This window comes from Dietzia sp. NCCP-2495, from assembly GCF_026011735.1.
Classification (GTDB): domain Bacteria; phylum Actinomycetota; class Actinomycetes; order Mycobacteriales; family Mycobacteriaceae; genus Dietzia.
In genome coordinates this window covers 1-55,790 of record NZ_BRVN01000006.1, presented here as the reverse complement: position 1 = coordinate 55,790, position 55,790 = coordinate 1, and the positions used below count along the sequence as shown (strand labels likewise).

The following is a 55,790-nucleotide window of genomic DNA, read 5'->3' as shown; positions in this document are numbered from 1 at the left end:
CCGCAGGGTGAGGAACTGGCCCGGTGTGTACCGGAAATCGTCCTCCCCGCCCGCGGGGATGTCGAACACGATCGACTTGGCGTCTGCGGTCTCCTCGATGACGTCCGCGATGGTGAGTTCGCGCACGAAGGAGCCGAGCTGGGGCGTTTCTGTCATGAAGAAGCAGCCTATCGCTTGGATGCGGCGGGATGGGCGGTGCCCGTGAGTCGCCTGGGAGTGCCCAGGCGACTCACTCGGCGACGTAGAGCGGGTTGACCATGTGCTGTTCGTCGGCCGGGTCGACGCTCTCGGCGAGCGTGATCAGACCTTCGGCGTACGCGTAGCGGATGCTGGCGAGCATGTTCGGGCAGGTGTCCTCGCCCTCGGGTCGTTCGCCGCCGTCCCGCCACCCGCACAGCACCGGGCAGCGGCGATCGCTGCCGTCGACCCACTGGATCGACGTGTGCTTCTCGCTGTTCTTGCGTACCAGCACACCGGTACCGCACTGACGGCAGTCGACGGGCTGGAATCCCGACCGCGTGTAGGTCTCACGATCCAGGTCGGTATCGGAGTGCAGCCTCGCGGCGCGCGCGGGGTCCGTCTCGTCCCAGGTGGGAGCGCGCCGTGAGTCGTGCTGCTTGAAGGCGGTCACTTTGACGACCGGGAGGCCTCGGCCTCTCCGGCGACCTCGGCCATCCCCGTGTACTGGGTCTGCTCGTCGGAGGCATCGGCCTCGCCGGCGGCCTGCTTGCGCAGGTTCTCGGCGACCTCCTTCTCCCAGTACTCGTTGGCCGCAGTCGTGTCGACCTCGAACTCGAAGCGCTCCTGCATCTCCGGCAGGACCTTGTCGCGATCGACGTAGAACTGCTCGTACCAGCGGCGGAGCTGGTAAACCGGGCCGTCCTCCTCGCACAGGAGCGGGTTGGCGATCGCGGACTTGCGCTGCCAGATCCGGACGTCCTGGAGGAAGCCCTCGCCGAAGAACTCGGCGATCTTGCCCGCCATCGCGGTGGACGTCTTGTCGTCGAAGCCCTGGGGCTTCTTGACCATCAGGCCGTACATGAGCACGAACGAGTTCTGGTCGACCGGGTAGTGGCAGTTGATGAGGATGACCTCGGACTCGAAGTCGCCGTACTGCTGCTTGAGCGGGTTGATCATGAACGCGGGGCCGTAGTACGAGGCCACCGACTCGAGCAGGGTGTCGCCGTACTTGCCGCCCGACGGGTCGTGGTCCTGTCGGCCCTTGGTGTTGAGGTACTGCGTCGCCGTCTGGCCCTCGAAGACGTTCTTGAAGTACGTCGGGAACGCGTAGTGGATGTAGAAGAAGTGCGCCATGTCGACGACGTTGTCGACGATCTCCATGCAGTTGGAGCCCTCGATCTCGAGGCGGTTCCACACCCAGTCGGTCCACTCACCGGTGTCGTACTCGTCGAGGTACGGGATCTTGTCCTCGTCTTGCGGCGGCTTGCCCTCGTGGTCGTGCCACACGAAGACCAGGCCGTTCTGGGTCATGGTGGTCCAGGCGCGGGTCTTGGCGCGCAGCGGGACGCGCTTGGCGTAGGGGATGCCCTTGCACTTGCCGTCCCCGCCCCAGCGCCAGTCGTGGAACGGGCACGCGATGTTGCCGTCCTTGACCGTGCCGTCGGAGAGGTCGCCGCCCAGGTGGCGGCAGTACCCGTCGAGGACGTTGATGCCGTCATCGTTCGACCACACGACGAGCTTGGTGCCGAAGGCGTGGATCGAATGCGGCTTGCCGTCCGAGAACTCGGCGACGGTGCCGATGCAGTGCCAGCCGCGCGCGTACCGGTCCCGGGCTTCGCCGGTGTCGATCTCGCGAACAGCACCGGTGGATGTTCCGGATGCGGTCATGATCTTCCTCCTGAGGGGCAGGTCTGATGAGAACAGGTTATAGAATTGCCTCGCAGGCGACAACCAAAGTGCGTTGATGCTGGCACGGGGTGTCATAGCCTGGCGCTCACCAACGCATGGCTGGTGCGAAACTGGAACGTGTTCTAGTCTAGACCCAGCATCCACACCAATGCCAGGAAGGTACAGATGAGCGAGCACGTTAACCATGAGGTCATCGACCGGATCAAGGCACTGCTGCCCGGGTTCGCCGAGAGGGCCCAGGAGACCGAGGACCTGCGCAAGGTCCACCCGCAGAACATCGCGGAGCTCGACGAGGCGGGCTTCTTCAAGCTCTGCCAGCCGGCGCAGTGGGGTGGCTACGAGGCGGACATGGAGGTCTTCTACACCGCCGCGATGCTGGTCGCGACCGCGTGCCCGTCGACCGGGTGGTGCGCAAGCATCCTCGGCATCCACAACTGGCACCTGGCCCTGTTCCCGCAGCAGGCACAGGAGGAGGTCTGGGGTGAGGACCCGACCGTCCGCATCTCGTCCTCGTACGCACCGATGGGTGCGGCCAAGCGCACCGCCGACGGTCTGGTGCTCAACGGCAAGTGGTCGTGGTCCTCGGGCTGCCAGCACGCCGACTGGGTGTTCGTGGGCGGCCCGGTCCTGGACGAGAACGACAAGATGGTCGACTTCTGCACCTTCCTCGTCGAGAAGTCGCAGTACGAGATCCTCGACGTCTGGCACGTCGCCGGCCTCAAGGGCACCGGGTCCAACGACATCCTCGTCAAGGACGCCGTCATCCCAGAGCACCGCGTGCTCTCGTTCGGTCTGATGGCCGCAACCAAGAGCCCGGGCCTCGAGGTCAACACCAACCCGATCTACAAGATGCCGTGGGGCACCATCCACCCCACCACCATCTCCACCCCGATCGTCGGCATGGCGTTCGGCTGCTACGAGGTGCACCGCGAGCACCAGCGTGACCGCGTGCGCGCCGCCTTCGGCACCGCGGTCAAGGACGACCCGTTCGCCAAGGTCCGTCTGGCCGAGGCCGCCGGCGACATCGACGCCGCGTGGCTGCAGCTCATGCGCAACGTGCGCGAGGAGCAGAAGCTCATCGAGGCCGGCGACTACCCGGGTATGGACATCCGCACCCGTGCCCGTCGCGACCAGGTCCGCGCCACCCAGCGCTCGATCGACGCGATCGGCCTGCTGTTCCAGAACTCCGGCGCCCGCGCACTGCAGGACACCTCGCCGATCCAGCGGTTCTGGCGTGACGCCAACGCTGGCCGTGTCCACGCGGCCAACGAGGCGACGAAGGCGTACATCATGTACGGACAGAACGAGTTCGGCGAGAAGGTCACGGACTCGATGGTCTGATCCGGACGACGGATCGAAGGGATCGGCTGACGATGGCAATCAACAATTTCGGCTATGTCCGCATCTTCGCGACGGACATGGACGCCTGGCGCGAGTACGGCACCAAGGTGCTGGGCTTCGTGGTGGGGTCCGGTGACGACCCGGACGCGCTTTACTTCCGTATGGACGACCATCCGCACCGGTGGATCATCGTCCCCGGCGAGGAGGACAAGCTCGGCCAGGTGGGCTGGGAGTGCGCGAACGAGGGCGAGTTCGAGGACGTCAAGTCCCGTCTCGACGCCGCCGGTGTCCCGTGGGAGGAGGCCCCGGACGAGGTCAAGCGCGACCGCAAGGTCCGTGGGCTGATCACCTGCCAGGACCCGGCCGGGTTCACGCTGGAGATCTACCACACGATTGCGCTGCAGCACCGCCGCATCCCGACGCCGTACGGTCACGAGTTCGTGACCGGCGACCAGGGTGCGGGCCATATCGTCCTGTCCACCCCGGACGAGGTGGCGGCGCTGGAGTTCTACCGCGACGTGCTCGGCTTCTCGCTGCGTGACTCGATGAGTCTGCCGCCGGAGATCGTCGGCCGGCCGGCCGACGGCGAGCCCGCGTGGTTGCGCTTCCTCGGGTGTAACCCGCGCCACCACTCGCTGGCGTTCACGCCGTTCCCCAACCCCACCGGGATCATCCATCTGATGGTCGAGGTCGGCTCGGCGGACGACGTGGGACTTGCCCTGGACCGGGCGCAGCGCAAGCAGGTCAGGATGTCGGCGTCGCTCGGTCGGCACGTCAACGACAAGATGATGAGCTTCTACATGAAGACGCCCGGTGGCTTCGACTGCGAGTACGGCTGCGAGGGCATGCAGGTCACCGATGACGAGAAGTGGGTGGCCCGCGAGTCCACCGCCGTGAGCCTCTGGGGACACGACTTCTCCGTCGGCTTCAAGTAGACGCCTAGGCTGGGCCCACATCCGTATCGCCCGACGGCGGCGCGGGTGTGGGCCCGGCCGTAGCCGCGCCGCCCGCTCGCCCCGAACCACGTCTATGGGAGGACCGACCCGATGAGCAGCACCGAAGACCGCCCCGAGGGCCAGAATTTCTCGAGTCGGGAGCTGCGCGACGCACTCGGCCAGTTCTGCACCGGCATCACCGTAATCACGGCGGTGGACGAGGGCGCCCCGGTGGGCTTCGCCTGCCAGTCGTTCTCCGCGCTGTCGTTGGAGCCGCCGCTCGTCCTGTTCTGCCCCATGAAGACCTCAGGGTCATGGAAGGGCATCGAGAAGGCCGGCCGGTTCGCGGTCAACATCCTCTCCGAGGAGCAGGAGGACGTCTCCTCCACCTTCGGCCGTCGTGGTGACGACAAGTTCGCCGAGATCGACTGGGAGCCGAGTCCACTCGGTTCGCCGGTGATCAAGGGCGTCATGGCGTGGCTCGACTGCGAGATCGACCAGGTCCTCGACGGCGGCGACCACTGGATCGTCCTCGGTCGCGTCCACGATCTCGGCCCCACCAAGCGCGACATCCGGCCGCTGCTGTTCTACCGCGGCGCGTACCTCAGCATCGAGGAGGACGTCGTGGATCCCACACCCGAGCAGGAGGAGTTGGCCAACTTCATCACCTCTGCCGACTCCTACACCTGGCTGTGAGGTAGACGTCATGACCGGAAACGCGACGGGGCCCCTGGCCGCCGCACTGGCCGAGGCGGAGGAGACCATCCGCTCCGCGCCCCACGTGCGTACCGAGGCCGACGTGGCCGAGGGGCTCGACTACCTGCTCGGCACCCTCCGTGGGGTGATCGAGGGAGGTCAGCACCGGGGCCGCACGCACCCGCAGCTGTTCGAGGCGACGGGCCCCTACACCAAGATGGGCCTGGACAACCCGGACACGCTGTACTTCTACGCCAACCTCACCGACGACGCCGAGTACGTCGTCGAGGGCCGGCGCGGTACCACGGCGGACCTGTCGTTCCAGGTCATGGCGGGAAACTACTCGGCGGACGAGCGCGCAGCGTCGCACGCGGCATTCGACGACCGCGCCCTGGAGATCGATGCCGACGGCCGGTACTCCTTCCGGATGGGGCCGGCGAGAAACGACGACGACGAGGGCGACCCCGGCTACGTGGTGCTCCACCCCGGTTCGTCGATGATCGCGGTCCGCGAGGTGTTCTCGGACTGGGCGGTGGAGGAGGCCGGCTCGGCCACGCTTCGTCGTGTCGATGCCGCTGGCACCGCACCCGGACCCGCCACCGTCGCCGGCCAGGAGAAGTTCTACGCCAAGCTGGCGGAGGCGCTGATCGGTCGGCTGCGGACCTGGCTGGCGTTCCCGGGCTGGTTCTTCGGTGACCAGGAGCGGAACACGCTCTACACGCCCCGCAGCACGCCCGGCGGTCTCACCACGCAGTACTCGTCGGCGGGGATCTTCGAGCTCTCCCCGGATGAGGCCATGGTGATCTCGGTGCCCGTCGCCGGGGTGCCCTACCAGGGCTTCCAGCTGGGCAGCATGTGGTACGCCTCGCTTGACTACGTGCACCACCAGACCAGCCTCACCGTCGACCAGGCGCACGTGGACTCTGACGGCATGATCCACCTGGTGCTCTCCGAGCAGGATCCGGGCCTGGCCAACTGGCTCGAGCTGCTCGGCCACCGCGAGGGGATCATGCAGTTCCGGTGGCAGCGGGTCGATGGCCCCATCACCCCGGAACAGGGCCCGACTCTGAAGGTCGTGCCCTTCGATTCGCTGGCCGACGAAGTTCCCGGGTACGCCGATCAGCGGGTGAGCCCCGAGCAGTGGCGCGAGCGGATCGCCGCGCGGCAACAGGCGTTCGCACGCCGCGGACTGTCGTAGGAGGGGCCTGTCATGAGTGACGACGCCGACCGGGTCCATGTGGGGACCGTCGAGGACCTACACGCCAGCGCCTCGCGCGCCGTCGGATTGGAGGATTTCGGGGAGGGCGCCGACGCCCACCGCGAGGCTCTGGGTGTCCTGCTCGAGTCCCTGCACACCGACGCCGGCCTGACCCCTGCGGGCAGCAAGTACTGGCGCTCGGTCCTCAAGAGCGCACTGACCGCCAGGCTCATGGCGAACGCCGGGTTCGCGGCCGCGCCGGAGCAGACGGGCGTGGAGCTCGAGCGGCCCGTCGTCGTCACCGGGCTGCCCCGCACCGGCACCACGGCGCTGCACCGGCTCCTCGGTGCCGACCCCGCCAACCAGGGGCTCGAACTGTGGCTGACGGAGGTCCCGCAGCCGCGGCCACCGCGCGAGACGTGGGAGGACGACCCCGCGTACGTGGGCCTGCGCGATCTGTACGCCGGCTTCATGTCCGAGAACCCCGACTACGGGGGCGTGCACTACATCTCGGCCGACGATCTCGAGGAGTGCTGGCAGCTGCTCCGTCAGTCGGTGACGTCGGCGTCGTACGAGTGCCTCGCCCGGCTCGACGGCTATTCGAGCTGGCTCCAGGGCGCCGACTGGGTTCCGGCGTACGAGCGGCACAAGCGCAACCTGCAGCTCATCGGCGCCAACGATCCCGAGCGGCGCTGGGTGCTCAAGAACCCCAGCCACCTGTTCACGCTCGACGCGCTGCTCGAGGTGTATCCGGACGCCGTGGTGGTGCAGACGCATCGGGATCCGCGGAAGTCGATGGCCTCGATGTGCTCGCTCGCGCACCGCACCGCTGCAGACTGGTCGACGCGCTTCACACCCGAGTACATCGGCGAGTCCCAGCTGGAGATGTGGGCGCGGGGTGTCGAGACCTTCGATGCCGTTCGGACCCGGCACGAAGCGGACCCGGCGTCGAGGGCGACGTTCGTCGACGTGGAGCACCGTGAGTTGGTGGGCGATCCCGCCGGCGTGGTGGAGCGGGTCTACGCGGCAGCCGGTGAGGCGTTGACCGACGAGGTGCGCGCGGCCGTGGAGGCCGAGAACGCACGCAGCCTGTCCGGCGACCGCGCGCCAGCCCACCGGTACACGCTCGCCGACTACGGCCTGAGCGAGGGGCAGATCGCCGAGCGGTTCGCCGGCTACCGCGGCCTGGACACCTGACCGGCGCGCGCCGGCTAGAGGTACTGCGCCACGGCGCTGATGATCGTGTCGGCCAGCCCGGGCTTGCACACGAGCAGGTCGGGGAACTCGATCGCCTCGGTGTTGTAGCGCAGCTCGGAGCCGTCCAGGGCGCTGGCGTGGAGACCGCGCTGCTGGACCACGCCGACGGTGGCGGCGGAGTCCCACTGGTGGTGGCCGCTGGTGTGGATGTAGACGTCGCACTCGTCCTCGAGCACGGTCGCCGTCTTGCCACCGCCCGAGCCCAGATGCACCAGCGAGGCGCCCAGCTGCTGCGCCAGTTCCTCGGCGAACTCCGGGGGCCCGGCCTCGGAGACGGCGATGCGCAGGCGGTCGTCCTCCCGCGGCGGCACCAGGGGGCCGGGGCGGGGCCCGCGAATGATCGAGATCGGCTGATAGGTGGTGGCGCCGCGGCCCGTGAGCACCCGGCCGTAGGCGGGCATGGCGATCGCGCAGGCGGTGATGCCGCTGACACCGTCGGGCCCCTTCTCCCAGAGCGCCACCTGCGTGGCCCAGTCCGGGCGTCCCTCGGTGACGTACGACCTGACCCCGTCGAGCGGGTCAAGGAACCAGACTCGGTCGGCATCGAGCCGCGCCCGGTCGTCCGGGCACCATTCGCCGAACACCACGTCACCGGGCCGGGCCACGGCCAGACGGTCCAGCATGACGGCCCGGGCCTCGGCCTCGGCGAGCGGGCCCAGCTCCTCGGGGTCCATCTTCGAGACCCGGAGGTTGGTGAGCATCCGACCCGCCTGGGCGGCGAGGTCCTCGGCCGATCGTTGGTCGTTGGTCCGTCCGTGTTCGGGGAAGGGGCTCATGGCGCCCTACTCTAGTGGCCGCGGGACCACCCGGTGCCCCTGCCGCCGCCCCGTTACAGTCCGGCGGCGGTCTCCAGCGCCGAGAGCAGCTCGTGCGGCTGGCCGAGCAGCTGCGCGGTGCCGTGGGCGCGTTTGAAGTACAGATGCGCGTCGTACTCCCAGGTGATGCCCACTCCGCCGTGGAGCTGGATCGCCTCGCCGGTGATCCACTGCAGCGCCTCTGAGCAGTAGACCTTGGCCGACGCGGCCTCGATCTCGGCGGCGTAGGCCGCGGCGTCGGAGGCCGGGCCGGGGCCCTGCTCGGACTCGACGGCGCGGGCCTCGGCGACCAGCGCGGCCGCGGAGTAGGAGAGCGAGCGGGCGGTCTCGACCTTGACGTACATGTCGGCCATGCGGTGCTTGAGCGCCTGGAACGAGCCGATCACGCGACCGAACTGCTTGCGCTCCTGCGTGTACTGGACGGTCGCGTCGAGGATCGCGCGGGCGGCGCCGATCTGCTCGGCCGAGATCGCCGCCCAGCCCGCGGCGCGCACCCGGGACAGGAAACTGTCCCGGGTTCCGATCGCGGTGGCGGTGGCGCCGGAGAACTCCACGCGCGCGAGGGTGCGGGTGGGGTCCATGACGGGCACGCGGGTGACGACGACGCCGTCCGCATCGGCCGGGAGCTCGAACAGTCCCACGGTCTCGCCGGTAACGGCCACCACCAGCAGGGTGGACGCGGTGTCGGCGCCGAGGACGTGGTGGGCCGTTCCCGTGAGGGTCGCGATGTCGGCAGTGGGGGAGTCAGCACCGGCGGAGGAATCAGCGCTGACTCCCGGTGTCGACCACCCGTCGGGGCCCGCCCAGCAGAGCGCCACCTGCTCGCCGGCAGCGATGCCGGGCAGCAGGCGTGCCGCGGCCTCGGCGTCGCCGGAGGCGAGGACTGCTTGGGCGGCGAGCACGGCCGAGCCGAGCACCGGAGACGGGGTGAGCCGCCGGCCGAGCTCCTCGCACACCAGATGGGTCTCGACCCAGGTGGCGCCGGCGCCGTCGTACTCCTCGGGGATCGACAACGCGGCCGCGCCGATCTGCTCCACGAGCGTCGACCAGAGTGCGGTGTCGAACCCGTCGGCGGAGGTCATCGCGGCGCGCACGGCCGCCGAGTCGGATTTCTTCTCCAGCAGTGCGGCGACCGACTGGCGCAGGGCGGCCTGCTCGTCGGTGTCGACGCCGGGGGTGGCAACCGGGGCGGAGGTCATCGCGCGGCCTCCGTGGCACCTGAGGTGATGGCCTCGAAGACCCGGCCGCGGTGAAAGCTCTGCGTACCCCACGCGGTCTGCAGGGCGCGGGTCTTGGTCAGCCACAAGCCCAGGTCGTGCTCCAGGGTGTAGCCGATCGCGCCGTGCACCTGCAGTGCCGTGCGGGCCGAGAGGTAGGCGGCGTCCGCCACGGCGACGCGGGCGGCCGAGACGTCGCGGACGGCGGCGTCGGGATCGCCCGGGTTCTCGGCGATCGCCAGGGCGCCCGCCCACAGCAGCGGCCGCGCCATCTCGAGCGCGATCGCCACGTCGGCGAGTTGGTGCTTGAGACCCTGGTACTCGCCGATGAGCTTGCCGTACTGCTTGCGCTGCTTCGCGTACTCGACGCTCATGTCCAGCATCGCGGTGCCCAGTCCGAGGAGCTGGGCGGCGGTGCCGAGCGCGCCGTGGTTGACCAGGTCGACCGTGCTGTGGGCGGCCACCCGGTCTCCGCGGGTCGGGGTGGTGACGGTGCGGGCACGGTCGACCGAGCGACGGAACCCGCCGGCTGTGCCGGTGAACACCTCGTCGTCGTCGACCACCCACACGAACCGTGCGACGTCGGCGTCGGGGGCCAGCGGTGACACACGCGGCGCGGCCACGGAGGCGAGCGCGCCGGCGGCGATCTCCCCGGCGACGTCGCCCGCGTCCGGGGCCCCGCCCAGCGCGGTGGCGATACGCGGAGCGACCATGACCGACTCCACGACCGGCCCGGGCACGGCGTGGCGACCCAACACCTCGAGCGCCACGACGGCCTCTACGGACGTAGCGCCAGCGCCGCCGGACTCCTCGTCGACGAGCAGCGCGGCGGCACCGGTCTCGGCGACGTGGCCCCACAGCGCCGTACCCGGCGCGGTGTCCCCGGCGGCCCAGGAACGGATGACCGACGGCATGTCGGACTTGCCCAGCAGCGAGTCGATGCTCGCGGCGAAGTCGGTGATGTCGGGATCGATAGCGAAATCCATGTCTGTCCCTTGTTATCCGCGCGGAAGGCCGAGGAGGCGCTCGGCGATGATGTTCTTCTGGACCTCGTTCGTCCCCGCGTAGATGGGGCCCGCGAGGGCGAACAGGTAGCCGTCCATCCACTGCTCGCCGGCGAGCTCGCCCGCCGTGCCCAGGATGTCGAGCGCGGTCTCGTGCGTCGCGATGTCCCACTTCGACCAGAAGACCTTGTTGATCGAGGACTCGAAGCCCAGATTGGCGCCGCCGGTGAGCTTGGTGACCGTGTTCCAGGTGCTCAGCTCGTAGGCGCGCGAGCCGATCCAGGCGTCGACCACCTCGTCCGCCAGGCCGCCGCGGGTGCGCTCGTCCAGTTCGTCGGAGGTACCGTCCCACAGCTGGAGCAGCCGGTCGGTCGTGGCCAGGAACCGCCCGGGCGAGCGCAGCGAAAGGCCGCGCTCGTTGTTGGCGGTGGACATGGCCACCTTCCAGCCCTGGTTGACCTCACCGATCACGCCGGACTCGCCCGGGTTCGCCGGGTCGTCGGGGACAAAGACGTCCTCGAGGAACAGTTCCGCGAAGCCCGGCAGGCCGTCGAGCTGGTCGATCGGGCGCACGGTGACGCCCTCGGCGCGCAGGTCGAACATGAAGTACGTCAGGCCCTTGTGGCGCGGCTCGTCCGGGTCCGTGCGGAACAGGCCGAAGCCCTTGTCGGCGAACGAGGCGCGGGTCGACCACACCTTCTGGCCGTTGAGCACCCAGCCGCCGTCGACGCGCGTGGCGGTGGAGCGCAGCGATGCCAGGTCGGAACCGGCTTCGGGCTCGGACCAGGCCTGCGCCCAGATGTCGTCGGCGCGGGCCATGCGCGGCATGATCCGCTCGAGCTGCTCGGGGGAGGCGTGGTCGAACAGGGTCGGGGCAAGGAGGAAGATGCCGTTCTGGCTCACGCGCAGCGGCGCGCCGGCGCGGAAGTACTCCTCCTCGAACACCACCCAGTTGACGAGCCCGCAGTCGCGGCCGCCGAACTCCTCGGGCCACGACACGACCGACATGCGCGCGTCGGCCATCTTCGCCTCCCACGCGCGGTGGGCCTCGAAGCCCTCGGCGGTGTCCATGTGGGGGAGCGGCTCGGCGGGCACGTTCTCGGCCAGCCAGGTGCGGACCTCGAGGCGGAACTCCTCGGTCGCGGCGTCCAGGTGCAGGTCCACGCCTCAGCGCTCCTTGGTCGTGTCGGTGGTGCCGGTGTCGGAGGTGCCGGTGGCGCCCTTGTTCGCGGTGTCGCGCATCGAGCGGGCGTCCATTCCTCCGAGGGAGGCGGAGAAGGAATCGGTGTCGTCCGGCTCGGCGTTGGCCGAGTGCGCGAACATGTGCCAGCCGAACGCGGTGTCCAGGGAGGTCTGCAGCCCCATCTGGTCCTCGTTCGAGTTGATGACCTTCTTGGCCAGCGTGAGCCCGAACGCCGGCATGGCCTTGATCTCGCCGGCGATCTCGTCGACCTTGGCCTGGAGCTCGTCCCGGGGCACGACGTGGTTGAGCATGCCCCACTCCTGCGCCTCGGCAGCCCCGAACCGTCTACCGGTGTAAAGGATCTCCTTGGCGCGGCGCGGGCCCAGCACGAAGGCGTGGGCGAAGTACTCGACGCCCGGGATTCCCATCTTCACCACGGGATCGGAGAAGAACGCGTCGTCGGAGGCCACGATGAAGTCGCAGATCCAGGCCAGCATGAGTCCGCCGGCGATGCAGGCGCCGTGCACCTGGGCGATCATCGGCTTGGGGATCTCGCGCCAGCGGCGGCACATCTGCACGTAGACCTCGGTCTCGCGCGCCATCCGCCGGTCGCCGCCGCCGCGGGTGGTGTGGTCCCACCAGATCGAGGCGCGGTTCGTGTACTCGACGTGATGATCGCGCTCGGTGGTGCCGATGTCGTGCCCGGCAGAGAAGTGCTTGCCGTTGGCGCGCAGGACGATCACCTTCACGGCGTCGTCCTCGACGGCCTTGATGAACGCGTTGTCCAGCGAGTACGTCATGACCGAGTTCTGCGCGTTGCGGAAGTCCGGCCGGTTGAGGGTGACGTACGCGGTGCCGTCGGAGACCTCGTACGCCACGGGCTGCGTGTCCGCGCCGAGGTCGTCAATCCCGAGGACGGGCGGGATCTCCGCCGGAGGATGCTGTGCATCGGTCATGAGCTGGGACTCTCCTTACCTAGCAAGTGCTTGGTTGGTACTGTACCGGACTTCGTCTCCCGGCCCGACTCAGACGCCGTAGCCGCCGTCCACGTCGAGCTTCTGGCCCGAGATGAAGCCGGCGCGCTCGGAGGCCAGGAACGCCACGGCCTCGGCGATGTCGACGGCCGTACCGAACCGCCGCAGCGGGATGTTGCCGCGCGTGACCTCCAGCGCCCCGGAATCCAGCTCGCCCGACGAGATCAGCCGATCGGCCATCCCGTCGGTGAGCATCCCCGGCCCGACGCAGTTCAGCCGCACCCCGAACCGCCCCTCCTCGGCGGCCAGCCCCCGTACGAGCTGCTCGACCGCGCCTTTGGGGCCGGCCGACAGGCCGTCGCGGACGGGGTAGCGGGTCGTGGCGGCGGTGGTGACGACGACGACGTTGCCGCCCACCGCCCGCAGATGCTCCAGCGCGGGGTGCACCAGAGCGAAGAACCCGGCGGCGTCGTCGGCCAGTTGGCGGCGCAACTGTGCCGGCGATACCCGCGACAGGTGGACCATGGGCACGTGCGGGCCGGCGCAGTGGGCGAGGACGCGGATGCCGCCGAACCGGCGGCCGATCTCGTCGACCGTGGCCGCGAGCGCGGTGTCGGCCTCGGCCCCGTCGTCGTCCCCGAAAGCCAATCGGACGCACTCCACAGTGCGCCCGGCTCCCAGCTCCCTCGCCAGCTCCACCGGCTCCGTGGAGCGGTACCCCAGCACCATCGGCGCACCCGGGAACTCGGCGGCCAGACGACGCGCGACGGCCGAGCCGATCCCGCCCGAGGCGCCGGAGACCAGCACCGCGCCCGCCGCCGAACCCGCCGCGCCCGCCGCCTCCCTGGAATCCGCTACTCCGCCTTCAGATTCGCTACCGCTAAACGGGTAGCGAATGTCGCGGGAGGGTAGCGGATCTGAGGGGGTGGCGGCGTGGGTGGCCGAGGAGGGGGTGGGGGAGGCGCTCATCGCAGGTCCGTCTTGAGGATCTTGCCGGAGGCGTTGCGGGGGAACGCGTCGACGAACTTCACCGACCGCGGCCGCTTGAAGCCGGCCAGGTGCTCGGCGGCGAAGTCCTTGACGTCCTGCTCGGTGAGGTCGGCCCCCTCGCGGCGCACGATAAACGCCTTGCCGACCTCGCCCATCCGCTCGTCCGGCACGCCGATCACCGCGGACTCCACGACGCCGTCCAGGCGGGCGAGGGTCTGTTCGATCTCGGCCGGGTACACGTTGAAACCGCCCGTGATGTACATGTCCTTGAGCCGGTCGGTGATGCGGAGATTGCCATCAGCGTCGATCTCGCCCACGTCGCCCGTGCGCAGCCAGCCGTCGGCGGTGAAGGCCTTGGCGGTGTTCTCCGGGTCGTCGAGGTAGCCGTGCATGACCATCTCGCCACGGGCCTCGATCTCGCCCTGCTCGCCGATCCGGATATCCATGCCGGGGTAGGCGCGGCCACAGGTGGTGGCCACGGTGACGTCGTCGTCGGTCGGACGACACGTGGTGATGAAGCCCATCGTCTCGGTCTGTCCGTAGGCGGTGAGGACGGTCTCGAGGCCCAGGTCGGACTGCATGCGCTCGACCAGCACCACCGGCACCACCGAGGCGCCGGTCACGGCCAGGCGCAGTGACGACAGGTCGTACTCGCTCCGCGCGGGCTCGTCGAGCAGGGTCTGAAAGATCGTCGGCGCGCCGGGTAGGACGGTGGCCTGCTCGTCCCGGATGAGCCGCAGCGTCTCGGTGGTCGAGAAGACGGCCAGCGGGATGATCGTGGCGCCGGACAGTACGCACACGAGGAATCCGGCCTTGTAGCCGAAGCTGTGGAAGAACGGGTTGACGATGAGGTAGCGGTCGGTCTCGGTGAGCTCGCCGTTGGAGCCCCACGCGTGCGCGCCGGCGATGGTCTGGCGGTGCAGCGCCACGACGCCCTTGGACTTGCCGGTGGTGCCGGAGGTGAAGAGGATGTCGGCCACGTCGTCGCCGGTCACCGCATCGGCGCGGGCGTCGGCCTCGGCGAGGAGCCTGTCGGTGGACAGTGCGTGGAGGTCGGGGAAGTCGACGACGACGACGTCGGCCTCCGCACTGTCGCCGCCCTCGAGGGGGATGCGGATCAGGGTCGTGAGGTCGGTCGCGCCGGCCAGGGATCCGCCGGCGGCCGCGGTGAGGTCCGTGATGCGCTCGGTCCCGAGGAACGTGCCCGCCACCACGGCGGCGGTCGCGCCGGTGCGCTGGATGAGTTCGAGCGTCTCACTACCGGTGTAGCGGGTGTTGGCGGGGACGACGGTGGCGCCGACGTACTGGACGCCGAGCGCGGCCACCACCCAGTGGTGCGTGTTGGGCGCCCAGATCACCACGCGGTCGCCTGCCGCGACCCCACGGGAGAGCAGGCCGGCGGCGAAGGCGCGTACCTCGTCGAGGAGTTCGGACCACGTCCAGCGGGTGTCCTGGCCGGGCTGGACGTCGGCGATCGCCTCGCGGTCCGGCCACAGCGTCGCCGCCCGTCGCAGGGCTTCGGGGGTGGTCTCCACGGGCTGGCGGCCTGCGGCGGCTGCGTGTCCGACCGTGTGTCCGGCTGCGTCGGCGTCTGCGGGCTGCGACATTTCGGGCTCCTCCGTGCTGCGGGTGTGGCGTGCGCAACCCTACCAAGCAACTGCTTGGTACTGCCGCCGGATGCGTGACCAAGCAAGTGCTTGGTAGTGTGGCGGCATGACCGAGAACACCAGGCCTGCGTCGGAGATGTCCGACGACGAGTTCGCAGCGGAGTTCCGCGCCTGGCTGGACGCCAACCTCGTCGGCGAGTTCGCCGAGATCAAGGGCGCCGGCGGGCCGGGTAGCGAGCACGAGTTCTTCCCCCAGCGTCTGGCCTGGGAGCGGCACATGGCCGCCGCGGGGTGGACCTGCGTCGGCTGGCCGGTCGAGCACGGTGGCCGCGGTGCGTCACTGAGTCAGCAGGTGCGCTTCCATGAGGAGTACGCCAAGGCCGACGCGCCTGCCCGGGTGTCCCACCTGGGTGAGACGCTCCTCGGGCCGACGCTCATCGCGCACGGCACGCAGGAGCAGAAGGACCGCTTCCTGCCGACGATCATCGACGTCACCGAACTGTGGGCGCAGGGGTACTCCGAGCCGAACGCCGGCTCGGACCTCGCGAACGTCGCCACCACCGCGCGTCTCGGCGAGGACGGTAAATGGCACCTCAACGGCCAGAAGGTGTGGACCTCGCTCGCGCACCTGAGTCAGTGGGCGTTTGTCGTGGCCCGCACCGAGGAGGGCACGAGCCGCCACAAGGGACTGAGCTTCCTGCTCGTTCCGCTCGACCAGCCGGGCGTCGAGATCCGGCCCATCCAGCAGCTCACCGGCACCTCCGAGTTCAACGAGGTGTTCTTCGACGACGCGGTCACCGAGGCGTCGATGATCGTGGGGGAGCGGGGTGAGGGCTGGAAGGTCGCCATGACCCTGCTCGAGTTCGAGCGCGGCGTGTCCACGCTCGGTCAGCAGGTCGGCTTCGCCCGCGAGCTCGAGCAGATCACGCAGATGGCGCACGCCAACGGCAGTGCGCAGGACCCGGCGGTGCGTGAGCGCATCACCCGCGCGTGGATCGGCCTCAAGGTGATCCGGGCCCACGCCCTGCGCACGCTCGCCGAGCGTGATTCCTCGGGCGGCGCCGCGTCGGCGGCCAAGCTCCTGTGGGCGAACTGGCACCGTGACCTCGGCGAGCTCGCGATGCTCGTCCAGGGCGCCGAGTCGCTGACCGGTCCCACCGAGACCTCCGAGGGCGCGCCCAACGACATCCGTGACCCGGAGAACCTGGAGCTGGCGCTGTGGCAGCGGCTCTTCCTGTTCACCCGGTCCGACACCATCTACGGCGGATCGAACGAGATCCAGCGAAACATCATTTCCGAGCGCGTGCTCGGACTACCCCGAGAGGCCAGGCCGTCATGACCGAGCACAAGTCCCCCCTCAGCGTCGTCCCCGAGGAGACCCCGGGCCACGGGTTGCTGAAGGGCAAGAAGGTCGTGGTGACCGCCGCCGCCGGTACCGGAATCGGCTTCTCCTCTGCCCGCCGCGCGGCGCTCGAGGGTGCCGACGTGCTGGTCTCGGATTTCCACGAGCGCCGCATGAACGAGGCCCGTGACGCGCTGGCCGCCGAGTTTCCGGACCAGAAGTTCGAGGCCATCACGTGCAACGTGCAGTCGACCTCGGACGTGGACGCACTGATCACCGGCGCTGCCGAGAAGCTCGGCCGGATCGACGTGCTCATCAACAATGCCGGTTTCGGCGGGGAGGGCGAGCTCGTCGACATGACCGACGAGGACTGGGACCGCGTCCTGGATATCACCCTGAACGGCACGTTCCGCGCCACCCGCGCCGCGCTGCGCTACTTCCGCGACGTGCCCCATGGCGGCGTGATCGTCAACAACGCCTCGGTGCTCGGCTGGCGTGCCCAGCGGGCGCAGGCCCACTACGCCGCGGCCAAGGCCGGCGTCATGGCGCTCACCCGGTGCTCGGCGATCGAGGGCGCGGACTTCGGGGTGCGGATCAACGCCGTGGCGCCGTCGATCGCGCGGCACAAGTTCCTCGAGAAGTCGGCGTCGTCCGACCTGCTCGACGAGCTGGCCTCGAAGGAGGCCTTCGGTCGCGCCGCCGACGTGTGGGAGGTCGCCGCGACCATCGCGATGCTGGCCAGCGACTACACGACCTACCTCACCGGCGAGGTCGTCTCCATCTCCTCGCAGCGGGCCTGACCCACCGGCTCGCAGCTTCTGGTCAGGCGCAGCGTCCGATCGGGCGCCGTGTCTGGTCAGGCGTTGCGGATCTTCTCGGCCTGCTTGGTGAACACCTCCATCGCGGTGGCCTGGGCCTCCGGTGCCAGATCGCCGAGCGCGCTGGTCCCGGTGACGGAGACGCCGATTCCCCGGACGGTTCCGGTGATCATGACGGTGCCGGAGTTCATGGCCTGACCGGCGACGTCCATCGAGGTGTCCTGCAGGACCGCCGCGAAGTCCTCGACGCCTGCGGGTGCCTCCCGGTCGAGAGGCGTGTTGGTGGTCTCGGACACGACCTCCTGGCCCTCGATCGGGACCGTGACGGTCATGACCGGGCACTTCTCGATCTCTCCTGCGCGCTGCGGAAGGCCGTCGGGCTTGGTGGTGAGGGCCACGGCGAACGCGGTCTGGCCCTGCATCCCGGACTGGATGGCGATCGTGCCGGGCTCGGCCTGGCCGGTGAGGGCGTCCTGGTTGAGGTCGGCACAGTGGGGCGGGTCCACCCTGACGTCCTTGGCGAGGTCGCCGAGCGCGTCCATGCCGCCGGTGATCTCCTCGGCGGGGACCGGAGTGAGGCCGAGTTCGGGTGCGTCCGAGGCGGTGAGGACCAGCTCGTCGATTCCCGCGGCGGGCGCACCATCGCCCGCCGTGTCGCCTGAGTCCTTTTCTGCGTCGCTATCTGGTGTGGCCGATGCGGCGGAGTCGCCGGCCGCGCTCTGCTCGGAGGTGGCAGACCCCGCGGCTGCCGTGTCGTCGTCGACCTCCCCGATCGTGCACGCAGAAACGGTGAGGGCGAGGCCCAGGCCTGCTGTCGCGGCGAGTGCGCGGGTCAGCAGGCGACCGGAGCGGTGACGGGGCGAGGTGGTGGAGGTGGTCCGCATGGTCCGGATTGTAGGCGGACCCGGGCCGGCTGGGACGGCAGCGCGGGCGGCCGCGCCACGGTTTATCACAAAATAGCCACAGTTCTCAGGATTTCGTGGCTGTAGGCATATGCTGGCGACATAGTCAACTCGTCCATTCATCACCCGGAGGTAAGGAAATGCTCGGCGATTCGCTGCACGACGTGGCACTAGACATCTGGGAATTCGGTGCGGAAGCCGCCCCGGCGGGCTCTGTGGGGGATCTTGTTTTCGGGGTGGTCGGGATCCCCGCCTCCCTCGTGCAATTTGTCAGCGAAGTCCTCTGGGGCTTCGGGTCCTGAACCGAGTCCTTCCCGCACCGCCCCAGTTCACCTTCCTGAACGGAGAAACATCATGAACATCTCTGGATCGCTCGCGGACCTCGGGCACGAAGTCCACGGCTCCATTGACGGAATTATTCCCGGTGGCTCGCTCGGTGACGTGATACACGGAGTCCTCAGTTTTCCGGCCGCCGTCCTGTACTTGGCCGCCAATCTCGTCTGGGGCTTCGGCTCCTGATCTGCCCTACGTGGGCCGGGTGTTCCCGGTTCCGGTGGGACCATCTCCCTGTGGCAGTCGTCCATCCCCCCGCGGCAGTCGTCGCGGGGGGATTCTCGTGTCTCTGGGAGGGGCGCTCCGCGACACGCGTACCCTAACAAGTGCTTGGTTGGTACTCTGTCCTCATGACCGCCAACACGCGACGCGAGGAGCTCCTGTCGATCGCGGCCGGCCTCTTCGCGGAACGCGGCCTGCGTGCGACCACGGTTCGCGACATCGCTGACGCCGCGGGGATCCTGTCCGGGAGCCTCTACCACCATTTCAAATCCAAGGAAGCGATCGTCGACGAGATCCTGCGGGGATTCCTCGATTCGCTCTTCGGTGAATACCGGCGCATCGTCAACTCGGACCTCGGGCCGCGCGAGACACTCGAGATGCTGGTCGAGGCGTCGTTCGAGGCGATCCACGACCAGCGTGACGAGGTGGCGATCTATCAGGACGAGGTCAAGCACCTGCGCGGCAACCCGCGATTCGACTACCTCCGTGAGCGCAACACCGAGTTCCGCGAGATGTGGACCGACGTGCTCACCCGGGGGATGGAGTCCGGCGACTTCCGCGGTGACCTCGACGTGCGGCTCACCTACCGCTTCCTGCGCGACACGGTGTGGGTCGCCGTGCGGTGGTACCGGCCCGACGACGAGAACGATCACGCGGCCATCGCGGACCAATACCTCAACATCGTGCTCGACGGCCTGGCCGTCGGCTGACCTTCCCACCCCTTCCCGAGGAGACACATGACCAGCGTGACCGGCCGCGAGGCCTACGTTATCGACGCCGTCCGCACGCCCGTCGGCAAGCGCGGCGGCAGCCTGTCCGGACAGCATCCGGCCGACCTGGGCGCGCACGTCATCAAGGCGGTCGTCGAACGCACCGGTATCGACCCGGAGGTCGTCGACGACGTCATCTTCGGCTGCGTCGACACCATCGGCCCCCAGGCCGGAAACATCGCCCGTTCCGCCTGGCTCGCCGCCGGGATGCCCCTGGGTGTCCCGGGCACGACCGTCGACCGCCAGTGCGGCTCCAGCCAGCAGGCCATCCACTTCGGCGCACAGGCCATCTGGTCCGGCACCCAGGACGTGATCCTGTTCGGCGGGGTGCAGAACATGAGCGCACTGCCCATCTCGTCGGCCATGCTCGCCGGGCGCGAGTACGGATTCGATGACCCGTTCACCGGTTCCACCGGCTGGGTCGAGCGCTTCGGCTCCCAGGAGATCTCCCAGTTCAACGGCGCCCAGAAGATGGCCGACAAGTGGGACATCTCCCGCCGGGAGATGGAGGAGTGGGCACTGCAGTCCCACGCCCGCGCCCGCGCCGCGATCGCCGAGGGGCGGTTCGCCAGCGAGTACGTCCCGATGGCCGGCCTCGAGGCCGATGAGACCACGCGCGAGACCACCCTCGAGAAGATGGCTTCGCTGCCCGTGCTGGCCGAGGGCGGCTCACTCACCGCCGCCGTCGCCTCGCAGATCTGTGACGGCGCCTCCGCCGGGCTGCTCGCCTCCGCCGAGGCGGTCGAGAAGTACGGCCTGAAGCCCCGCGCCCGCATCCACCACCTCACCGTCCGGGGTGACGACCCGGTGATGATGCTGTCGGCGCCCATCCCGGCCACCAAGTGGGCGCTGGAGAAGACCGGCCTGACGATCGACGACATCGACGTGGTGGAGATCAACGAGGCCTTCGCCCCCGTCGTCCTGGCGTGGATCAAGGAGACCGGAGCCGACCCGGCGCGCGTCAACCCCAACGGCGGCGGCATCGCGCTGGGCCACCCGCTCGGCGCCACCGGCGCCAAGCTGTTCGCGACCCTGCTGAACGAGCTCGAGCGCACCGGTGGTCGCTATGGCCTGCAGACCATGTGTGAGGGCGGCGGCACCGCCAACGTCACGATCATCGAGCGTCTCGACGGCTGACAGGCACTGCCGAACGCTCGGCCCCGCATTCGCAAGGATGCGGGGCCGTGTCGTATTCGGGCGCCGGCCCCCAGGCGAGTTACTGAGAAAATTGGCCAATTTCCTTAAGGTGCACGGAATCTCATGAAGTACTTAGCTTCGCAGTTGAGAGTGGGTTCGGCGGACATGTACGGGTTCGCTGCAGGCGGTCGAGGGGGCGATTGCGTCCCGTTCTAAAAATAGTGTTAACTATGGCTCGGGTAACTATGCCCGGGTCCGACCCCGCATGGGTGATGGGCCGATTTTCCTGGTGAAGGGACGGTTCATGTTTAGTGCTCGTATCGCCGCTATCGGCAGCCGCGACCCCGACAGGAACGGGGCGGACCAAGTCGGGGAAGGGCCTGGTCATAGCTTTTGTGATGTTCCTCGTCGCGGGTTTGGCGCCTGCAGTTGCAGGCTTTGCGCCGCTCCTGCCCGCCGCCAATGCGCAGTCCGGGCCGGCTCAGGATGCGAATGGCAACCCGTATTCCCAGACGCCGTCGACGTGTGGCGCGGCCGAACGTTACTCGATCGAAGGTCGAGTGTTTGATGACAACGGCGGTGGAAACTGGAATTGGAACCCGACCCTGGGAGACGTCGGACTTGGCGGGCAGACCGTCAAGCTGAGGTATACCGCGACCAACAGCTCCGGGCCGGTTTCCGAGTGGTACACGACCACCACGACTGCTGATGGCAGCTACTGCATCCGAGTGGCTGACGACTTCAACCCGACAGCGCTCGAGAGCTCTGGGTCCCGAATCCAGATCGTCACTGATACCAACATCACGGCCGGCGGCAGCGATTACGTCCTTGAGCGGCTTCCGGGCGACGGCAACTTCATGTCCGTCCCGAATCTTGATTCCACCAACAACAACCGGTCGACCGAATCGGCGTGGGAAACGGCACTCGACTACGTCCGCCTCCTCAATGTGATCTACAGGCCGCGATCGAACCCGCTTGTCGATCCCGTCTCAGGTGCGCCAGTTACTTACGAGACGCTTCAAACCCGTCCCGAGGCGGTAGCCGCCGACACACTGGATGCGTGTACGCACTACCCGACGATTCTTACCGAGAATTGCCAGGTCCTCGAGGGGTGGATCGGGCTGGACAACGAGCGCCTCTATACAGCCAAGACCGGCGGTGACGCCGCCGCGGCAGGTGTCACCGTGTACATCCGGATCGAGATGGCGGATGGATCGACGGGCTACTTCAGGACGACAACAGACGCAGACGGGTACTACTCGTTCGTCTTTCCGTAGGGGCGTCGAGTCGAGGACTTCCCCGAGTTCTATCTGACGACTGATGTACCCGATGGTTATTCGGTGCCGCACGATTACTGGGACGGGTGGACGCAGAGCTATCTTGCCTCTTCCGCCGGAACCGGTGACTGCGGTTTCGCCAATGCTTCGAACGCCACTTCTGGCGGTCACCGCTGCACCCTTAGGACGAATAACAACACGGTGGTCTCTGGAGTTACGCGCTCACCGAAACCCAGGCCAACGTGGTGTCGACGGACGCAGAGATCTTCCAGCCATCGTATGACTCGGTGAATGTGGAAGTTGGTCAGACGGTGACGTCTCCGGTGTCGTTCACCGAAGAAGGGCTGCCGGTATCGGCGCCTGCAGGGGCGACCTTCGCGCTGGGTGCCGGTGCACAGCCTGGTGCCTCGATCAACCCCACGACAGGTCTGGTTACGTACACGCCGCCTGCGGGTAGCGCGCCGGGGACTGTCCAGGTTCCGGTCGTGGTGACGTACGCCGATACTTCAGTAGATAACGTCACTGCGCCGTTCGTGGTCTCGGATGCGACCCCGACGGGGACGGAAGCGGACACGTACGACCCGACGTACCAGTCTGTGACCGTGGAGGCCGGTCAAACGGCGACGTCGCCGGTGACGTTCACCGAGGACGGCGCGCCGGTGCCGACGCCGACTGGTGCGACGTTCGCGCTCGGTGCCGGTGCGCCGGCAACTGCGTCGATCGATGCGGCCAGCGGTCTGGTGACCTACACGCCGCCTACGGGTACCGCGCCGGGGACTGTCCAGGCTCCGGTCGTGGTGACGTACGCCGACAATTCGGTCGACAACACCACGGCACCGTTCGTGGTGACCGAACCGGGTGCTGGTCCAACCGACGCTGAGACCAATACGCCGGCTTATGGGCCGGGGTCGGGTCAGGCTGGTACGCCGATCACGGCTCCGCAGACCGGTGATACGACGCTGCCGGCGGGGACGTCGTGTGTGGTTGGTCTGCCCACGGGGTGGACCGGCGATGCTGATAGTCCGAATTGTGATGTGACGGTCACCCCGCCTGTGGGAACGCCGGCCGGTGATTACCCGCTGACGGTGGCGGTCAGCTACCCGGATGGTTCGTCCGAGCAGGTGCCGGTGACGATCACGGTGCTGGCGCCGGATGCGGATCCGACTGATGCGCAGGAGAACACTCCGGCGTATGGGCCGGGTTCGGGTCAGGCGGGGACGCCGATCTCGGTGCCGCAGACTGGTGATGCGTCGTTGCCGACTGGTACGGAGTGTGTGGCGTCGTACCCGGCGTCGTGGACTGTGGTGTTCGATGCCAATTGCAACGCGACGGTGACTCCGACTGCGGGGACGACTCCGGGTGAGTACCCGGGGACGGTGACCATCACCTATCCGGATGGTTCGGTGGATGTGGTGCCGATTGTGGTGACGGTGGCTGAGCCGGATGTGGTTCCGGATGTGGCTGATTCGTACACGCCTGCGTATGCGTCGGGTTCGACGCAGCCGGGTGTGGCGGTGACGCTGCCGCAGACCGGTGATGCCGCGTTGCCTGCTGATGCGCAGTGTTCGGTGGGTTACCCGGCGAGCTGGAATGCGACGTTCGGTGACAACTGTGATCTGACGGTGACGCCTCCGGCGGGCACTGCTCCGGGGGAGTACCCGTCGTTTGTGACGGTGACGTACTCGGACGGGTCGACGGATGTGGTTCCGGTTGTGGTGACGGTGACGGCTGCGCCGACTGATGCGCAGGACAACACTCCGGGTTACGGCCCGGGCGTCGGTGATGCGGGTACGCCGATTGATGTTCCGCAGACCGGTGATGCGTCGTTGCCCGGGGGGACCGAGTGCGCGCATTCGTTCCCGGCCGGGTGGACGGTCACCTTCGATGACAACTGCAATATGACGGTGACGCCGCCGGCGGATACTCCTGCCGGTGACTACCCGGGGACGGTGACGATCACCTACCCCGACGACTCGGTGGACACCGTGCCCGTGGCGATCACGGTGCTGGCGCCGGATGCGGATCCGACTGATGCGCAGGAGAACACTCCGGCGTATGGGCCGGGTTCGGGTCAGGCGGGGACGCCGATCTCGGTGCCGCAGACTGGTGATGCGTCGTTGCCGACTGGTACGGAGTGTTCGGTGGGTTATGCGGACGAGTGGGGTGCGACGTTCGATGAGAACTGCAACCTCACTGTCACGGCGCCTGTCGGGACCGCGCCGGGTGAGTATCCGTCCACGGTGACGGTGACGTATCCGGATGGTTCGTCCGAGCAGGTGCCGGTGACGATCACGGTGCTGGCGCCGGATGCGGATCCGACTGATGCGCAGGAGAATGATCCGGGTTACGGCCCGGGTTCGGGCGAGGCGGGATCGGATATCACCGTTCCGCAGACCGGCGCCGACCTGCCGGAGGGGACCACGTGCACCGTCACGTACCCCGAGGGCTGGAACGCGACGTTCGACGAGAACTGCAACCTCACCGTCACGCCGCCCGAGGGGACGACTCCGGGTGACTACCCGGGGACGGTCACCGTCACCTACCCCGACAGCTCGGTCGACACAGTGCCCGTCGTGGTGACGGTGGAGGGTTCCGGCGGCGGGGGCGAGTGCAGCCCGCTCGGCTCGCTGGCCTGCCTGCTGCCCTGCGCCACCTGCGGGGAAGGCGGCACCGGATCTCTCGGGTCGCTCGCCAGCGGTTCGCTCGGTGGCGAGAGCGGCTCGCTTGGTGGCGAGAACGGCTCCGTCGGCTCCCTCCTGCAGGCGGCGCTCGGTTCGCTCGGCGTCACGGCGGGCTCGCTCGGTGATGATTCCGGCACGCCGGGCACCGGCTCGGGTTCGACGGGTCCGGGTTCGACCGGCGACGGCTCGGGCTCGATCCCGAGCAGCTCGCTCGGCTCGATCGAGGACACGCTCGGGTCCGGGGATGGAGGTGGCACCGGGTCGGACCCGGATACCACGTTCGGTTCACTGGCCCAGCTGCTGGGTTCGGTCGGCGGGACGAGCTCGCTCGCTCCGCTGCTGGGTTCCACCGGAGGGGCCGGCTCGCTCGCTGTCGGTTCGATCGGGCTAGGCGCTCTGGCGATCGGTGGGGTAATCCACGGAATCAACACCGGGATGATCTCGCTGCCTCCGGGGTTCCAACTCCCGGCGGTGCAGCTGCCGCCGCTGCCTCCGCCCCCGCCGGGTATCCCGGTAGGAAGCCTCGGCAGCATCGGAGGCGCGGGCCAGGACGATTCCCAGCGGGAGTTGCCCCAGGCGCCCGGTCCGTCGATCCCCAACGGTCGGGGTTGATCCGTAGGTAGCAGCGAGGGCCTGCCTCCCATCCAGGGAGGCAGGCCCTCGTCGTCTACCGGTGGAAAGGCTGGTCAGTCGGCCTGCTTCCTGCTCGCCGTGATCGTGCACGTGGCGTCCTCTGGGGCGTCCTCCCCGAAGCCGTCGAGGCTCACTTCAGCGCTTTCTTCCGCCTGCACAAGGACGGCATCGGCGGTGCCGGTGGCCCGGTACCCGCGATCCACGGCGCTCTGGACCGTGCCGGTGACGATGTACGTCGCCGCGTGTTCAGCCTTGTTGTTCACCGTGGCATCGAGGACGAAATGCTCGCCCTCCCGGGCGCACCGGCTCTCCTGGGCGAGGTCGGTGTCCGCGGTGATGAACTCCGGGGTCGAGGCGCCGCCCTCGTCGTCGTTGCTACAGGCGCTCGTCCCCAGCGCGATGGCTCCGGCTGCGGCGAGAAGCGTGAGTCGACGGAAGGGGGTTACGGTCACGATGTTTCTCGATTCTCTGGGATTGGCCCGTTTGGGCGGTGAGGTTAACTTTACTCGGCGCTGACCTGCACTCCGGCCAAGTGGAAGGGGGAGTCGGCGCCGCGGGCCCCGCCTCCTCCGAGGGGAGGGTGCGGGGCCCGCGGTGGTTCGCGTAAGGACTTGGTGATCACTCGCCGGCGGAGCCGGTGCCACCGCCGAGGAGGCCGCCGTCGCCGCCCTGTATGACGGTCGAGAGGGCGCGGATGCTGCCCTGGATGGCCTCGAGGGGCGAACCGACCATCAGGGTCGGGACGATGTAGGGATCCTCACCCGTGAGCAGGGTGGGGATGGCGGGCGTGGGAGTGGGGGCCACGGCAACGCATGACAAAGCGGACCCGCCACCCTTCGGAGTGGCGGGTCCGCGTCATCTCACAGTGGAGGCAGGGGCAATTACTCGCCGGCGCTGCCGGTGTCCAGTCCGCCACCGAGCATCGCGCCGATGTCGGAACCGGTGTCGCCGCCACCCTCGCCGCCCATGACGGCGGACAGGGTGCCGAGTGCGTCACCGTCGGAGGACAGACCGCCGATGCTGCCCTGGATCGCCTCCATCGGGTCGCCGACGAGGACGGGCGCCTCGATAGCGGGATTGGTCGGGTCAGAGAGGCAAAAGCTCACGATGGCGTAAACGTTCGACGGGACGTCGGTAGCGGTCACGGTGCCGGACGGGTTGACCAGGGGGACGAGGATCGTGTTGGGCAGGGACCCGTCGCGCAGGACCGTCACATTGTCGTCATTGACGAGAGTGTCGATGATGTCGACGATGTTGCCGTCCGCGAGCCTGGCCGCCAGCGCGGGAGCAGCGGAGGTCGGGGTCAGCACGGCGCCGCAGGTGTCACCGAGCTGACCGCTCTCGAGCTCGAACGTCACCGATACCGTATTACCGTCCACCGCACTGTCGTTGGTGGCTGCCATGGCGGCGCCGGCGCCGGCGATGGTGAGTGCGGTGGCGGCGCCGAGAACGGCAGCCGATCGGGCGAAAGTACGCGATGTCATCGAGGGTTCCTCCGAGGGGGCGCAGGGGCCGAGCGCTCCCCTGAGAAATTAGGACGGTTCTCAGCCTAGAACAAGAAGCTGTCTGTCGCATCACATTTCCCGGTAAGAACGAACTCCGCCCCCCTTGACGAGAGGGGGGCGGAGTTCGAGGAGCGCTAGTGGAGATCAGCCGAGATCGCGCAGTTCCGACAAGCGCTCGTGTGCCTGCGTCATGATCCGCTGGATCAGCTCGTCGCAGCTGGGTAGGTCGTCGATCATGCCCACCACCTGACCGGAGGCCAGCACGCCGGCCTCGGTGTTGCCCTCGACCAGTCCGGCCTTGAGCAGCATCGGCGTGTTGGCGGCCATGACGATCTGCTGCCAGGTGCGGTCGGACGCCTTCTTCATGTTGAGGCCGTCCTTGGCGAGCTGCTGCCACTTCATGCCCGTCATGGACTTGAACTTGTTGGCGTTCTGCACCGCCGCGATCATGCCCTTGACCGGGCTGCCGGACTCGAGTGCGTTGACCAGGCCGGTGCGCAGCACGCGGTGCGGCATGCCGTCGACGCGGGTCGAGACGACCGTGTCCTGCAGGCCCCGCTCGAGGTACTGCTGCTTGACCGCATTGGGCACCTGCGAGTCGCTGGTGAGGAGGAACCGGGTGCCCATCGCGACGCCCGCGGCGCCGTAGGACAGCGCCGCGACGAGGCCGCGGCCGTCGAAGAAGCCGCCGCCGGCGACGACCGGGATCGAGGTGCTGCCCGCCCCGCCCAGGGCGTCGATGACGCTGGGGAGGAGCAACGTGGTGGCGACCTGGCCGGTGTGACCGCCGCCCTCACCGCCCTGCACGATCACCGCGTCGGCGCCCCAGGAGGCGACCTTGACGGCGTGCTTCGCGGCACCAATGGAGGGGACGACGACGAGGCCGTTCTCCTTCAGACGGGCGATCAACTCGGGCTTCGGCGCGAGCGCGAAGGACGCGACCTTCACCCCGTGGCGGATCATCAGCTCGCACCGCTCGGCGGCGTCCTCGGCATCGGCCCGGAGGTTGACACCGAAGGGCTTGGAGGTGAGTTCCTTGGTCCGGATGATCGCGGCCTCGAGCTCGGCGTACGTCATGGTGGCCGAGGCGATGATGCCCAGGCCGCCCGCGTTGGCCGTGGCCGCGGTGAGCTCCGGTCCGGAGACCCATCCCATGCCCGTCTGGACGACCGGGTACTCCACGCCGACCAGCTTGGTGAAGTCCGTGGCCAGTGTCGCCGCGCGCGGGGTGCCGGCACTGCCAGCGCTGCCGGAGCCAGCGCTGCCGGTGCCGGTGGTGCTGGAGTCGGCGGCGTTGTTGTCGTCGTCGACCTTCCCGTCCCGCCCGGTCACTTGGCCTCCTCCGCGGGCACCTCGCGGTAACGGACGCCGCGCGGATCGATGACCTCGCGGATCAGGCGCAGCTCCTCGGCGGACGGGTCACGCGTGACGCCGGCCTCGGCCAGTCCGGCCACCTCGAAGCCCGTGTTCTCCGCGACCTGCTCGGCGGTGACGCCCGGGTGCAGGGTGACCGCACGCATGGTGCGGCCGGGGCCCTGGAAATCGAACACGCCCAGGTTGGTCACGACGCGGGGCAGGACGTGGAAGCGGAAGGCGGGATCGCCCTCGGTGTAGCGGTCGTAGCCGATGCCGCAGACGATGTCGACGGACTCGGTGAAGACGCGCGTGGAGTGCTTGCCCACCCAGTAGCTGGTGGCGTGGTTGATCGAGTTGCCCGGCGCCCCGCGGAGGCCGAACATCTGGCGCGTGGGCTTCTGGACGTCGTCACCGAATGCCGACAGGTTCTGGTTGCCGTACCGGTCGATCTGGTTGGCGCCCATCACCACGTGGCGGGTGCCCGCCTGCAGCACGTCGAAGACGCGGGGGAACGGGATGTAACCCTCGAAGTCGATGAGCTTGCCGAGCTGCGGCGTCTGGCCCAGGAAGCGGTACTCGCCGTCCGTGATGAGCAGGTCCGGCTCGGTGGTCAGACGCGCCAGGCGGGCGCCGATCGTGGCCATGGGGGTCATCGGCGAGGCGAAGATCTCCCCGGCGCCGGCGAAGATCTCGGCGCAGGCGACGGCGCAGTACTCGGCGCGGGTGATCTGGTCGGTGCTGTTCTCGCTCATCACTTGGCTCCCTTCTCGGATGCGGCGGCCTTCTCGGCGGCCACACGCTCGGCGAAGGCGGCGACCGCCTTCTGATAGTCCTCCTCGGACCCGGACAGAAACTCGGCCGTGAACTCGGCCCAGGCCTGCTCGTCCTTCGCGGCGGTCGCGTAGTGCTTCTGGAACGCCTCGTCGCGTCCGTAGCCGCCGGCGAACGTGAAGTGCGCGCCGTTCGGCGCCTCGGAGACGGTGTCGACGAACATGCGGCTGAGGAGCATGCGCTGCGGGCCGACCTCGTTCATCAGCGCATCCGCCGAGTCGACGATCTCGTCCGTCTCGAGCAGGACGGTGTCGGCGGCCATGGCGTACAGGTCGTCGAAGTAGCCGTCGGCGCCGGTGAACGCCGCGTTGCCGTGCTTGTCGGCCTTGTCCAGGTGAATGAGCGCGGCGTCCATCTTCAGGGCCGGCATCGCCAGGAGGGTCTCAGTCTTTCCCTCGAAATCGTACGGCGAATCGACGGTCTTGAGCTCGTCGCCCCAGAACCGGAACACGTCCGAGCCCAGGCCGGCGCGGGTCGGCAGGAACGGTAGGCGCTGCGCGGCGGCGGTCAGTCCGGCGCGGAACATGCCCTCGTCCATCTCGCGGGAGATGATCGCGCCCTCGGTGCGGCGACGCGCGAACCACGGGTCGTAGAACGGCGCCGAGTCCAGGGTGACGAAGCCGTAGTAGGCCTTGGAGACCTTGCCCGCCGAGCACAGCAGGCCCAGGTCCGGGCCGCCGTAGGTGATGACGGTGAGGTCGGTGAGGTCCTCGCGGCGCAGGATCGCACGGACCAGGGCCATCGGCTTACGCCGCGAGCCCCAACCGCCGATGCCGATCGTCATGCCGCTCTCGAGGCGCGAGACCGCCTCGTCCAGGCTCGTGCGCTTGTCGCGCGGGGTGGGGGTGCTCACTTGGTCTCGCCCGTCCTCTCGGTGCTGGTGTCGTGGGACCCGCGCTCGGCGCGCTTGTCCAGGTTCTGACCCGTCTTGACGAACTCGTCGCGGTGCTCGTCGGCCACGCCGGCGAGATTGAGTTCGAAGGTGAAGCCCTGCTCCATGCGGTAGGAGGACTTCACGTCGACCGGGTCGATGTGGTTGATGGCTTCCTTGGCCGCGCGGATCACGCGGGTGTCCTTGGCGGCGATCGACTCGGCCAGGTCGCGTGCCGCGGCGTCGAGCTGATCGCGGGGGACCACGTCGTAGACAGTTCCCCAGCTGTGGAGCTGCTGCGCCGTGACGGTGCGCGAGGTGAAGTACAGCGTCCGCATCATGTGCGGCGGGACCATGCGCGCCAGGTGGGTGGCGGCGCCGAGCGCACCACGGTCCACCTCGGGCAGGCCGAACACCGCGTCGTCCGAGGCGACGATGCAGTCCGCGTTGCCGACCAGGCCGATGCCACCGCCCACGCAGAAGCCGTTCACCACGGCGATCACGGGGACCGCGCACTCGTAGACGGCGTTGAACGCCACGTAGCAGCCGCGGTTGGCGGCCAGCAGGTGGTCGAAGCCGGAGAAGTTCTGCATCTCCTTGATGTCCACGCCAGCGTTGAATCCGCGGCCCTCGGCCCGCAGGATCACGACGTGGACCTCGGGGTCCTTGCCGGCGGCGAGGATCTGCTCGCCGAGTTCGAACCAGCCCGCGGACGGGATGGCGTTGACGGGGGGATAGTCGACGGTGACGGTCGCGATGCCGTCTGCGCCCTTGTCGACGCTGATGCCCATGGTGCTCCCTTCGCACGCCACCGTCCGTCCGATGCGGACCGGTCCGGTGACTAACCAAACGCTTGCTTGGTAGGCTAGCACGCATGACGAACATCGATCTTGGTCTGGCGGGCAAGGTGGTCCTCGTGACCGGAGGGGTCCGGGGCGTCGGCGCCGGAATCAGCCGTGTCTTCAGAGACGCCGGCGCCGTCGTCGTCACCTGCGCGCGGCGACCCGCCGACTCCGGCTCCGACGTGGCGGACCTCGAGTTCCACTCCGCCGATCTCCGCGACCCCGACGCGGTCCGCGCGATGATCGAGGAGATCGTCGAAACGCACGGCCGCCTCGACGTGGTGGTCAACAACGCCGGCGGCGCCCCGTTCGCCCTCGCCGCCGACGCCAGTGCCAACTTCCACTCCAAGATCGTGGCGCTCAACCTGCTCTCCGCACTCACCGTCGCGCAGGAGGCCCACCGGGTCATGACCGCGGACGGGCCGGACGGGCAGCTCGGGGGCGTGATCGTCAACATCTCCTCCGTCTCCGGCCACCGACCCTCGCCCGGCACCGCCTCCTACGGCGCCGCCAAGGCCGGCATCGACTCGCTCACGCAGTCGCTCGCCGTGGAGTGGGCCCCGGCCGTGCGCGTGAACTCCGTGGTGGTGGGCCCCGTCAAGACCGAGCTCGCCGAGATGCACTACGGAGACGCCGACGGGGTGGCCGCCGTCGACGCCACCATCCCCATGGGGCGCATGGCCGAGCCCGCCGACGCGGGCCGCGCCGCCGCGTTCCTCGCCTCGCCGCTCGCCGCCTACATCACCGGCGCCGAGCTGCTCGTCCACGGCGGCGGCGAGAAGCCCGCGTTCCTGGCGGCCTCCACCGCCGAGAACAAGCACTGACCACCGACCACGGGCTCCGCTCGTCACGAGCTCGCCCGAGACCACACAACCCGAGACCACACGACTCAAGACCTCACAAGGAGACAACAATGGGAATCTGCGACGGACGCGTCGTCATCGTCACCGGCGCCGGCCGCGGCATCGGCCGTGAGCATGCACTGGCCTTCGCCGCCGAGGGCGCCAAGGTCGTGGTGAACGACCTCGGCGCGGGCCTCGATGGCTCGAACGTCGGGGAGCACCCCGCCGAGCAGGTCGTCGCCGAGATCAAGGCCGCCGGCGGCGAGGCCGTGGTCAACGGCAACGACGTCTCCTCCTGGGAGGGCGCGCGCGAGCTCGTCCAGCAGGCCGTCGACACCTTCGGCGGGCTGGACGTGCTGGTCAACAACGCCGGCTTCCTGCGCGACAAGATGCTCGTCGGCATGTCCGAGGAGGAGTGGGACAAGGTCACGACCGTTCACCTCAAGGGACACTTCGCGACCCTGCGCCACGCCGCCGAGTACTGGCGCGCCGAGTCCAAGGCCGGGCGCCCGCGCGCCGCTCGCGTCATCAACACCTCGTCGGGTGCCGGACTGTTCGGCTCCGTCGGCCAGGGCAACTACGCCACCGCCAAGGCCGGCATCGCCCTGCTGACCATCCAGGCCGCCGCCGAGATGAAGGGGTACGGCGTGACCGCCAACGCGATCGCCCCGTCTGCCCGTACCCGCATGACCACCTCCGCCGGCGAGGCCATGGCCGCGCAGATGGCCGCTCCTGACGACGGCTCGTTTGACGTGATGGACCCGGCGAACGTCTCGCCGCTCGTGGTGTGGCTGGGCTCCGAGGCCTCCGGCGACGTCACAGGGCGTGTGTTCGAGGTCGAGGGCGGCAAGGTCACCGTCTGCGATGGCTGGCAGCGCGCCGCCTCCGAGGACAAGGGCGCCAAGTGGGACCCGGCCGAGCTCGGCTCCGTGGTCCCACGGCTGCTCGCCGAGTCGCCGACTCCGGTTCCGGTCTACGGCGCGCGCTGAGGCGCTGAGCGGCTGCGCTGAAGCAGCCGCCGAACGACTGTGGCCCCGCACCTGTCGGTGCGGGGCCACAGTGTCTGCGGGGCGTCAGTAGCTGACGGCCGTCAGGAGGGGACTATCAGTTCCCCTCGCGCTCCGGGTGGTAGCACTCCTGGTCAGCGATGCCCGAACCAGAGTTGGCCAGCTGATCGACCATGTCGTGCGGCAGGTCGCAGATGGTGGGGAGGTGCACTCCCGGCAGCGGCGGCAGACGGAGGTCCCCGCCGACGCCGGCGCCGACAGCGGCACCACCGAGAGCGATGGCTCCACCCACGGACAGGATCGGGAGCAGGCCGCCGCCGACGCTGGACTCGATGCTGGTGACGCTCTCGAGTGAGGCGTTGGTGCCCACGCCGGACGCGGTGTCGGTGGACGCTGTGGCGCGCAGCGAGCCGTTGTCCGCGGACGCAGTGGCCTGCAGCGAGCCGTTCTCGAGCGAGCCGGTGAAGGCGGTGAGCGAACCGTTGACGCCGGTCAGCTCGTCGACCGAGCCGATGCCCACGTAGGCGCTGTCGGTGGAGATGGTGGTGATCGCGTCGGAGCTCTGCCCGGTCGAGCCGCCGTTGCCGGTGACCGAGCCGAGCAGGCCGGTGTCCGGTCCGGCGAGCGAGTTGGTGACCACATCGAGAGAGCCGACGATGCCCTGGGTGAGGTAGCCGCCGGTGACGGAACCCAGCAGGCCGGTATCGGGATCCGTCAGGGAGCCCGAGAGGTTGGCGATCGAGCCCTCGGAGCCCGCGAGAATGCCGGCGACCGAGCCGCCGTCGTCGATCGAGCCCGCGAACGCGTCGGTGATGCTCTCGAGCGAGCCGCCGTTCTCGATCGAGCCACCGAGGCCGGTCGTGATGTCGCCGGCCGAGCCGCCGTCGCCCAGCGACCCCGTGATGCCCACGCCGATGTTGTCGAGTGAGCCACCGAGGTTGGAGGTGATGTCGCCGGCCGAGCCGCCGTCGCCGAGGGAGCCCTCGACACCGGCGAGGACTCCGGTGAGCGAGCCACCGTCGTCGAGCGAACCGGCGACACCGTCGATGATGCTGGTCAGCGAGCCTCCGGTGATGGACCCCTGGACACCGGTGAGGACACCGCTGAGGGAGCCGCCGTCGCCGAGGGAGCCCTCGACGCCGTCAAGGATGCCGGTGAGCGAACCGCCGTCAGAGATCGAGCCGGTCAGTGCCGTGGTGAAGTCGCCGAGCGAGCCGCTGAGACCGGTGGACGACCCCGAGAGGTTGTCGACCGAGCCGCTGACCGAGTCGATGACCGTGGTGACCGAGCCGCCTTCGAGCGAGCCGGCGAGACCGTTGGAGATGATTCCGCCGGAGCCGGTGAAGTCAGCGGAACCGCCGAGCTCGGTGGAGCCCTCACCGATGCCGCCGGTTGAGCCCTCGGGGATGACGCCAGCAGAGCCGGGGATCAGTTCCATGGAGCCCAGGTCGGTCGATCCCATGTCGGGGAACGTGAGGGTGGACGACTGGGTCAGACCTCCGAGGATCGGGATCTCGAAATCTCCGGACTGTGCGTTGGCGACTCCGGTGGCGCCCGAAGATGCAAGAGCTGCGGCGGCGACGAGAGCTGCGGCTCTGGTGGCGTTCTTCACGAGACAAGTCCTCTCAGCGGTGTAGGGCACGTGTGTGCCCCTCGTTGCATAAGACTTCACTGAGAATGAACTTTTGTCAATAGTTACCGACCGAATCGGTGCGTCAGTGGTGTTGACGGCGGTAACCGCTTCTGAACTGCGTGAAGGTGATCGGTCAGCTTTCGGTGCGCGTGCGGGGCTCGCAGATCACGACGGGGATGACCCGGCTGGTGTTTGCCTGATACTCAGCGAAGTCCGCGTACCGCTCGACGAGCCGTGGCCAGAGTTCCGCACGCTCGACCGGAGTGGCCTCCCTCGCCGTCATCGACCTGACACGGCGACCCACCTGGACGGTGACAGCCGGATCGGCCAGGACGTTGCGATACCACTGCGGATGCGAGGGCAAGCCGCCCTGGGAGGCGACCAGCAGGACACGGTCGCCGTCGGGGATGTGCAGCAGCGGCACGGTCCTCGGCTGGCCGGACTTGCGGCCCGTCGTCGTCACCAGACACACCGGAACCGGCGCCCGCAGCGCCGAACCCACGCGCCAGTTCCCACCGAGCCGGCCGCCCGTGCGCTGGTAAAGCCACGTGTTGACCCGCGACATCACCTTGATGACGCCGACGACCCACGGCGCGCCACGCCGTGGGTCGTCGGTCCCGGTCTCGGGAGCGGGGACGTCCTCGGGGCCGGGCTGCTGTGCGCCGGTCACTTGCCCGCCAGCGGGGCGCGCACGATCACGTGCTTTCCCGGGAAGAACGCGGCGAGCTCGCGGCGGCTCTCCTTGAGTGAGAGCATGCCGTATCCCTTCTTGCGCTCCTCGGGGTGGATCCAGATCGCCACGTCCACGTCGCCGTCGTTGGTCTGCTCGCCGAACACCAGGCCCACGGCGGAGCCGCGCGCGGTGTCCACGGCGACGAACCACATGGCCGACTCCGAGTCGATCCGGCTCAGGCCGTCGCGGCGCTCCTGTTCGGTGCGGTTCTCGTCCCACTCGCCGCCGGTCGCCGACGAGGAGTCGGAGGAACGCGAGTGGTACAGCGAACGGTGGTCGTCCGAGTCCTTGAACGGCTGGAGTTCGAAGCCGGCCGGTCCGGCCGGGACCGCGTGCTCGGTGGTGGCGCCGACGAACGACTCCAGCGGCGCCCGCAGGACCTCGCGGGCCTCGTCCGCCGACACGGCGAGGAGGTGCGAGATGGCCTGGATCGCGTCGTCCGTGCCGTTGGCCGAGGAGATGGCGGCGAAGATCTCCCGCCGACGTCCCGCTGCCGCCTCGATGACGTTGCTCATGTCAGATCCTCTCGATGATGCTGGCCGAGGCCTGGGCGCCTCCCGCGCACATGGTGATGAGCGCGCGCTCGCCGTCCGTGCGCTCGAGCTCGTGCAGGGCGGTGGTGATGAGCCGTGACCCGGTACTGCCGACGGGGTGGCCGATCGCGATGGCGCCCCCGTTGACGTTGACCTTGTCCATGTCCGGACCATGCACCTGTGCCCAGCTTAGGAGGACGGAGGCGAACGCCTCGTTGCATTCGAACAGATCGAAGTCGGAGATCGACATGCCCGAGCGGTCGAGGACTCGCTGAGTGGCCTGGACCGGGCCGTCGAGGTGGTACTCGGGCTCGCCGCCGACCAGCGCCTGGTGGACGATGCGCGCGCGGGGCGTGAGGCCGTGCGCCTTGGCGACGTCCTCGTCCATGAGCAGCACCGCAGCCGAGCCGTCGGACATCTGGCTCGAGGTGCCGGCGGTGTGCAGGCCGCCCTCGAGGACCGGCTTGAGGCCGGCCAGCGCCTCGGCGGTGGTCTCCCGCAGGCCCTGATCGCGGGTGACGGTCACCGTCTCGCCGGTGTAGGTACCGTCCTTGAGGCGCTCGGGGGCGTCGACGGCAAAGGTCTCTCGGTCGAACCGGCCCTCCTCCCAGGCGCGCTTGGCGTTGGCCTGCGAGCGGACACCCAGCTCCTCCAGGTCGGCCCGGCTGAGGCCGCGACGGGCGGCGATCCGGTCGGCGGCCGTGAACTGGTCCGGAAGATCGACCGTCCAGTCGTCGGGACGGGGCATGCCGTTCTCGCCGTTGCCGACGGCGGCGCGCAGGGCGATCCAGCTCATCGACTCGACGCCGCAGGCGATGCCGACGTCCATGGCACCGGCGTGGATGAGGTTGGCGATGAAATGGTTGGCCTGCTGCGCCGACGAGCACTGGCAGTCGATCGTGGTGCAGGCGGTCTGCCAGGGCAGGCCCGAGGCGAGCCAGGCGCCACGGGTGACGTTGTTGCCCTGCGCACCGGCCTGGGTCACGCAGCCGCCCACGACCTGCTCGACCAGGGAGGCGTCGATGCCCGCGCGGCGGATGACCTCTTTTTGGGAGGCGCCCAGAAGATGCGCGGGGTGCAGACCCGACAGGGCTCCACGGGCCTTGCCGATCGGGGTGCGTACGGCCTCGACGATGACGGGATTTCCCATGGTTTTCCTTCCGGGAATCCGGCCGGAGGTAGGTCTGGCCGGATCTGAACCTGTTCTAGTATGGTGGTGGAACGTGTTCTAGATTACAGCTCGGGCGAGGGGTTCGCAGGATCCGGGTTGTGGGAGTGAACACCCGACGCACAACGACGCGGCCAAGGAGTGCCATGCAGCCAGTCACCATTCCCGAGGGGTTCGACTTCACCGACCCGGAGCTCTACCAGAAGCGACTTCCGCATCCGGAGTGGATGCACCTGCGGCAGACCGAGCCGATCTGGTGGTGCGCCAACGAGCCGGGCGCGGACGGGTTCGACGACGACGGCTACTGGGTCGTCACCAAGCACGCAGACGTCAAGGAGATCTCCCGGCGCACCAACGAGGTGTTCTCCACCTGGGAGAACACTGCGATCCCGCGCTTCGCGCCCGGGACCGAGCGCGAGATCGTCGAGATGACGCGCTTCCTGTTCATCAACCAGGACGGCGACGAGCACAAGAAGTACCGCCGCATCATCTCCAAGGGGTTCACCCCGCGGAACATCGAGAAGATGCGCGAGAACCTGCAGGCCAAGGCCAAGCAGATCGTCGAGACTGCCGCCGCGAAGGGCGGGGGAAATTTCATCACCGAGGTGGCCTCCGAACTCCCGCTGCAGGCCATCGCCGAACTCATCGGTATCCCGCAGGAGGACCGCCACCAGATTTTCGAGTGGTCCAACAAGATGACTAGCTACGACATCCCGGAACTGGCGGACGAGTCCAACGCCGCCAACGCCGAGATCCTCGGCTACGCCATGGAGCTGGCCGCTAAGCGCGAGGTCGACCCGCGGGACGACCTGGTGACCAAATTGGTCCAAGCCGACGTTGACGGCGAGAAGCTCTCCGCGGACGAGTTCGGCTGGTTCGTGGTGCTGCTCGCGGTGGCCGGCAACGAGACCACCCGTAACGCGACGACCCACGGCATGATCGCGTTCCTGGAGAACCCGGACCAGTGGGAGCTGTTCAAGGCCGAGCGCCCGGAGACCACCTACGACGAGATCCTCCGCTGGGCCTCGCCGATCACCTCGTTCCAGCGCACCGCCACCGAGGACGTGGAGATCGGCGGGGTGACCATGAAGAAGGGCGACCGCGCGGCGATCATGTACGGCTCGGCGAACTTCGACGAGGACGTCTTCGAGGACCCGTTCAGCTTCAACATCTTGCGCGACCCGAACCCGCACCTGACGTTCGGCGGCAACGGCCCGCACTACTGCATCGGTGCCAACCTGGCGAAGCTGCAGATCGAGCTGATCTTCAACGCGATCGCCGACCACATGCCCGACATCACCTCGATGGGCGACGCGACCCGCCTGCGTTCGGGCTGGCTCAACGCCATCCAGGACTGGAAGGTCGACTTCAAGTGCCCGGTCCGGGCCTGACCGGCTGAGCTGACCGACTGGACCGAAAAACCATGACGACGGCCCCGGCGCACCGCTCGAGCAGCGGAGCGCCGGGGTCTCGTCGTCGTCGGATCTTTAGTCACTTCCACGCGGATCACTTCGGATCACTTCCACGCCGTTCCCACCACACTCTCGACCAGACCAGGCAAGGTGGCCCCATGATCGATCCCCGAATCGACGACCCGTCCTTCCTCGAACACCGCCACATCGACCGCGACGGTGTCGGAATCCACTACGTGGTCGCCGAGCCGGGTTTTTCGGCGGGTGAGCCTGGCGCGTCTGCCGGCGAGCCGGGGTCCTCCGCCGCCGAGCGCCCGGGCACCGTCGTGCTGGTCCACGGTTTCCCGCACTTCTGGTTCGCGTGGCACCGCATGATCCCCGTCCTCGTGGACGCCGGGTGGCGGGTGGTCGCGCCGGATCTCCGCGGGATGGGCGGCTCCGACGCGCCGACGAACGTCGAGGACTATGCGCCGCGTGAGGTGGTCGACGACCTGGTCGCCGTACTCGACGACGCGGTGCCCCGGTCGGAGAAGGTCGTGCTGGTGGGCTTCGACTTCGGCGCGGGGGTCGTCTACGACACGTGCCACCTCGCGCCCGAGCGGGTGCGGGCGGTGATCGGGATGGAGAACCCGTTCATGGGCACCGCCGGATCGGTCTCCCCGCTGGAGGGCGCCGCGATGATGGCGGAGAAGCATTTCCTGCACCTGCACTACTTCGCCCAGCCGGGCGTCGCCGAGGTCGATCTCGAGGGCCACGAGCGGGACTTCCTCGCCCGCGTGTTCTGGGCCCTGTCCGCTGATTTCCACTACCTCGACGTGTGGCAGCACCCGCCCGGGACGACCTACCTCGACGCGCTGCCCGAGGCTCCGGAGCTGCCGTGGCGCTGGCTCACGTCGGAAGAGCTGGATCGCTACGAGACCGAATACGTCCGCACAGGCTTCGCCGGCCCGCTGCAGTGGTACCGGGCCATGGACGTTTCGTGGCAGGCGCGCAAGGAGTTCGAGCGGCAGACCAACCCCGTGCCGTACTACTTCGTCTACTCGGAGCACGATCCCGACCTCGAGGGATTCCACGGTCGCGAGCCGCTGGCCAAGCTCGACCGGTACCACGACGACGTCCGCCAGGTCCGGAGTGTGCCGCGTGCCGGGCACCTCATGCATCTCGAGGCGACCGAGGACACCCACCGCGAGATCCTGGCGTGTCTCGATGACATATCCGCCCACATCTCGGCCGACCGCCCCATCCCCAACGACGCATAAGCGGCCTCGTTGCAACCGCAGCCCACCCCCAGCGCCGCGTATGCGGCCTCGCTGCGGCGCCGTCCGTCCATCCGTCCCGTCTACTAGACAGTTGAGTCGCTCAGAGCCAGGAACGTCGACCATTCTGTCGAGTAAATTGGGGGGGCGGGGGCATACTGAGCGGTCGGCGAGGCGAGCTGGCGGGCAGCCGGGTGGGGTCGCCGGGACGGCGAGCAGGGGGCGCTGGTCAGGGGTGCTGGTCAGCGATCTTTTTTTCTTCTGCTCCGGTCCAATGCCTGTTCTATGTGGTGGACCGCGATGCCGGCGAGCATCCCTTTCGCGAGTCGAACGACTTCCCAGCCCAGGTCCGCGAGCTCGGCATTGATCTGGACGTCGTACAGCCACTGAGCTTCACGGGAGTGCCCGCGGCCGTCGTAGAAGATCGCCACCTTTTCGGCCTCGTACCCGAGGTCCGCGGTCGCCACCTTTTGCCCGTACTCGTTGAATATCTCCAACTGGCTCGTCGGGGTGGGAAGGTGAGACCTCGCTATCCGCAGCCGCATCTCTGTTTCCTGGGGCGATTGCGCGCCCGGATCGCAGTGCGGGAGGAGGTCGGCCACCGCGCGGACCCCGTGCTGTCCGACCATTCGACCGGCGGCGTCCTCGACAGCCTGCAGCGTGATCGAGGCGGAGTTGCAGATCGAGTCGATCGCACAGATTTTGAGGTCGTGCCCGCGCGTCCAGCGCGCGACATCGACAGCGGCACGTGCGGGAGCCACCACCCATAATCCACCGAGTTTCCACCTGTCAGCGGTCGGTATGGTTCGTGAACTCGCGTGAACGCGCACCCCGGACGCCGGGCGTAGTGGTCGAGGAGAATGGACATCAATGACACGAGCGCAGCGTCGGTCCGAGTACCACTCCTCGCCGTACAGATGCGCGGCAGCCCATCCAGTAATAGTCGCGTCCGGAGGCGCCCACAGGCCGGCGGCCCGGATGCGGTCGCGGGTGGCGAGCTGCTTATCGACGGCCACGTATACGCCCGGATGAAGTTGGCGAAACCGTGTCTTCAGGGCGTATCTGGTGACGATCCCGAGCTCCAGCGCTGCACTGGCGACGAACGGCCGACCCGTTGCTATAGCTGCCGCGAACATATCGGTGTCAACGGCGGTTCCGGGCCGGTCGTCCCGATCCGAGCGACGACGACGTGGCTTGCTTTCTGCGTGCTCGGGCCCGTTCCCACTGGTCATGCCTGCCATGGTCGTGAGTGCGGGCAGCCGGGAACAGGCCAACACTGCAGAATGTGGAGGATGGGGACGGTCTTCCACAGCTACGAAAGACCTCTTGATCGCGGCGCGTCTGCATGCTTGGAGCTGGGGCCCGACGCGCCAGCGGGCCGTCGCAGCAAACGCCCGCCTCCCGATTACTAAACAGCAGTCGCGAGATCTGACGGATCTTCGCAAAAGCTGTCTAGTAAACGGGGCGGGGCGGCTGGAGCGAGGGGCGGGACGGCTGGAGCGAGGGGCGGTGTCAGCCGCCGAGGCCGTACTTCGCGCCGAAGTTGGCGATGGACTCGAGCTTCTGATCCACCGAGCAGTCGAAACCGTGGCCCTCGATCATCCACGGCATCACGATGATGTCGGTGACACCCGCCTCGGCGAGCTCAGTGAACCCGCGGCTGCCGAACTTGTCGAGGCACACCACCTGGATGGCGAACGGCTTGCCGTCGCCGCGGTCGGCCAACGAGCGACCGTTGGCCTCGAGAAGCTCACCCAGGCGCTTCACGGTGGCCACGATGTCGTCGTACTTCATCATCGCGCTGGTCCAGCCCTGGCCGAGCCGCGCGGCCCGCTTGAGCGCGATCTCCGTGTGGCCGCCGACGTAGAACGGCACCTGCTCGGAGGGGGCGGGGGTGAAGATGAGCTCGTCGAAGTCGAAGTGGTCGCCATGGAACTCCATCCACTCGCCGCGCAGCGCCTCGCGCATGATCGCCAGCGACTCGTCGACGCGCTTACCGCGGCCCTTGAAGGGGGCGCCGCACCACTCGAACTCGTTGGGGTCCCAGCCGATCCCCACGCCCAGGTCCAGGCGGTTGCCGGTGAGCAGCGCGACCGAGGCCACCTGGCGGGTCAGCAGCAGCGGGTTCCGCGGCCCCACTTTGAGCACCTGCGGGGAGAACCGGATGGTCGAGGTGGCCCCGCCCATGGCTGCGGAGGCGATGAGCGGCTCGACCCACTGCGTGTTCTCGTCCCACATGCGCGAGCCGTCGGGCGTGTAGGGGTAGTCCTTGTCCTGCCGACGCGGGTGGAACAGGGAGTCGGGCAGCACCACGCGGTCGAAGCCGGCGGCCTCGGCGCCGCGGGCGATCGAGATGTACTGGTCGACGGGGGAGAAGGAGACCGGGACGGAGAACTCGACGTCCGCTACCCGTGCCATGTCAGGTGTCCTTTCGGAGGGCGCCTGAGATGGCGGCCCGGTCGTCGTCTGTGAGGGGGCGCAGCCCGGAGGACATGGCCACGTCCTGCTCCCAGAACGCGCGCAGCGCGATGAGCTTCCCGTCGGCGTCGACGCGGTAGTCCACCGCGATGTCGATATCCATGAGGTTGGCGCCCATGTGGGTGCGCATGGTGCCGGTGCAGAGCAGCTCGTCGCCGGCGGCGATCGCGCGGTCGAAGCGGAACTCGATGTGGTCCGGGGTGGCCACGGCCTTCTCCCAGAACTCCAGGAGGCGCTCGGTGCCGGTGTGGCCGCGGCCCTCCTCGTCGAACATCGACGGCCCTACGGGGTCCTCGATGGTGCCCTCGGGGGACCAGGCGCCGATCCAGGCGTCGCGGTCACCGGCGTTGGTCGCGGCCCACGAGCGGCGGGCGGCGGCGTAGGCGGGGCTCGCCAGGGCCTGCTCGCTCATCGCGCGCGGCCGGTACTGGCCGGTCTCGTCGAGGTAGGGATTGGTCATGCCTTGCGCTCTGTTCCGACAACCCACATTGAGAAGTACTGGGATCCCCCACCGTAGGCGTGGCCGAAAGCCTTTCTCGCCCCGGGGATCTGGTGGTCGTCCGCCCTGTTCATGACCTGACGGGCGGCCTCGGCGAACCGCAGCATCCCGGAAGCGCCGATCGGGTTCGAGCAGAGAACCCCGCCGGACGGGTTGACGGGCAGGGAGCCGTCGCGCGCGGTGGCGCCGGACTCGGTCATCCGCCAGCCCTCGCCGGGTTCCGCGAATCCGAGACTCTCCAGCCACATGGGCTCGAACCAGGAGAACGGGACGTAGATCTCGGCGGCGTCGATCTCCTCGGCCGGGTTGGAGATCCCGGCCTCGGCCCACAGCGCGGCCGCGGCGTCGCGGCTGGCCTGTGGGTTGGCGTAGTCGCGTCCGGCGAAGGTGCCGGGCTCGGTGCGCAGGGCGGTGGCGTGGATCCAAGCGACCTGACGGCCCTCTGCCTCGACAGCCTCAGCGGCCTCGCCGTCGCCGATCACGATCGCGCACGCGCCGTCGGAGGAGGGGCAGGTCTCGTCGAAGCGGATCGGGTCCCACAGCATCTGCCCCTCGAGCACCTTGTCCACGGTGATGTCGGGCTGCTTGAGGTGCGCGTACGGGTTGGTGGCGCCGTTGAGCCGGTCCTTGACCGCGACCATGGCGCCCACGTGCTCGGGGGCGCCGGTGTTACGGATGTAGGAGCGCACGTGCGGGGCGAAGTAGCCGCCGGCGCCGGCCCCGACGGGCGCAGTGAACGGCACGGGCAGCGAGAGCGCCCACATGGCGTTGGACTCGGACTGCTTCTCCCAGGCCACGGCCAACACGCGGCGGTACCGCCCGGACTGGACGTGCGAGGCGGCCACGACGGCGGTCGACCCGCCCACGGAGCCGGCGGTGTGCACGCGCAGGAGAGGCTTGCCCACGGCGCCCAGGGCGTCGGCCATCATCAGCTCGGGCATCATGACGCCCTCGAACAGGTCGGGGGCCTTGCCCACCACTACGGCGTCGATGTCGTCCCAGCCCACGCCGGCGTCGACCATGGCGGCGTCGATGGCCTCACGGCAGAGGCCGGCCATGGTGACGTCGCCGCGGCGGGCCACGTGGTGGGTCTGGCCGGTCCCGAGGACGGCGGCGGGCAGTCCGGAGCCGTGCGAGTTCTCGCTCATGCGGTGCGTCCTTCCAGGAGGCAGATGAGGTTCTGCTGCAGCAGGTGGCCGCTGGTGGCGTGGGCCAGGGCGCGTTCGGCGCGGCCGGACCAGATGGCCTCGGCGGCGTAGCCGATGCGCTCGAGTCCGGCGGAGAACAGCGGGTCGGCGACCAGCGAGCCGCCCGACGGGGTCACCGTGACATCGTCGGACAGGCCCAGCGCCGCGCGTAGGAGCAGTTCCTGGTGCGTGTACTGGGTGTGCAGCTCGGCGATCCCGACGCCGCCCAGGTCGGGACGGTCCGACGACGAGCCCGTCGCTCGGGCCGCGGCGGCTCGGGTCGAGGGCGAGTCGGTGAGATCGCGCGCCCCGAACTCTGCGGAGTCGGCGATGTGCTCGATCCCCGAGATGTAGGCGGGGTTGTCGACCAGCTCACGGGCGCGGTCGCCGGAGGCGAGGATGATCGCACCTGCCCCGTCGGTGACCGGCGGGCAGTCGTGGCGGCGAAGCGGGTCGGCCACGTACGGCTCGGCCAGCAGGTCGGCGGCCTCGCGGCCGTGGGCGCGCGCGGCGACGGCGGCCATCTCGGCCTCCGACCAGCGGCCGGCGTCGATGCCGGCGCGGGCCTGCAGGGCGGCGATGTGGTGGCGGCCGGGCCACAGTGGCGCGACGGTGTAGGGGTCGAGCTGCAGGGCGAGCGCCGAGTCGAGGTCGTCGCTGGCGGAGGCCTTGCCGAACCCGTAGACCAGCGCGGTGTCCGCGTGGCCGGCGGCGATCTTGAGATAGGCCTCGAACAGGGCCCATGCGGCGTCCATCTCGACGTGGGACTCGGAGATGGGCGGCACGGCACCTATCGAGTCGACGGCGGAGATGAACGAGAAGGCGCGACCGGCCAGGTAGTCCGATGAGCCGGAGCACCAGAACTCGATGTCGGTGCGGTCGAGCCCGGTCTGGCGGTAGCACTCGGCGAAGACGGGGGCGAGCATCTCGACACCGTTGGTGGTGCCGAAGGTGGACTCGGTGTGGCGGGCGTGGGCGAAGCCGATGACGGCCACGTCCCGGGGCGCTGTCTGGGTCACGGGGTGTCCTCTACAGGTATGGCGGGATCGGCGGGATCTGCCAGTTCGGCGGAACCGGCCAGTGCGGCGGGATCGGCGTCGGGCTCGCCGCTCGGCTCGAAGTGTGTGATGGCCTTCATGGACGCGGGCCGCTCGGACTCCGGCGCCCACACCGCGCGCACGCGCATCCCGATCCGCACCTCGGAGGCCTCGCAGCCCAGGACCAGGTGCTGGACGGGCACGTCGGCGCCGTCGAGCATGATGTACGCGGTGACGTACGGCGGCGTGATCTGCTGGCCCGCGAACGGCACGTTGACGATGCCGAACGTGGTGACGGTGCCGTGGTCGGCCACCTGCACGTACTCGCCCATCGCCACGCCGTCGGACGGGCAGTAGTCGCGCGGCGGGACGTAGACCTCGGGACCGTTGGAGCGGCGCCGCCCGAGGATGCGGCCCTGCACGATGGCGCGCAGGAACTCGCTCTCGGCGGGCGCGGCCGTGTGGGTGACCGCGAGGCCGATGGGCGTGACGATGCCGGTCACCGGGTCGGAGCTGGAGGCATCGGAACTCGGGGCGTCAACGGTGGTGTTGTTGTCGTCGTCCCGTCCCTCGCCGCTCGAGCCCTCGGCGACCACGCCCTCGGCGACCACGCACGCGATGTCGTGGACCCGCCCGCTCCGCTCTGCCGCCCACCGCACGCGCACGCGCATCCCGGTGCTCACGGCGTCGGGTCCGTCGGCGGCCAGGGGCAGGAGCATGCTGGTGCCCGCGCCGTCGAACCGCACCAGGGCCCACGCGAACGGGGAGCTGAGCGGGTTGAGGTCGGTGGGGGAGGGAACCCAGGTCCAGGCGACGACGACGCCGCCGATCCCGTCACCCGCACCGATCTCGACCAGCTCGGTAAGCGGCCCGCGCGTGAGCGGGTCGAACTCGACGGGCGGGACGTGCACGGTGCCGGCCGAATCGCGGGTGCCCACGATCCGTCGGTCCCGCAGTCCGGTGAAGAACGCTCCCAGCACGGGCCCGGTCGACCTGGTGTAGTCGAAGGACGGAGTGAGAGAGGCGGACAGCGGCGGCTCGTCCGGTGGGGTGATCTCTACGGCGATCTCTCTTGATGTCACAAGCGCAAGTAGAACACGTTCCACTGGAATTCGGGAGGTTTTCCGTTGTGGGCGTCACGCGGATCCGGCGGCGTGGGTCACACTATGTCCATGAAATTCGCCTTGCAGCTCGGATACTGGGGCGCGCAGCCGCCCACCAATCACGCCGACCTCGTGGTGGCGGCGGACAAGGCGGGGTTCGACACCGTCTTCACCGCCGAGGCCTGGGGTTCGGACGCGTTCACCCCGCTGGCCTGGTACGGCTCGCTGACCGAGAACATCCGGTTGTCGACCGCCGTCGTGCAGCTCTCCGCTCGCACGCCCACGGCCACCGCGATGAGCACCATGACGATCGACCACCTATCCGGCGGGCGCTTCTGCCTGGGGCTGGGTGTCTCGGGGCCGCAGGTGGTGGAGGGATGGTACGGACAGGCGTTCGCCAAGCCGCTCGCCCGGACCCGCGAGTACATCGACATCATCCGCAAGGTGCTGCGGCGCGAGGCCCCGGTCACCTCCGAGGGGCCGGCCTACGCGCTGCCGTACCAGGGCGCGGACGCCTCCGGCTTCGGCAAGCCGCTCAAGTCGATCCTGCACCCGCTGCGCGAGGACGTGCCCATCTGGCTGGGCGCCGAGGGGCCAAAGAACGTGGCCCTTGCCGCCGAGATCGCCGATGGCTGGCTGGGCTTCCTCGCCTCCCCGCGCACGGCGTCCGAGTTCAACTCCTGGCTCGATGAAGGCTTCGCCCGTCCCGGTGCGCGGCGCACACGTGAGGATTTCGAGGTGGCGTTCCTGTGCCAGCTCCACATCACCGATGACCGCCGCGGCGTGATCGACGCCTACAAGCCGTTCACCGCGCTGTACGCCGGCGGCATGGGGGCCGAGGAGAAGAACTTCCACGCCGAGGCGTTCCGCAGGATGGGATTCGCCGAGGACGTGGACCGCATCACCGAGCTGTTCCGGGCGGGGCGCAAGGACGAGGCCGCGGCCGCCGTGCCGGACGAGATGGTGGAGGCCACGGCGATCATCGGCGACGAGGCGCAGGTGCGCGAGCAGATCGCCGAGTGGGAGGCCGCAGGCATCACGATGCTCGTGGTCACGGCCAAGACGGTTGAGGAGATCGAGAAGATCGGCGCGCTGATCGGCTGAGCCTGCGGCCTGCCCTCCCGGCGCTCGCCCCGCGTCCGCTCCCCGCCCCGCCTTAATGCCCACTCTGAGCGACAAACCCGCGCTGGCCCGACGCGGCACCGCAGTAATTGACCCGATCATCCGTGGGATGCCCGCAGCCCGAGTGAACGTGGCGTCGTAGTTCTGCAGATCCGCGTGGATCAGCGGGGCTGTCAGGGTTCTTGGACCTGGCGGAGCTGGCCGTCGGCGCCGAAGGTGGCGGTGCCCAGGTCGCCGTACTTGCCCTTGGAGGCCGAGACCCGCACCTCCGGGTCGCCGAGGGCGTCCGCGGAGATCTGCACGTGGCTGATGACCATTGTCTCCGGGTCCAGGTCGAGCACGTCCGACGTGGCGTTGATCGCGGCTATCACCGTTGACGGCATGATGGTCGACACGTCGAGGGTGTCCTTGGCGTCGATGGGGTCGATCCGCCGCTCCTCCCAGCCGCCCCGGTACTCGTAGGTGACCCGCTTGTGCGGGGTGGCCGGGTCTTGCTGGGACAGGGTGGCGTACTTGCCGTAGATGAGGATCGAGTCGATGCCGCGGCTGGCGAACTGGGGGTCGGCCTGGGTGTCGGCGATGAGCCGGTTCACGCCGTCCTCGGTGTGCAGCAGCCCGGGGGTCAGGTCCTCGGTGGACATACCCTCCGAGCTGGAGTCGGAGGTGGTGGCGGCGATGATCGCGCCCCCGCCCAGCAGGAGCACCGCCACCGCCAGGCCGACGATCAGGCCCTTTCGGCCCGAGCGGGTCCGCCCGCGCGTGCCGTGGCCCGGCCCGCCGGGCTGTTGGGCGCTGCCCCGGTTCCCGGCGGCGGGACCGGCGTTGCCGAGCCCGAGGTCGTCGTTGTTCTCTTTGATGTCCTCCACCAGCGGGCGCAGTTCGTCGACGTACTTGGCCTTGGTGGCGGTCCGCATGCGCTCGAAGTGCTCGAAGTGGTCGAGCCGCCCGGCGGCGAAGGCTGTGTCCAGGGCCTGCTGGACGGCGGCGCGCTGGGCATCGGAGGCGCGAGTTCGGTGCTTGGCCATGTGCGAGAGCGTAGTTGACTCGGTCAGCGGTCCCGATCCGTCCGGGGGTGGGAAAGCGGCACCATCGAGTTAGAACACGTTCTACCATGGGGTCATGAGTGCACCCACGCCTACCGTCCCCGCCGACGCAGGAGTCCTCGACCCGCGGACCGGCAAGCACGTGACCAGTGTGTATCGCATCGCCGAGGCCCAGCCGGACCGGCCGGCCGTGATCGAGGGCGGCTCCGACGACGCCCCCGGCCGCCGGGTGACGTTCGGCGAGCTCGCCGGCGCCGCCCACCGCTACGCGCGCGGCCTGCAGGAGCTGGGGCTGAGGACCGGCGACTGCATCGTCCTGCTGGCCCCCAACTCGATCGAGTTCCTCGAGGTCTACTACGCCGCGTTGGAGATCGGCCTGTACGTGGCGCCCGCCAACTGGCACCTCACCGGCCCAGAGGTCGCCTACATCCTGGATAACTCAGGCTCGACCGTGTTCATCGCCGATGAGCGGTTCGCCGACGTGGCCACCGTGGCCGCGCGCGAGGCCGGGCTGGATCCCGCACGCTGCTACGCGGTGGGCGAGGTGCCGGGGTTCCGGCCGCTGGCGGAGCTGGCGCCGGGCGACTCGGCGCCGGGTGCCGGGTCCGAGGCATCGTCGTCGTCGGACACCCCGGTCCTCCCCACCGACCGCACCCTGGGCGCCCCGATGCTCTACACCAGTGGCACCACCGGCCGCCCCAAGGGCGTGCGCCGCCCGCTCACCGGCGCGAGCCCCGACCAGGTGACGGTTCCCAACTACTACTTCTTCGCCAGCTTCAACATCCACGCGCCGGACAACGTCCACATCTGCGGCTCGCCGCTGTACCACACGGCGGTGCTCAATTTTGTCACCATCTCGCTCAACCTGGGGCAGCTGGTGGTGCTCATGGACAAGTGGACGCCCGAGCAGATGCTGCGGCTCATCGACGAGCACGGGGTCACGCAGTCGCACATGGTGCCCACCCAGTTCTCGCGGTTGCTCGAGCTGCCGGAGGACGTGCGTGCGAAGTACGACGTGTCGAGCCTGCGGACCATCGTCCACGGGGCCGCGCCGTGTCCGCAGCACGTCAAGCAGGCGATGCTGGACTGGTGGGGGCCGGTACTCACCGAGTACTACGCCGGCACCGAGGGCGGCGGCTGCACCATCACGGGCGAGGAGTGGCTGCGCAAGCCCGGCAGCGTGGGGCGCCCGTGGAAGACGACGACCTTGAAGATCCTCGACGACGACGGCAACGAGCTGCCCGTCGGCGAGGTCGGGAACGTCTATCTCCAGATGCACGGCTCGCAGTTCGAGTATCACCAGGATGCAGAAAAGACTGCCAAGACGTACGTGGGCGAGATGTTCACGATGGGCGACATCGGGTACGTCGATGAGGACGGCTACCTGTTCCTGCGGGACCGGAAGAACGACATGATCATCTCGGGCGGCGTGAACATCTACCCGGCGGAGATCGAGTCGGAGATGACGCGGCACCCCGCGGTGCGTGATGCCGCGGTGTTCGGGATCCCGCACACGGACTGGGGCGAGGAGGTCAAGGCCGTGATCGAGCTGGCCGAGGGCTTCGAGGAGTCCGAGGAGCTCAAGTCGGAGATCCTGGCGGACCTGTCCGGGCGGGTGGCGAAGTTCAAGCTGCCTCGCACGATCGACGTGGTGGACGCGCTGCCGCGGCAGGCCAACGGGAAGCTGGTCAAGCGGACGCTCAAGGAGCCGTACTGGGCGGACGCCAGGTAAGGGAGCGGCCGCAGGCCAGAGCCCCGGCCTCCCGCGTGAGTGCGGGTGGCCGGGGCTCGAGACTGTCGGGGCCTATCGCCGGCTACTCGGCCGGCTTGGGGCTCAACTCAGGCCGACCATCTTCCCGAGGTCGAGGCCGTTGATGATGTCCGAGATGAACCCGGACGGGTCGCTGGAGATGCCGCCGGCGGCGGTGGAGCCGGAGGTCACCGAGCCGAGGCCCAGGCCGTCGAGGCTACCGGTCACGGCCTCCGCGGCGTTGGGCTCGCGGATGGTGACGCAGACGTCGATGGGGTTGGCATCAATGCTTCCGACGGCGGTGACCGAGGTGGCCGCCCCCGAGTTGAGGACGGTGCCGGGCTTGGCGTCCGCCGGCACCCTGTAGGTGGTCTCGAGAGTGGCCGTCGCGCCACTCGCAGTTGTCCAGCCGCTACCCGAGTGCTTCACCGAGTTGTTTGCGGCGTTCTTGGTCACTTTGCCGGTGACGTCGGCCCACTTCTGGCCCCCGACGAGCCACCAGACGTTCTCTCGAGCGCCGACGAGCTCGAACCCGGCGGGGTGATAGTCGGTGATCGAGGCGACGAGACCGCCTGCACCGCTGACCTTGGTCCGGAAGGTGACCTGGCCGCCCGGGGCGACAGTGCCGTCACCAACGACTTCCTTGTTTACGGTGTAGTTGCCTGCCAAGTTCTTCGTCACCGACTGGCTGGTCGCGCAGTTCTCGGTGCCGGTGGTCTGCGCGCTCGCGGTGGCGGCGCCGACGGTCAGGCCGGACACGGCCATCAGCGCGGCGGCGCTGACGGCGATCGACTTCCTACAGAGTGTGGTCATGCTGCGGTCCTTTCGGGGACGACAATCGAGTGGGTGACAAGCTCCGCTGACTAGGCATTTACTCAGGTCAAGAGTGTGACCCATCTCACTGTGGCGGCTGCTTCGGCCAAGTGTATCGCCTCGAGGTCGATCGTCCTATTCCCACCGTGTGCAGCAGTGAAGGCTCAATGTCCACAGCGTTGGGTGTCCGGGATGGTCCTGCTGGGCGCCCGACCAGGTAAGCAGCACTAAAATAAAAGGAACCTATTGACCCAGGCACGAGGTGTGATCTAGCTTACGTTCTCATGTTCGTCGTTTCGGGGTCACGTCAACACGGCTCGCCCCTTCCGCTCAGGGGTCTCCAACTGCTGGGTCTCGGCATGGTCACAGCGCTGTCCGCGGGCTGTATGGCCACCGCGGCTCCGAGTGCCCCCGAGCCGGTGGAGCGGGAGCGCTACCAGTTCTCGGCCGATGGCCTGACCTGGGGCGGGGCCGAGGTGATCCCGTGGGATCAGGCCACTATTCCGGTTCCGGGCGGCACACCCAATGCGACGAGCTTTCACCTCCGGGTGGACGGGCAGTCCGACGTCGAGGGCGAGGTGTACCTGGGCAACTGGTCCGTCGAGCGCGGCAGCGCCTGGTTCCGGGTCGACGTCAACGGCGTCGAGGGCCGGACACAGATCCTGCCGGGCGCGCAGCCCCCCGGGCCGGGAGTCCTGATGAGCGAGTTCGCGCTGGATGCCGGCGAGACCGTGCGCCTCACGCTGAACGTGGGCGTGCCCGCCGCGGAGGTCGAGCAGGCCGCCACTATCGCGCCGGACTGGGGGATCGCCCTGCACGAGCGCCCGGGCGGTGGCGGCGGCTCGGGATCCACTGGCTCGTTGGGCTCGCTCGGCTCCTCCGGCTCGACCGGCTCGCTCGGCTCCTCCACCGGGAGCGGCTCGGTGAAATCCGGCTCGACCGGCTCGCTCGGCTCCTCCGCCGGGAGCGGCTCGGTGAAATCCGGCTCGACCGGCTCCTCCGGGAGTAGTGGGTCGTCGGGCACCGGTTCCCTGCCCGCCTCGTGGATCGGCGTCGGTTCACTGAGCAGTCCCTCCCTGGGCTTCGGATAGGAGCCCACCATCGCCCCGGACAACCGGGGCCCGAGAACTCGGTCGTCAGCACCCGCTGCCGACCGTCGACGGACACATGGTCCGTCACGTTTGAGCGATGAGAAGGCCCGAGGCCGGCGACATCGCACCGCTGGTCCGGTCGGCTACGCCGCCCCGGTACCGAACACCTTGAAAGGGATCCCATGAAGAAGAACACCAAGGGCGCCATCGCCCTGGGGGCGGCCGCGCTGCTGCTGGCCGGCGGCGCGGGAACGTACGCGGCGTGGAGCGATGAGGCGTCGCTCGGCGGCGACACCGTCACGGCAGGGCAGCTCAAGATCACCCCGACCTCGACGGGCGCATGGACCTGGGGTGACGACACCACGTTCGTTCCGGGCACCGACCGCATCGTTCCGGGTGACAGAGTTAAGTATTCCGCTGCGTACCGGCTCGACGTGGAGGGCAAGAACCTTGTTGCCTCGCTGACACCGGCGCTGGGTGGGGTCTCTGGCGGCCTCGTGGACTACCTCGACGTCAATGCGACGACTTCCACGCCAGGGATCACGCTCAGCAACATCACGTCGGCAGACAATGGCAAGACGATCAATGTCACTACGACCATCACCTTCAAGGCGGATACGAAGGACAAAGAAGGGATGGGGGAATCCGCCAACCTGGCCGGGTCGACCATCACGCTCGAGCAAACCGCTCCGGCGAGCAACACCACTCCGTGATCTGAGCTGATCAACAGATGACCACTCATCGTCGTTGGACTCTCGCCGCGGTGGCCGCAGCGGGAGCCGCCATCGTTTCCGTGCAACAGACCGGTGCTCTGTGGAGTAATTCCGCTCAGAGTACGGGCTCCACTATCACCGCTGGGAGGCTTGATATTGCCGTCGGTGACTCGAATACGCAGGTGAAAGCCTACCAGTTCACGGCATTGACGGCATCCAACATGGTGAGTGGCGACTCGGTGCAGCGTCCGCTGCGCGTAAGAAACGCCGGCAACGTGCCGATGAAGTACAAGGTCGACTCCGCGACTCTCAGTGGAGTTCTTCCACTGAAGTTGCAGGTCACCGCGGTGCCCTCCGAAGTCGCTTGTCCGGCTTCGGGGGAAGCCTCGGGGGACCCCCTCTATTCGGGCGATCTAACTGATGCGGAGACTAGTTATCGCGAACTCGCGAAGGGGACATCGGAGATCCTGTGCTTCCGCGTAACGATGGGGCCGAACGCTACTGCCGGGAACTCGGGGGCGGCTACCTTCACGTTCGGGACCACGCAATCATGACAGCGAGCGACGTGGGGGCTGAGTCGGATGCGGCCGACGCACCCGAAGAGCGGACTGGTGTGTGGTGGTGGATTCGCACTGTCACATCCGGGGCACTGCTCATCGTGGCGTTTGCAGTCCTGGCAGCGCTCGTGGTGGTGCCGCGCATCGCCGGCGCCACCCCGTATACGGTCCTTTCGGGTTCTATGGAACCCACTCTTTCGCCGGCGGATTTGATCGTGGTAAAGCCAGTCCCTGCTGACGAACTCCGCGCCGGGGACGTGATCACGTTCCAGATCGAATCGGATAATCCGGCCGTCAATACACACCGAATCACGCAGCTGGCCTATGACGCGCAGGGGCAACTGCGAATTCAGACCCAGGGGGATGCCAACAGCATCCCTGATTCGGATCTCCTGGTCCCAGGGCAGGTCAGAGGCAAGCTTTGGTACTCGGTTCCCTACCTCGGATACGCAAATAACCTGCTCTCGGGCGAAAACAGGCAGGTGCTGATCATGGTCGTGGTCGGCGGCTTGGGCGCCTACGCGGTCTGGATGTTCTGTGGAAGCCTGCGTGATCGATCACGCAAGACGACGGTCGCGGATGTATCGCCTGAAAGAGGGGAGAGTCGCTGATGGCAGGCAACAAGAAGCGGGACATTGTCGCAAATTCAAGGATTAGCTGGCAGCAATTCAAGTGGCGCGGCTCGGCATGGACTCGAGTTCGCGCGCTGCTGTCGCTAGGCATGGTGTTCAGCCTCAGTGCTGCGGGAACAGTGGCGTATTGGGTGGACAACGCTACTGCGACTTCGGGAGCATTCAGTGCCGCGTCGTTGGACCTGCAAGTCAATGATTCATACGCGTCCACGTGGTCCCTCGCGGGCTCAGGACTCATGCCGGGAAGTACGGTTGCGTCCACGCTGACTGTGCAGAACAAGGGCGGAGTCGGCTTCGGTTACACCGCGAAAATTAATGCCACCGGCGATTCGAGTCTCGCTCAGTACATAGCGGTGACGGCGAGAGCGGGAGCCACCCTGAGCGGTGGAACGTGCACTGGCGGGACTCAAATCGGTTCGACCACCCTCGCGGTGGGGACATCCAAGCCATTCATCAGCACCGCACGCACATTGACGTCGTCCAGTTCGGAAATCCTGTGTTTCCAGGCGCAATTGTCTTCCGCAGTGTCTAAGACTGTTTCGGGCAAAGCGGTCAAGGCCGTAGTCGAGTTCACAGCAACGGCAGCATCATGACTACGGGAATCAATGTGGCGAAACCATTCGCAGAGCAGGGCGAAACCGAGCGCTCCGAACGTTGGATGCGGTGGGGCAACCTCGCCCTCAACGTTGGTGCGGTCGCGGGTGTGGTGTGCATGCTGTTGGCCGCGGCGTCCATGTTTTTCGGGATCAGCCCGCTGGTCTTCCGGTCAGGGTCGATGGCCCCAGAAATCACCACTGGCTCGTTGGCGTTGGCCCGGACCATCGGCGCATCCGAGGTTCAGGTGGGCGACGTCATCGCGGTCAAGAACGACAGCGGCACGTCAATCACGCACCGCGTGGTTTCGGTGACAGAGTTTGACGACGACAACGGCGCCGTGGCGGTAACCCTCAAAGGTGACGCGAACCCGGTCGACGACCCCTTTCCCTACGTGATTACCGAGGCCGAGCGTGTGTTCGTAGATGCTCAATATCTGGGTTACTTGGTGATGTGGCTGTCGGGACGAACGGCGATTTTCCTAGGCGGACTTTTGTCCGGGGCGTTGCTCATGCTTGCCTTCGGGCCGGCCCGTGCTGGTGGTGAGACGATGATGAACGAGGAGATCGGCAATGACTAGATCGCTTCATAGGCCCAGGTTGATTGCTGCCGTCATCGCGTGCGCACTCGGGCTCAGCATAATGGCGTCTCAGATCGCTCTTACTGACGCTGCCCCTAATGGCACAGCCACTGCGACCTCGCAAGATCTCGCTACAGCCGATGATTTGCTACCTCGGGCAGATGAAATCTCATGTTCAGATTATGAAAACGCCAACTGGGCCGGCATTAGATTTACTATTAATAAAAAGAGAGAAGAGCAGCGTTATCGAATGTACATTGTTCAAGATAACGGCCTTGTCCGGCGTCTGGGTTCCAACGGGCCATACAGCTGGGGTCCAGAAGATAGCTACCCTTATCCGAGAGATACTATTCGGTTTCCGCGACTGACTAATGATCAATTGGGTGGCACCAATGGGTGGTCCTTCACTGCAAAGATATACTCTGTCAATGAGCTTGGCGAAGAATCAAATAACTGGATTGGGTGGTATTTTGTCCATTCGTCGAGTTTGATATACGACTGCACTGGTGGCTCGCGAGGGCAGCGAACTGGTACAGGTCCTCCTGGAACCTTTCCCGAGGGATTGACTTCAGGCGCCGAGCCGGTTGAAGCGGCGATGCGGCTTGCAGGTGAGGCGGCGGGGGAAGAGGTAGAACGCGAGGCTGATGACGGTGGATCCCCGGCCGAAAGGGCGGAATCTCCCGGCGTTAATTCGTTCACTCCGACGAGTCCTGTGGAAAAGAGCTCGATGAAGTCGACTTCCGAGGCCTCGACCTCTGCGTCCGTGTCGCCTACTCCCGCGCTGCCACGCACAGCCCGGGTGACCACCGTCAAACCGACTCCAAGTTCTCCCGCTCCGGCAACTGCCTCGCCGCAACCGAGCAATACGCCCACCGCTCCGAGCACAACGACCACGTCGTCGGTCAAGGCCGGAGTGGGGGACTCGCCGATTCCGGTGGGCGACGCCTTCGCGCGACTCGAGGACATCGACGGACGCACCTACTTGGTGGTGACCAGAGGCGGAACCGAGGTCTGCGCCGCGGACGTGGACGGCGCGAGCCGGATCGAAGAAGTCAGCGGCGAGCTCACGGTCACCGTGGCCGGCCGCACCTTGAAGGTGGACATCGGGACCTGCGAACTGACGTAGGAATCCAGCGCTGACACGTCGCGCCCGGAGCGTCCGGGCGCCACGTTATTTGGTCGAGACCTGTGAAGGCGGCTCAGGTGAGCCTCGGTACATGTGGTCGCTGATAACGCATGTGAATGCGTGGTTCGTGTCGGGGACGACCGTCAAGGTCCAGCGTCCAGTAAGACTTTCCTTTTCTTCGCCGCTCGCCTAGTGTTAGTCAGGTCACACCACTTGGGGTCGATGCTGGTGAATGGGTATGGGGCCGCGCCAGGTGAATGCAAGAACAGGGGAGT

Annotated in this window: 55 protein-coding genes (1 of these 55 running past the window's edge); 25 read left to right on the top strand and 30 right to left on the bottom strand. The window is 68.2% G+C overall.

What is annotated here, in order from left to right; all coding sequences use genetic code 11:
- From OPF83_RS07635 to OPF83_RS07625, 3 genes are all read right to left on the bottom strand, one after another.
- Positions 1-156 carry the beginning of a ferredoxin--NADP reductase gene (locus OPF83_RS07635; RefSeq protein ID WP_264886747.1) on the bottom strand. Its footprint begins 906 nt before the window's first position, so the window shows 156 of its 1,062 coding nt (coding positions 1-156); its start codon is at positions 154-156; the stop codon falls past the left edge of the window.
- A 73-nt stretch (positions 157-229) separates the two neighbouring features.
- Positions 230-631: a hypothetical protein gene (locus OPF83_RS07630; RefSeq protein ID WP_264886746.1), complete on the bottom strand. Its 402-nt coding sequence runs from the start codon at positions 629-631 to the stop codon at positions 230-232.
- On the bottom strand, positions 628-1,848 hold the full coding sequence (locus OPF83_RS07625; RefSeq protein WP_264886745.1) for an aromatic ring-hydroxylating dioxygenase subunit alpha: 1,221 nt from the start codon (positions 1,846-1,848) through the stop codon (positions 628-630). The genes OPF83_RS07630 and OPF83_RS07625 overlap by 4 nt, the downstream gene beginning before the upstream one ends.
- A gap of 186 nt (positions 1,849-2,034) precedes the next feature.
- Between OPF83_RS07625 and hsaA the strand changes: the two genes are divergently transcribed.
- From hsaA to OPF83_RS07600, 5 genes are all read left to right on the top strand, one after another.
- Positions 2,035-3,210, top strand: coding sequence for a 3-hydroxy-9,10-secoandrosta-1,3,5(10)-triene-9,17-dione monooxygenase oxygenase subunit (hsaA, locus tag OPF83_RS07620; RefSeq protein ID WP_264886744.1), 1,176 nt, complete (start codon positions 2,035-2,037; stop codon positions 3,208-3,210).
- A gap of 32 nt (positions 3,211-3,242) precedes the next feature.
- Positions 3,243-4,145 (top strand): iron-dependent extradiol dioxygenase HsaC, encoded by a 903-nt coding sequence (gene hsaC, locus OPF83_RS07615; protein ID WP_264886743.1) that lies wholly within the window; start codon positions 3,243-3,245, stop codon positions 4,143-4,145.
- Positions 4,146-4,256: 111 nt separating this feature from the next.
- Positions 4,257-4,841 carry a 3-hydroxy-9,10-secoandrosta-1,3,5(10)-triene-9,17-dione monooxygenase reductase subunit gene (hsaB, locus tag OPF83_RS07610; protein WP_264886742.1) on the top strand — a complete coding sequence of 195 codons (585 nt, stop codon included), beginning with the start codon at positions 4,257-4,259 and terminating at the stop codon, positions 4,839-4,841.
- Between the two features lie 10 nt (positions 4,842-4,851).
- The gene (locus OPF83_RS07605; RefSeq protein WP_264886741.1) at positions 4,852-6,039 is read left to right on the top strand and encodes a hypothetical protein; all 1,188 of its coding nucleotides are present in this window, start codon (positions 4,852-4,854) and stop codon (positions 6,037-6,039) included.
- A gap of 12 nt (positions 6,040-6,051) precedes the next feature.
- Positions 6,052-7,236 (top strand): sulfotransferase, encoded by a 1,185-nt coding sequence (locus OPF83_RS07600; RefSeq protein WP_264886740.1) that lies wholly within the window; start codon positions 6,052-6,054, stop codon positions 7,234-7,236.
- 14 nt (positions 7,237-7,250) lie between these two features.
- Here the strand turns inward: OPF83_RS07600 and OPF83_RS07595 are convergent, their stop codons facing one another.
- From OPF83_RS07595 to OPF83_RS07565, 7 genes are all read right to left on the bottom strand, one after another.
- A complete protein-coding gene (locus tag OPF83_RS07595; protein WP_264886739.1) occupies positions 7,251-8,072 on the bottom strand; it encodes an inositol monophosphatase family protein in 822 nt (273 codons plus the stop codon).
- 53 nt (positions 8,073-8,125) lie between these two features.
- Complete coding sequence (locus OPF83_RS07590) at positions 8,126-9,310, bottom strand: acyl-CoA dehydrogenase family protein (RefSeq protein ID WP_264886738.1); 1,185 nt, start codon at positions 9,308-9,310, stop codon at positions 8,126-8,128.
- Positions 9,307-10,314 (bottom strand): acyl-CoA dehydrogenase, encoded by a 1,008-nt coding sequence (locus OPF83_RS07585; RefSeq protein WP_264886737.1) that lies wholly within the window; start codon positions 10,312-10,314, stop codon positions 9,307-9,309. The genes OPF83_RS07590 and OPF83_RS07585 overlap by 4 nt, the downstream gene beginning before the upstream one ends.
- Before the next feature lie 12 nt (positions 10,315-10,326).
- The gene (locus OPF83_RS07580; protein WP_264886735.1) at positions 10,327-11,496 is read right to left on the bottom strand and encodes an acyl-CoA dehydrogenase family protein; all 1,170 of its coding nucleotides are present in this window, start codon (positions 11,494-11,496) and stop codon (positions 10,327-10,329) included.
- 3 nt (positions 11,497-11,499) lie between these two features.
- Positions 11,500-12,471, bottom strand: a complete 972-nt coding sequence (locus OPF83_RS07575) for an enoyl-CoA hydratase (RefSeq protein ID WP_264886733.1) — start codon at positions 12,469-12,471, stop codon at positions 11,500-11,502.
- A gap of 69 nt (positions 12,472-12,540) precedes the next feature.
- Positions 12,541-13,458 (bottom strand): SDR family NAD(P)-dependent oxidoreductase, encoded by a 918-nt coding sequence (locus OPF83_RS07570; protein WP_264886731.1) that lies wholly within the window; start codon positions 13,456-13,458, stop codon positions 12,541-12,543.
- The gene (locus OPF83_RS07565) at positions 13,455-15,086 is read right to left on the bottom strand and encodes a FadD3 family acyl-CoA ligase (RefSeq protein WP_264886729.1); all 1,632 of its coding nucleotides are present in this window, start codon (positions 15,084-15,086) and stop codon (positions 13,455-13,457) included. Before OPF83_RS07565 ends, OPF83_RS07570 begins: the two co-directional genes overlap by 4 nt.
- Positions 15,087-15,192: 106 nt before the next feature.
- On the opposite strand from OPF83_RS07565, the gene OPF83_RS07560 reads away from it, so the two are divergent.
- Positions 15,193-16,425, top strand: a complete 1,233-nt coding sequence (locus tag OPF83_RS07560; protein ID WP_264886728.1) for an acyl-CoA dehydrogenase family protein — start codon at positions 15,193-15,195, stop codon at positions 16,423-16,425.
- Complete coding sequence (locus OPF83_RS07555; protein ID WP_264886727.1) at positions 16,422-17,228, top strand: SDR family oxidoreductase; 807 nt, start codon at positions 16,422-16,424, stop codon at positions 17,226-17,228. Before OPF83_RS07560 ends, OPF83_RS07555 begins: the two co-directional genes overlap by 4 nt.
- A gap of 56 nt (positions 17,229-17,284) precedes the next feature.
- Here OPF83_RS07555 and OPF83_RS07550 read toward each other — a convergent pair whose 3' ends face one another.
- Positions 17,285-18,130, bottom strand: a complete 846-nt coding sequence (locus OPF83_RS07550; RefSeq protein ID WP_264886726.1) for a hypothetical protein — start codon at positions 18,128-18,130, stop codon at positions 17,285-17,287.
- A 372-nt stretch (positions 18,131-18,502) separates the two neighbouring features.
- On the opposite strand from OPF83_RS07550, the gene OPF83_RS07545 reads away from it, so the two are divergent.
- The 5 genes from OPF83_RS07545 to OPF83_RS07525 all read left to right on the top strand — a co-directional run bounded on the left by OPF83_RS07545 (position 18,503) and on the right by OPF83_RS07525 (position 25,180).
- Positions 18,503-18,667: a hypothetical protein gene (locus OPF83_RS07545; RefSeq protein WP_264886725.1), complete on the top strand. Its 165-nt coding sequence runs from the start codon at positions 18,503-18,505 to the stop codon at positions 18,665-18,667.
- A 164-nt stretch (positions 18,668-18,831) separates the two neighbouring features.
- Entirely contained in the window at positions 18,832-19,413 is a 582-nt protein-coding gene (locus OPF83_RS07540; protein WP_264886724.1) for a TetR/AcrR family transcriptional regulator, read from the top strand.
- Positions 19,414-19,440: 27 nt separating this feature from the next.
- Positions 19,441-20,610 (top strand): acetyl-CoA C-acetyltransferase, encoded by a 1,170-nt coding sequence (locus OPF83_RS07535; RefSeq protein ID WP_264886723.1) that lies wholly within the window; start codon positions 19,441-19,443, stop codon positions 20,608-20,610.
- A gap of 398 nt (positions 20,611-21,008) precedes the next feature.
- Positions 21,009-21,887 (top strand): hypothetical protein, encoded by an 879-nt coding sequence (locus OPF83_RS07530; RefSeq protein WP_264886721.1) that lies wholly within the window; start codon positions 21,009-21,011, stop codon positions 21,885-21,887.
- 242 nt (positions 21,888-22,129) lie between these two features.
- On the top strand, positions 22,130-25,180 hold the full coding sequence (locus OPF83_RS07525; RefSeq protein WP_309297753.1) for a Rib/alpha-like domain-containing protein: 3,051 nt from the start codon (positions 22,130-22,132) through the stop codon (positions 25,178-25,180).
- A 74-nt stretch (positions 25,181-25,254) separates the two neighbouring features.
- Here the strand turns inward: OPF83_RS07525 and OPF83_RS07520 are convergent, their stop codons facing one another.
- The 7 genes from OPF83_RS07520 to OPF83_RS07490 form a co-directional block, all read right to left on the bottom strand.
- Entirely contained in the window at positions 25,255-25,653 is a 399-nt protein-coding gene (locus tag OPF83_RS07520) for a hypothetical protein (protein ID WP_264886718.1), read from the bottom strand.
- Positions 25,654-25,819: 166 nt separating this feature from the next.
- Entirely contained in the window at positions 25,820-26,005 is a 186-nt protein-coding gene (locus OPF83_RS07515; protein ID WP_264886717.1) for a hypothetical protein, read from the bottom strand.
- Positions 26,006-26,082: 77 nt separating this feature from the next.
- Entirely contained in the window at positions 26,083-26,685 is a 603-nt protein-coding gene (locus OPF83_RS07510) for a hypothetical protein (RefSeq protein ID WP_264886715.1), read from the bottom strand.
- A gap of 165 nt (positions 26,686-26,850) precedes the next feature.
- A complete protein-coding gene (locus OPF83_RS07505) occupies positions 26,851-28,038 on the bottom strand; it encodes a nitronate monooxygenase family protein (RefSeq protein ID WP_264886714.1) in 1,188 nt (395 codons plus the stop codon).
- Entirely contained in the window at positions 28,035-28,814 is a 780-nt protein-coding gene (locus OPF83_RS07500; RefSeq protein ID WP_264886712.1) for a CoA-transferase subunit beta, read from the bottom strand. Before OPF83_RS07500 ends, OPF83_RS07505 begins: the two co-directional genes overlap by 4 nt.
- Complete coding sequence (locus OPF83_RS07495; protein WP_375546231.1) at positions 28,814-29,677, bottom strand: CoA transferase subunit A; 864 nt, start codon at positions 29,675-29,677, stop codon at positions 28,814-28,816. The genes OPF83_RS07500 and OPF83_RS07495 overlap by 1 nt, the downstream gene beginning before the upstream one ends.
- Before the next feature lie 65 nt (positions 29,678-29,742).
- Complete coding sequence (locus OPF83_RS07490) at positions 29,743-30,555, bottom strand: enoyl-CoA hydratase family protein (RefSeq protein WP_264886710.1); 813 nt, start codon at positions 30,553-30,555, stop codon at positions 29,743-29,745.
- Between the two features lie 83 nt (positions 30,556-30,638).
- On the opposite strand from OPF83_RS07490, the gene OPF83_RS07485 reads away from it, so the two are divergent.
- The gene (locus OPF83_RS07485) at positions 30,639-31,430 is read left to right on the top strand and encodes an SDR family oxidoreductase (RefSeq protein ID WP_264886709.1); all 792 of its coding nucleotides are present in this window, start codon (positions 30,639-30,641) and stop codon (positions 31,428-31,430) included.
- Positions 31,431-31,519: 89 nt separating this feature from the next.
- Complete coding sequence (locus OPF83_RS07480; protein WP_264886708.1) at positions 31,520-32,437, top strand: SDR family oxidoreductase; 918 nt, start codon at positions 31,520-31,522, stop codon at positions 32,435-32,437.
- A 115-nt stretch (positions 32,438-32,552) separates the two neighbouring features.
- Here OPF83_RS07480 and OPF83_RS07475 read toward each other — a convergent pair whose 3' ends face one another.
- From OPF83_RS07475 to OPF83_RS07460, 4 genes are all read right to left on the bottom strand, one after another.
- Positions 32,553-34,067 (bottom strand): hypothetical protein, encoded by a 1,515-nt coding sequence (locus OPF83_RS07475; RefSeq protein ID WP_264886707.1) that lies wholly within the window; start codon positions 34,065-34,067, stop codon positions 32,553-32,555.
- Between the two features lie 154 nt (positions 34,068-34,221).
- On the bottom strand, positions 34,222-34,758 hold the full coding sequence (locus OPF83_RS07470; protein WP_375546228.1) for a nitroreductase family deazaflavin-dependent oxidoreductase: 537 nt from the start codon (positions 34,756-34,758) through the stop codon (positions 34,222-34,224).
- On the bottom strand, positions 34,755-35,336 hold the full coding sequence (locus tag OPF83_RS07465) for an N-acetyltransferase (protein WP_264886706.1): 582 nt from the start codon (positions 35,334-35,336) through the stop codon (positions 34,755-34,757). The genes OPF83_RS07470 and OPF83_RS07465 overlap by 4 nt, the downstream gene beginning before the upstream one ends.
- A gap of 1 nt (position 35,337) precedes the next feature.
- Complete coding sequence (locus tag OPF83_RS07460) at positions 35,338-36,504, bottom strand: steroid 3-ketoacyl-CoA thiolase (RefSeq protein ID WP_264886705.1); 1,167 nt, start codon at positions 36,502-36,504, stop codon at positions 35,338-35,340.
- 164 nt (positions 36,505-36,668) lie between these two features.
- Between OPF83_RS07460 and OPF83_RS07455 the strand changes: the two genes are divergently transcribed.
- Together OPF83_RS07455 and OPF83_RS07450 are read left to right on the top strand one after the other, a co-directional pair.
- Positions 36,669-37,913, top strand: a complete 1,245-nt coding sequence (locus OPF83_RS07455) for a cytochrome P450 (protein WP_264886704.1) — start codon at positions 36,669-36,671, stop codon at positions 37,911-37,913.
- A 179-nt stretch (positions 37,914-38,092) separates the two neighbouring features.
- On the top strand, positions 38,093-39,193 hold the full coding sequence (locus OPF83_RS07450; RefSeq protein ID WP_264886703.1) for an alpha/beta hydrolase: 1,101 nt from the start codon (positions 38,093-38,095) through the stop codon (positions 39,191-39,193).
- A gap of 239 nt (positions 39,194-39,432) precedes the next feature.
- Here the strand turns inward: OPF83_RS07450 and OPF83_RS07445 are convergent, their stop codons facing one another.
- From OPF83_RS07445 to OPF83_RS07420, 6 genes are all read right to left on the bottom strand, one after another.
- On the bottom strand, positions 39,433-40,422 hold the full coding sequence (locus tag OPF83_RS07445; RefSeq protein WP_264886702.1) for a hypothetical protein: 990 nt from the start codon (positions 40,420-40,422) through the stop codon (positions 39,433-39,435).
- A 280-nt stretch (positions 40,423-40,702) separates the two neighbouring features.
- On the bottom strand, positions 40,703-41,608 hold the full coding sequence (locus OPF83_RS07440) for a TIGR03619 family F420-dependent LLM class oxidoreductase (RefSeq protein WP_264886701.1): 906 nt from the start codon (positions 41,606-41,608) through the stop codon (positions 40,703-40,705).
- A gap of 1 nt (position 41,609) precedes the next feature.
- The gene (locus OPF83_RS07435) at positions 41,610-42,128 is read right to left on the bottom strand and encodes a nuclear transport factor 2 family protein (RefSeq protein ID WP_264886700.1); all 519 of its coding nucleotides are present in this window, start codon (positions 42,126-42,128) and stop codon (positions 41,610-41,612) included.
- Positions 42,125-43,315, bottom strand: a complete 1,191-nt coding sequence (locus OPF83_RS07430) for a thiolase domain-containing protein (protein WP_264886699.1) — start codon at positions 43,313-43,315, stop codon at positions 42,125-42,127. Before OPF83_RS07430 ends, OPF83_RS07435 begins: the two co-directional genes overlap by 4 nt.
- Entirely contained in the window at positions 43,312-44,373 is a 1,062-nt protein-coding gene (locus tag OPF83_RS07425) for a thiolase domain-containing protein (protein ID WP_264886698.1), read from the bottom strand. The genes OPF83_RS07430 and OPF83_RS07425 overlap by 4 nt, the downstream gene beginning before the upstream one ends.
- Positions 44,370-45,473 (bottom strand): Zn-ribbon domain-containing OB-fold protein, encoded by a 1,104-nt coding sequence (locus OPF83_RS07420; RefSeq protein WP_264886697.1) that lies wholly within the window; start codon positions 45,471-45,473, stop codon positions 44,370-44,372. The genes OPF83_RS07425 and OPF83_RS07420 overlap by 4 nt, the downstream gene beginning before the upstream one ends.
- A gap of 90 nt (positions 45,474-45,563) precedes the next feature.
- Between OPF83_RS07420 and OPF83_RS07415 the strand changes: the two genes are divergently transcribed.
- Positions 45,564-46,598 carry an LLM class F420-dependent oxidoreductase gene (locus tag OPF83_RS07415; RefSeq protein ID WP_264886695.1) on the top strand — a complete coding sequence of 345 codons (1,035 nt, stop codon included), beginning with the start codon at positions 45,564-45,566 and terminating at the stop codon, positions 46,596-46,598.
- A gap of 191 nt (positions 46,599-46,789) precedes the next feature.
- On the opposite strand, the gene OPF83_RS07410 is transcribed toward OPF83_RS07415, so the two are convergent.
- The gene (locus OPF83_RS07410; protein WP_264886694.1) at positions 46,790-47,641 is read right to left on the bottom strand and encodes a DUF1707 domain-containing protein; all 852 of its coding nucleotides are present in this window, start codon (positions 47,639-47,641) and stop codon (positions 46,790-46,792) included.
- Between the two features lie 94 nt (positions 47,642-47,735).
- Between OPF83_RS07410 and OPF83_RS07405 the strand changes: the two genes are divergently transcribed.
- A complete protein-coding gene (locus tag OPF83_RS07405; RefSeq protein WP_264886693.1) occupies positions 47,736-49,391 on the top strand; it encodes an acyl-CoA synthetase in 1,656 nt (551 codons plus the stop codon).
- Positions 49,392-49,493: 102 nt separating this feature from the next.
- On the opposite strand, the gene OPF83_RS07400 is transcribed toward OPF83_RS07405, so the two are convergent.
- Positions 49,494-50,222, bottom strand: coding sequence for a hypothetical protein (locus OPF83_RS07400; RefSeq protein WP_264886692.1), 729 nt, complete (start codon positions 50,220-50,222; stop codon positions 49,494-49,496).
- Positions 50,223-50,581: 359 nt separating this feature from the next.
- Between OPF83_RS07400 and OPF83_RS07395 the strand changes: the two genes are divergently transcribed.
- From OPF83_RS07395 to OPF83_RS07365, 7 genes are all read left to right on the top strand, one after another.
- Positions 50,582-51,313: a hypothetical protein gene (locus OPF83_RS07395; RefSeq protein ID WP_264886691.1), complete on the top strand. Its 732-nt coding sequence runs from the start codon at positions 50,582-50,584 to the stop codon at positions 51,311-51,313.
- A 182-nt stretch (positions 51,314-51,495) separates the two neighbouring features.
- Entirely contained in the window at positions 51,496-52,026 is a 531-nt protein-coding gene (locus OPF83_RS07390; RefSeq protein WP_264886689.1) for an alternate-type signal peptide domain-containing protein, read from the top strand.
- A 50-nt stretch (positions 52,027-52,076) separates the two neighbouring features.
- Positions 52,077-52,580, top strand: coding sequence for a hypothetical protein (locus OPF83_RS07385; protein ID WP_264886687.1), 504 nt, complete (start codon positions 52,077-52,079; stop codon positions 52,578-52,580).
- Positions 52,577-53,194 (top strand): signal peptidase I, encoded by a 618-nt coding sequence (locus OPF83_RS07380; RefSeq protein WP_264886686.1) that lies wholly within the window; start codon positions 52,577-52,579, stop codon positions 53,192-53,194. Before OPF83_RS07385 ends, OPF83_RS07380 begins: the two co-directional genes overlap by 4 nt.
- On the top strand, positions 53,194-53,808 hold the full coding sequence (locus tag OPF83_RS07375) for a CalY family protein (RefSeq protein WP_264886685.1): 615 nt from the start codon (positions 53,194-53,196) through the stop codon (positions 53,806-53,808). Before OPF83_RS07380 ends, OPF83_RS07375 begins: the two co-directional genes overlap by 1 nt.
- Entirely contained in the window at positions 53,805-54,389 is a 585-nt protein-coding gene (locus OPF83_RS07370) for a signal peptidase I (RefSeq protein ID WP_264886684.1), read from the top strand. The genes OPF83_RS07375 and OPF83_RS07370 overlap by 4 nt, the downstream gene beginning before the upstream one ends.
- 727 nt (positions 54,390-55,116) lie before the next feature.
- Positions 55,117-55,515 carry a hypothetical protein gene (locus tag OPF83_RS07365; protein ID WP_264886682.1) on the top strand — a complete coding sequence of 133 codons (399 nt, stop codon included), beginning with the start codon at positions 55,117-55,119 and terminating at the stop codon, positions 55,513-55,515.
- The last annotated feature ends 275 nt before the right edge of the window (positions 55,516-55,790 follow it).

Excerpts from the sequence above, each read along its gene's own strand:
- OPF83_RS07590 (WP_264886738.1), bottom strand. The coding sequence starts at position 9,310 with ATGACCTCCGCCCCGGTTGCCACCCCCGGCGTCGACACCGACGAGCAG.
- OPF83_RS07365 (WP_264886682.1), top strand. The coding sequence starts at position 55,117 with ATGAAGTCGACTTCCGAGGCCTCGACCTCTGCGTCCGTGTCGCCTACT.
- OPF83_RS07625 (WP_264886745.1), bottom strand. The coding sequence starts at position 1,848 with ATGACCGCATCCGGAACATCCACCGGTGCTGTTCGCGAGATCGACACC.
- OPF83_RS07565 (WP_264886729.1), bottom strand. The coding sequence starts at position 15,086 with ATGTCGCAGCCCGCAGACGCCGACGCAGCCGGACACACGGTCGGACAC.
- OPF83_RS07550 (WP_264886726.1), bottom strand. The coding sequence starts at position 18,130 with ATGCGGACCACCTCCACCACCTCGCCCCGTCACCGCTCCGGTCGCCTG.
- hsaB (WP_264886742.1), top strand. The coding sequence starts at position 4,257 with ATGAGCAGCACCGAAGACCGCCCCGAGGGCCAGAATTTCTCGAGTCGG.
- OPF83_RS07445 (WP_264886702.1), bottom strand. The coding sequence starts at position 40,422 with ATGACCAGTGGGAACGGGCCCGAGCACGCAGAAAGCAAGCCACGTCGT.
- OPF83_RS07460 (WP_264886705.1), bottom strand. The coding sequence starts at position 36,504 with ATGGGAAATCCCGTCATCGTCGAGGCCGTACGCACCCCGATCGGCAAG.
- OPF83_RS07455 (WP_264886704.1), top strand. The coding sequence starts at position 36,669 with ATGCAGCCAGTCACCATTCCCGAGGGGTTCGACTTCACCGACCCGGAG.
- OPF83_RS07605 (WP_264886741.1), top strand. The coding sequence starts at position 4,852 with ATGACCGGAAACGCGACGGGGCCCCTGGCCGCCGCACTGGCCGAGGCG.
- OPF83_RS07545 (WP_264886725.1), top strand. The coding sequence starts at position 18,503 with ATGAACATCTCTGGATCGCTCGCGGACCTCGGGCACGAAGTCCACGGC.
- hsaA (WP_264886744.1), top strand. The coding sequence starts at position 2,035 with ATGAGCGAGCACGTTAACCATGAGGTCATCGACCGGATCAAGGCACTG.
- OPF83_RS07395 (WP_264886691.1), top strand. The coding sequence starts at position 50,582 with ATGGTCACAGCGCTGTCCGCGGGCTGTATGGCCACCGCGGCTCCGAGT.
- OPF83_RS07575 (WP_264886733.1), bottom strand. The coding sequence starts at position 12,471 with ATGACCGATGCACAGCATCCTCCGGCGGAGATCCCGCCCGTCCTCGGG.
- hsaC (WP_264886743.1), top strand. The coding sequence starts at position 3,243 with ATGGCAATCAACAATTTCGGCTATGTCCGCATCTTCGCGACGGACATG.
- OPF83_RS07600 (WP_264886740.1), top strand. The coding sequence starts at position 6,052 with ATGAGTGACGACGCCGACCGGGTCCATGTGGGGACCGTCGAGGACCTA.
- OPF83_RS07435 (WP_264886700.1), bottom strand. The coding sequence starts at position 42,128 with ATGACCAATCCCTACCTCGACGAGACCGGCCAGTACCGGCCGCGCGCG.
- OPF83_RS07480 (WP_264886708.1), top strand. The coding sequence starts at position 31,520 with ATGGGAATCTGCGACGGACGCGTCGTCATCGTCACCGGCGCCGGCCGC.
- OPF83_RS07595 (WP_264886739.1), bottom strand. The coding sequence starts at position 8,072 with ATGAGCCCCTTCCCCGAACACGGACGGACCAACGACCAACGATCGGCC.
- OPF83_RS07585 (WP_264886737.1), bottom strand. The coding sequence starts at position 10,314 with ATGGATTTCGCTATCGATCCCGACATCACCGACTTCGCCGCGAGCATC.
- OPF83_RS07485 (WP_264886709.1), top strand. The coding sequence starts at position 30,639 with ATGACGAACATCGATCTTGGTCTGGCGGGCAAGGTGGTCCTCGTGACC.
- OPF83_RS07495 (WP_375546231.1), bottom strand. The coding sequence starts at position 29,677 with ATGACGATCGGCATCGGCGGTTGGGGCTCGCGGCGTAAGCCGATGGCC.
- OPF83_RS07570 (WP_264886731.1), bottom strand. The coding sequence starts at position 13,458 with ATGAGCGCCTCCCCCACCCCCTCCTCGGCCACCCACGCCGCCACCCCC.
- OPF83_RS07490 (WP_264886710.1), bottom strand. The coding sequence starts at position 30,555 with ATGGGCATCAGCGTCGACAAGGGCGCAGACGGCATCGCGACCGTCACC.
- OPF83_RS07380 (WP_264886686.1), top strand. The coding sequence starts at position 52,577 with ATGACAGCGAGCGACGTGGGGGCTGAGTCGGATGCGGCCGACGCACCC.
- OPF83_RS07410 (WP_264886694.1), bottom strand. The coding sequence starts at position 47,641 with ATGGCCAAGCACCGAACTCGCGCCTCCGATGCCCAGCGCGCCGCCGTC.
- OPF83_RS07430 (WP_264886699.1), bottom strand. The coding sequence starts at position 43,315 with ATGAGCGAGAACTCGCACGGCTCCGGACTGCCCGCCGCCGTCCTCGGG.
- OPF83_RS07400 (WP_264886692.1), bottom strand. The coding sequence starts at position 50,222 with ATGACCACACTCTGTAGGAAGTCGATCGCCGTCAGCGCCGCCGCGCTG.
- OPF83_RS07465 (WP_264886706.1), bottom strand. The coding sequence starts at position 35,336 with ATGAGCAACGTCATCGAGGCGGCAGCGGGACGTCGGCGGGAGATCTTC.
- OPF83_RS07500 (WP_264886712.1), bottom strand. The coding sequence starts at position 28,814 with ATGAGCGAGAACAGCACCGACCAGATCACCCGCGCCGAGTACTGCGCC.
- OPF83_RS07390 (WP_264886689.1), top strand. The coding sequence starts at position 51,496 with ATGAAGAAGAACACCAAGGGCGCCATCGCCCTGGGGGCGGCCGCGCTG.
- OPF83_RS07540 (WP_264886724.1), top strand. The coding sequence starts at position 18,832 with ATGACCGCCAACACGCGACGCGAGGAGCTCCTGTCGATCGCGGCCGGC.
- OPF83_RS07510 (WP_264886715.1), bottom strand. The coding sequence starts at position 26,685 with ATGACATCGCGTACTTTCGCCCGATCGGCTGCCGTTCTCGGCGCCGCC.
- OPF83_RS07450 (WP_264886703.1), top strand. The coding sequence starts at position 38,093 with ATGATCGATCCCCGAATCGACGACCCGTCCTTCCTCGAACACCGCCAC.
- OPF83_RS07535 (WP_264886723.1), top strand. The coding sequence starts at position 19,441 with ATGACCAGCGTGACCGGCCGCGAGGCCTACGTTATCGACGCCGTCCGC.
- OPF83_RS07370 (WP_264886684.1), top strand. The coding sequence starts at position 53,805 with ATGACTACGGGAATCAATGTGGCGAAACCATTCGCAGAGCAGGGCGAA.
- OPF83_RS07555 (WP_264886727.1), top strand. The coding sequence starts at position 16,422 with ATGACCGAGCACAAGTCCCCCCTCAGCGTCGTCCCCGAGGAGACCCCG.
- OPF83_RS07375 (WP_264886685.1), top strand. The coding sequence starts at position 53,194 with ATGGCAGGCAACAAGAAGCGGGACATTGTCGCAAATTCAAGGATTAGC.
- OPF83_RS07415 (WP_264886695.1), top strand. The coding sequence starts at position 45,564 with ATGAAATTCGCCTTGCAGCTCGGATACTGGGGCGCGCAGCCGCCCACC.
- OPF83_RS07405 (WP_264886693.1), top strand. The coding sequence starts at position 47,736 with ATGAGTGCACCCACGCCTACCGTCCCCGCCGACGCAGGAGTCCTCGAC.
- OPF83_RS07530 (WP_264886721.1), top strand. The coding sequence starts at position 21,009 with ATGTTCCTCGTCGCGGGTTTGGCGCCTGCAGTTGCAGGCTTTGCGCCG.
- OPF83_RS07560 (WP_264886728.1), top strand. The coding sequence starts at position 15,193 with ATGACCGAGAACACCAGGCCTGCGTCGGAGATGTCCGACGACGAGTTC.
- OPF83_RS07440 (WP_264886701.1), bottom strand. The coding sequence starts at position 41,608 with ATGGCACGGGTAGCGGACGTCGAGTTCTCCGTCCCGGTCTCCTTCTCC.